This window comes from Micromonospora sp. TSRI0369 (genome assembly GCF_001905625.1).
GTDB classification, from domain to species: Bacteria; Actinomycetota; Actinomycetes; order Mycobacteriales; family Micromonosporaceae; genus Micromonospora; species Micromonospora echinospora_A.
In genome coordinates this window covers 565235-619245 of the sequence record NZ_LIVU01000005.1, presented here as the reverse complement: position 1 = coordinate 619245, position 54011 = coordinate 565235, and the positions used below count along the sequence as shown (strand labels likewise).

The following is a 54011-nucleotide window of genomic DNA, read 5'->3' as shown; positions in this document are numbered from 1 at the left end:
CGCCGTAGGAGACGCACCCGGAGTCCTGGTCCCCGAAGACCACGAACGCGGCGGCCGGGTCCAGATCCCACACGCGTCGAGGCTACGACGAAGCAGGCCGGCACCGGGGACCGGAGTCAGTCCACCACCTCGATGACGTCCGCCGGCGCGCGGCGGGGCGCGGGCGGCAGCTCGGCGTCCGGACCCCAGCCGACGCGCACGATCAGGTACGGGTCCCCGATGCCGGCGAGCAGCTCACGCATCATCCGGCGCGGCCAGGTCAGCTCGACGGCGTCGCTGAGCGGCGCGCTGGCCAGCCCGTCGGCGGTGGCGCTGAGCAGCAGCGCCGACAGCGCCTCACCGCCGCGCAACCAGGCGGCCGGCTCGTCGCCCTCACCGAACAGGATCAGGTACGCCGCGCCGCGGTCGAAGTCCGTGCCCGCGGTGAGCCCCGCCGCCCCGCCGGCGCGTAGTCACGCAGCGGCACCCGTCGTGGGGAGGGCCGCACGGCGGTGGCGGCGGGCACACCGTCGCCGCTGCCCGGCGGCCGGTTGGTCCACCGGTTCAGCTCCTCCCGGTACGCGGGATCGGCCAGCTCCGCCTCGGCGGCACGACCGGTGGACACGGCGAGCATCGGCATCTGGTCCGGCCGGACCACGTGCAGGTGGGCGCCCTCGGCTTCGACGGCGTCGCCGAGGCGGGCCAGCACCGCCTCCGGCACCGGCCGGTCGCCGTACGCCCGCCGGTCGGTGCGGCGGCGCGGGATCGCGTCGACCAGCCTGCCCGCCGGCACGTCCAGGTCGGCCGGGCCGGTCGTGCGGATCCGGGCCAGCAACGACGGGTCGGCCGGGTCGGGCAGCCGCTGCACCACCGCCGCCCAGCCGAACGCCGCCAGCGACACGCGCGCGTGGTGCAGGGCGGCGCCGCAGCTCAGCATCAGCAGCCGGCCGTCCGGGTCGGTGTGGGTGAGCTGCCGGTCCGGCTCGGCGCGCAGCTCCAGCGTGTCGCCGGTGATCCGCCAGCGCCAGGGCTGGGTGTTGAACACCGACGGGGCGTGCAGGGACTGCCGGGCGGCCGCCTCCAGCACCCGTACCCTCGGGTCCTGCTCGACGCGGGTCGATGCGCTGTTCATGACGGCCCTCCCTGCTTGCTCGTCCCCTTCCGAGCCTGCCCGCCGCCCTCGCGGGCGGACAGGGCCGGAGGTCCCGGGTGCTCCGGGCCGTGCGCCCCGGCGCGGCGTCAGGTGTCGTCCGGCTTTGGGGGTACGGCCAGCGCGATGGTGAGGTCGAGGACCGTGGCGGGGTCGTGCAGCCGGTCGCCGAACAGCTCGCGGAGCTTGCCCATCCGGTAGCGGACGGTCTGCGGGTGCACGAACAGGTCGGCGGCCACCTCGTCGCGGCGTCCCTGGTGCAGCAGCCACGACCGCAGCGTCTCGGCCAGCCGGTGCGCGGTGGCCGGAGGCAGCGCGGCCAGCGGCGCGAGGGCCTGCGCACGCAGGTCGGCCAGCGCCTCCGGGTCCATGCTGAGCAGCAGCGTGGCCAGGTGACGCTCCGTGTCCACCGGCCCGGCGTCCGGCTCGCCGAGCCCGAGCGCGAGCGCGCGGGTGGCCCGCTGGTACGACGCGGCGACACGGTGCCAGGGGCGGGCCGGGCCGAGCACCGCCCGGTGCCCGTGCAGCAGCCGGGTGAGCTGGCGACGGCGGCCGCCGTGCATGTCCGGCACCAGCAGTACGGCCAGCTCCTCGACCGGGTTCATGCCGGGCAGGTCCTCGCCGCTCTCCAGCGTGTGCGGGCTGAGCAGCGCCAGCACCGCGCGCAGGTGCCGGCGGGGCAGCAGCACCACTGTGAGCGTCTGCGGCGGCGGCCAGTCGGCGCGTTCGGCGCTGCGCCGCAGCGACTCCTCCGGCTCGCCGGCCAGCAACTGCTGGGTGAGCCGTTCCATACTGCGGCGGCGCATCCGGCCGGCGCTGGCCAGCTCGTCGGCGTGCCCGGCCACGCTCGCGGCCGACAGCTCGTCGATGTACGCGAACATCAGCTCGGCGAACTCGGCCACCGTCGCGGCGGCCAGCCCGCTGCGTACCGTCGTGGTGGACACCTCGCGCCAGGCCACCCGGGCGCCCACCCGGTACGCGGCCAGCAGCGCGTCCATGCTCCGCCCCGAGCGGGCCTCGCCGCTGCCCAGCGCGTACGCGGCTTCCAGTGCCGGGGCCAGGGGAGTGCTCGGGTCGAACGCCTGGGTACCCTCTATGAGCTGGAGGAACGTGCCGAGCGCGATGCGTACCGCGTTTTCGATCTTCGCCCGCATGGCGCCGGTGAGCGCGCCGGAGTAGTCCGGCACCTCGGCGGTGATCGCGGAGACGGTCCGCTCGGCGACCATCGGCAGCCGTTCGCGCAGGGTCTCGGCCATCCCGGCCTCGAGGTTGAGGTGCGCGGCGCGCTGCCCGGTGCCGGCCTCCAACGTCATGTTGTTCCCTCCGAACAAAAACCCGCGACCGTTTCACCTTTGTCGGTCAAGATGTTATGCGATCGGGCGGTCACGCTGGTCATATGACCACAACTGCCTCCCGCCGCCCTCAGAAGGTCACCTTCCGGGACAGGCTGCTGCGGCTGGCCGGAGCGGTCACCACGCCGGTGCTGCCCGACGACTATCTCGACCTGATCGCGCCGCTGCGCGCGGGCGCCCCGCTGCGCGGCCGGATCGTCGCGGTCCGCCCGGAGACCCGGGACGCGGCCACACTGGTGATCCAGCCCGGCCGCGCCTGGCAGGGGCACCTGCCCGGGCAGTACATCCGCCTCGGCGTCGACGTCGACGGCGTGCGCCAGTGGCGCGCGTACTCGGTCACCTCGCCGCCGGACGCCGCGGACGGCCGGATCAGCGTCACGGTGAAGGCCATCCCCGACGGCAAGGTCAGCAACCACCTGGTCCGCCGGATCCGGCCCGGCACGCTGATCCACCTCGACCAGGCCCAGGGCGACTTCGTGCTGCCGAGCGCGACGCCCGAGCGGGTCCTGTTCGTCACCGCCGGCAGCGGCATCACCCCGGTCATGGGGATGCTGCGCTCCGGGCTGGCCGACCGGGCCGACGTGGTGCTCGTGCACTCGGCGCCCACCCGCGACGACGTCATCTTCGGCGCGGAGCTGCGCGCGCTCGCCGAACGCGGCACGTTGCGGCTGGTCGAGCGGCACACCGACACCGACGGCCTGCTCGACGTCGCCGAACTGGCCGGCCTGGTGCCCGACCACCTCGACCGGGAGGCGTGGGCGTGCGGGCCGATCGGCATGCTCGACGCGGTTGAGGGGTACTGGTCCTCGAACGGCCTCGTCGAGCGGTTGCACACCGAGCGGTTCCGCCCGACGGTGATCACGCCGGGCGAGGGAGGCACTGTGACGTTCACCGGAGCAGGGGTGACCGTCGAGTCCGACGGCGCCACCACCCTGCTCGACGCGGGGGAGAACGCCGGAGTGCTGATGCCTTCCGGGTGCCGGATGGGCATCTGCTTCGGCTGCGTCGTACCGCTGCGCCAGGGCGCCGTCCGCGACCTGCGCAACGGCGACGTCACCACGGCCGTACCGGGGGACGGCGTGCTCGTCCAGACGTGCGTGTCGGCCGCCGCCGGTACCTGCGACATCGATCTCTGAACAGGAGCCACCCACGTGACCGTCATCCAGAAGAAGGCCGTCAACCCGATCGCCCACCTGAGCGCCGAGGACATCGAGATCATCGGCAAGGAACTGGACGCGATCCGGGACCGGGTCCTCGCCGACCGGGGGGAGCGGGACGCCCGCTACATCCGCAAGGTGGTCAAGACCCAGCGGACACTGGAGATGAGCAGTCGCGCGGTGCTGCTGTTCTCGCTGTTCCCGCCGGCCTGGATCGTCGGCACGGCCGGCCTCACGGTCGCCAAGATCCTGGAGAACATGGAGATCGGGCACAACGTCCTGCACGGCCAGTGGGACTGGATGCGCGACCCGAAGATCCACTCCACCACCTGGGAGTGGGACCACGTCTCCCCGGCCGACCAGTGGAAGCAGTCGCACAACGAGCTGCACCACCGCTACACCAACGTCGTCGGCAAGGACAACGACCTCGGGTACGGCATCATGCGCGTCGACGAGGACCAGCCGTGGCACCCCATGCACCTCGGGCAGCCGCTCTGGAACCTGATCAACGCCATGTTTTTCGAGTACGGCATCGCCGCGTACGACATGGAGCTGGGCGACCACCTCAAGCAGCGCAACCTCAAGGACCCGAAGTTCCGGGCCAAGGCCAGGGCGGTCGGCCGCAAGATCCGCCGCCAGGTGCTCAAGGACTACGTGGTGCACCCGCTGCTGTCCGGCCCGTCGTTCCTGACCACGCTCGCCGCCACGTTCACCGCGAACCTGCTGCGCAACGTGTGGAGCCACTCGGTGATCATGTGCGGGCACTTCCCCAACGGCGTGGAGACGTTCGAGAAGACCTCCATCGAGGGCGAGACGCGCGGCGAGTGGTACCTGCGCCAGATGCTCGGCTCGGCCAACATCAGCGGCAGCCGGCTGCTGCACATCATGACCGGCAACCTGTCGTACCAGATCGAGCACCACCTCTTCCCCGACCTGCCCAGCAACCGCTACCAGGAGATCGCGCCGCAGGTGCGGGCCCTGTTCGACAGGTACGGCCTGCACTACACCACCGGCCCGCTGCCCAAGCAGGTCGCCTCCGCGTGGTGGAAGGTCATCCGCCTGTCGCTGCCCAACCGCACCGACAGCCCGCAGCCGGTCGCCCCGGCCGCGCTGGCCTCCTCCGGCACGGCCTGACCTGACCGTTCGGTGCACGGCCGGTGAACTTACACCGGCCGGCACCTGACCGTTCGCTGCACGTTTAGCGTCTTCGCAGCTCAGACCGCATTTCGTGGCCGCCGCGCCGGTCCCGTGCCCCCGTACACTCGCGCCCGTCGGGGCGTTCGGGTGAAGGGGTGTTCGACGATGCGGCTCGGCCGGCGGGTGGTCATGCTTGTCGACAACGCGGTCGACGGTGACTCGCGGGTGCAGAAGACGGCGCGCTCGGCCGCCGACGCCGGCTGGGACGTCACACTGATCGGCTGCGCCCACGTCGACGCCGAACGCCGCTGGCGGCTCGGCGACGCCGAGGTACGCGTCCTGCCGCTCGCCGCCGCTCGCGCCACTCCACCCGCCACCGCATCGGCCGTCGTCTCCGGCCCGGGCGGCGGTGTCCCCGGCGTTGGCGTCTCCGCCGACCTCGGTCCCGGCGACGTCTCCGCTTCGGGCCGTGATGTTGGTTCGCGTGACGGCTCCGGCCTGCGTGACGGCTCCGGCCTGCGCGGCGGCTCCGGCCTGCGCGGCGGCTCCGGCCTGCGCGGCGGCTCCGGCCTGCGCGGCGGCTCCGGCCTGCGCGGCGGCTCCGGCCTGCGCGGCGTGTCCGGACTGCGGGCTCGGCTGGTGGCCCGGGGCGGGCTGCCGTTGCGCGCGGTCCGGCTGGCCCGGCGGCCGGTCGAGCACGCCGAGGTCCGCTACTGGCGGGCCCGGCTGCGCGACGGGGCCTGGCGGCGGCTGGAGCCAGGGCTCTGGGACTACGAACGGGTCGCCGGACCGGTCGTCGACGACCTGCGCCCCGACCTGATCCACGCGCACGACTTCCGGATGCTCGGCGTGGCCGCCCGCGCCGTGGACCGCGCCTGCGCTGCCGGACGCGACGTCAAGCTGGTCTGGGACGCGCACGAGTGGCTGCCCGGCGCGCGGCCGCGCCGCGACAATGCCCGCTGGCTGCCCGCCCACCTCGGCTACGTCCGCGAGTACGTCGGCCACGCCGACGCGGTGGTCACCGTCTCCGACACCCTCGCCGACCTGCTGGTACGCGACCACGACCTGCCCGACCGCCCGACAGTGGTGCTGAACGCCCCGATCGCCGCCGCCCCCGAGCCGCCCGCCCCCGAGCCGCCCGCTCCCGAGCTGGCGGCTCCCGGGCTGTCCGCTCCCGGGCTGTCCGCTCCCGGGCCGCGCGCTCCCGAGCCGCCCGCCTCCGACCCGTCCGTCCCCGAGCCGGCCGCTCCCGAGCCCGCCGACCTGCCCCCTCCTGACCTGCGGGAGCGGTGCGGTCTGCGTCCGGGCACGCCGCTGCTGGTCTACAGCGGGGCGATGGCCGTCCAGCGCGGCGTGGACACGGTGGTCGAGGCGTTGCCGCTGCTGTCCGGCGTGCACCTGGCGCTTGTCGTCGCCGACCCGGCCGCCACCTACGTCCGCCAGGTCGTCGCCCGCGCAACCCGGCACGGGGTGGGCGACCGGGTGCACGTGCTGCCGTACGTGCCGCACCGCCAGCTCGTCGCGTTCCTCGCCACCGCCGACATCGGGCTGATCCCGCTGCACCACTGGCCGAATCACGAGATCGCGCTGATCACCAAGTTCTTCGAGTACGCGCACGCGCGGCTGCCGATCGTGGTCAGCGACGTCCGCACCATGGCCGAGACGGTCCGCGCCACCGGCCAGGGCGAGGTGTTCCGCGCCCGCGACGCCGCCGACCTGGCCCGCGCGGTCCGCACGGTGCTCGCCAATCCGGCCCGGTACCGCGCCGCCTACGAGGGCCCGGACTCGCCACTGCCCGGGTGGACATGGGAGGCGCAGGCCGAACGCTTGGATGCCCTCTACCGCCGCCTGCTCACCCCCACCCGCTGACGCCCGCCGCCCACCACCCACCACCCGCCACCCGCACGGGTGGAACACCATGGGTGTCTCCGGCCCGTTTTGACACCCATGGCGTTCCACCCGCGCCCTTGGGGGCGGCATGGTCAACTCCAGCTCGGCGAAGTGGCGGCATCCGAGTGCCGGTGACCCCACCACTTCGGGGGAGTGGTGTCGATCTTGCGGGCGCGGGCGCGGGCGCGGGCGCGAGGGCGGGGGCGCGCAGGGGCGCGGGGGTGCGGGGGTGCGGGGGTGCGGGGGTGCGGGAGTGCGGGAGTGCGGGAGTGCGGGGGTGCGGGGGTGCGGGGGTGCGCGGGAAAAGGGCTGGGCGGGACGGCGTGGACCGGGCTACCGTCGATGTATGCAGAGCAGGCGCACCCTCACCGCCGCGACCGCGCGAGCTTCCCGCTCGCCGGTTGCCGCCGCCTGACCTGCCCCACACCCACGCCGGCGACCGGAAACGGTCCGCCGGCGTCGTCGTGTCCACGCCGTGAAACGCGCGCGGCGGGCCGTTCGGTCACCCGTACCCGGAAGGCACCCGCCATGACGCCCGACGACATCACCCAGACGTTTCTCGACCACTACCACCGGCACGACCATCAGCGTGCGCCGGAGAGTTCACTCGTTCCGCCACCCGGCGACCCGGTGCTGTTCACCACGTCCGGCATGCACCCGCTCACGCCGTACCTGCTGGGGCGCCCGCACCCGGGCGGACGGCGACTGGCGAACGTGCAGCGGTGCCTGCGCACCACGGACCTGGACGAGGTCGGCGACGACACGCACCTCACCGTGTTCCAGATGCTCGGCTCGTGGTCGCTCGGCGACTACGACATCGCGACCAGCCTGCGCTGGGGCTTCGACCTGCTCACCGGCGGGTTCGGCATCCCGGTGGAGCGGCTGCACGCCACGGTCTTCGGCGGCGGCAGCGGTGAAGGGCCGGACGACACCGCGCGGGACACCTGGACCGGGCTCGGCGTGCCGGTGGAGGCGCTGGGCGAGGACAACTGGTGGTCCAACGGCCCGACCGGCCCCTGCGGACCGGACTCGGAGATCTTCGTGTGGACCGGCGACGGCCCACCCACCGGTACGCCCAGAACCGACGCGCGCTGGGTGGAGGTGTGGAACCACGTGCAGATGCGCTACCACCGGCACCCCGACGGCCGGCTCACGCCGCTGCCGCACTCCAGCATCGACACCGGCATGGGCCTGGAACGGCTGGAGATGGTGCTGCGCGGCGACCGGTCCGTGTTCACCGGCGACGGCCTGCGCCAGTGGGTGGACGCGGTGGGGGACCGGTGGGACCTGCGCGATGAGGACCTGCGCGTGGTCTCCGACCACCTGCGGTCCGCGGTGGTCGTGCTCGGTGACGGGGTACGCCCCGGCAACACCGGCCGCGGGTACGTGCTGCGGCGGCTGCTGCGCCGCGCGCTCACGGTGCTGTGGCGCGACGACCCGGCGCGCAGCCTCGACGGGCTGCCGCCCGAGCTGTACGCGGACACGCTGCGCCGCTTCCGTCAGCCGGTCGACGTCGGCTCGCTGCACGCGACGCTGGTGGACGAGGAACGACGCTTCCGAGGGCTGCTGCGACGCGGGCGGCCGCTCGTGGACCGGGTACGGGAGCGCGGCCCGCTGACCGAGCGCGACTACCACTGGCTGCACGACACCCACGGGCTGCCCCGCGACCTGGTCGACGGCCTGCTCGCCGAGACCAGCTGAGCAGCGGCCGGAATGAACGAGGGCCGGGCGAGCACCAGCCGGGCGACCACCAGCCGGGCGACCAACAGCCGGGGAGCAGCAGCCGGCTCAGCGGTGGCCGCCCGGCCGGGCCGGTGCCAGACTCGGAGGCGGACGCCACGCGAGGGAAGCGGACGCCGCCGCGAGGAAAGGGCTGCCGATGAACGAGGTACGGCCGGACGAGGAGACGGTGCCGCTGCTGGGCGCCGAGGTGCGGATCGCCGACGCGGCGGGGCTGCTCGCCGCAGCCGTCGACGGGCCGGTGGAGCTGCTCATCGACGGCGACTTTCCGGCCCCGGTGCGGGAGGTGCTCTGCACCGTGCGCGCCGACACCGCAGACGGGCAGCCGACGCACCGCTTCGAGGCGTACCTGCGGGTGGAGAGCAGCCCGGCGGGCCTGCTCGCTCTCGGTCTGGCCGGGCCTGTCGGCGTGCTGCTCGCCGAGCGGCTGGCCGCCCGCGGCGGTGACGGCCCGGCCGCCGCGGTGGGCCGGATGGCCGCGGAGGCAGGACGGCGGATCTGGCCGCGACCGGTCGCCACGCTCGCCGCGCCGCCGGGCGACGAGGCCGGCCGGGAGGTGCTGCGCGCGGCCCGGGAAGCCGGGCTGCGGCCCCGCGTCGACCAGGACAACGGCACGGTACGCATCCACGCCGACGTGCCCAGCGCCGACGTGGGTCCGGCGCACCTGACGGCGATGCTGGGCCTGCTGCTCCAGGCCGTACGTGAGTTGTCCGGCGACAGCGACGAGCCGACGGTGCTGCGCGGACGGACGTACGTCGTGGGGCGGCGACCGGTGACGACGGCGGCCGGGCCGCGCAGCGCGGCGGTGACCCTCGACCAGGTCGGCGGACTGTCCGACGTGGTCGCGCAGTTCCGCGAGGTGGCGGTGTCGTTCCGGCACCCGGCCGCGATGGCCCGCTGGGGCGCGCGCCGGCCGCAGGGCATCCTGATGTACGGGCCGCCGGGCACCGGCAAGACCATGCTGGCCCGGGCCCTCGCCAACGAGATCGGCGCGGACTTCGTGGAGATCCGCACCCCGGAGATCCTGGACAAGTACCTCGGCGGCTCGGAACGCAACATCAAGCGGATCTTCCGGGAGGCACGCCGCTACCGTCGGCCCACTGTCATGTTGTTCGACGAGTTCGACTCGATCATCAGCTACGCCGGGGCCGGTGGGGACGCGGCCAGCCAGGCCGTCAACGCCGTCGCGGGCATCTTCAAGCAGGAGATGAACACGCTGTTCGAGGAGAACCCCGACGTCATCGTGGTGGCCACCACCAACTTCCCGCAGCGCGTCGACGCCTCGCTGATCCGCTCCGGCCGCTTCGACCTGAAGATCGCCATTCCGGCGCCGGACGAGACCGGACGCGCGGAGATCCTCACCAAGATGGTCCGCGAGCTGATCGACCGGCACGAGCGGCCCGGCTTCAAGATGTTCGCCGACGACCTCGATCCGGCCGCGCTGGCCGCCGACACGGCCGGGCTGACCGGCGCGGACCTCCGCGAGGCGCTGCGGCGGGTGCAACTCGCCAAGGCGCTCCGGGAGGCGGCGGAGGGTGCGCCGCCGGCTCCGATCGGTCAGGATGACCTGCGGGAGGCCGTCGCCGGGTTGCGCCGCGGCTGACCGGAAGGAGTCCACGTTGTCCTCGTCCGATCTGCTGCTGTCCCGCCGTGACCTCGCGTTCCTGCTGCACGACTGGCTGGACGTGACCCGGCTCACCGAGCGGCCCCGCTACGCCGAGCACACCCGGGAGACCGTCGACGCGGTGCTGGACCTCGCCGCCCAGGTCGCCGCCGAACGGTTCGCCCCGCACAACCGGGCCGCCGACACCGGCGAGCCCACGTTCGACGGGCAGCGCGTACGGACCATCCCGCAGGTGAAGGCCGCGCTGGAGGCGTTCGCCGAGACCGGGCTGCTCGCCGCCACCATGGACGAGTCGGTCGGCGGGCTGCAACTGCCGCACGTGGTGGCCGCCGCCGCGTTCGCCTGGTTCCAGGCCGCCAACGTGGGCACGTCGGCGTACCCGATGCTCACCCTCGGCAACGCCAACCTGCTGCTCGCCCACGGCAGCGCCGAGCAGATCGACACCTGGGTACGCCCCATGGTCGAGGGCCGGTTCTTCGGCACCATGTGCCTGTCCGAGCCGCAGGCCGGCAGCTCCCTCACCGACCTCACCACGCGGGCCGAGCCGCAGGACGACGGCACGTACCGGATCGTCGGCACCAAGATGTGGATCTCCGGCGGCGACCACGAGCTGGCGGAGAACATCGTCCACCTGGTGCTGGCCCGCATCCCCGGCGCGCCGGCCGGCGTGAAGGGGCTGTCGCTGTTCATCGTGCCGAAGGTGCTGCTCGACGACGACGGCAACCTCGGGCCGCGCAACGACGTGGTGCTGGTCGGCCTCAACCACAAGCTCGGCTACCGGGGCACCACCAACACGCTGCTGAACTTCGGCGAGGGCGTGCACCGGCCGTACGGGCGGGCCGGGGCGGTCGGCTACCTGGTGGGGCAGCCGCACCAGGGGCTCGCGGTCATGTTCCACATGATGAACGAGGCGCGCATCGGCATCGGGGCCGGCGCCACGGCGCTCGGCTACACCGCGTACCTGAAGTCCGTCGCGTACGCCCGGCAGCGCCCGCAGGGCCGCCCGGTCGCCGACAAGGACCCCACCACGCCGCAGGTGCCGATCGTGGCCCACCCCGACGTACGCCGGATGCTGCTGGCCCAGAAGAGCTACGTGGAGGGCGCGCTCGCGCTGGTGCTCTACTGCGGACGGCTGCTCGACGAGCAGAAGACCGCGCCCGCCGAGGCCGACCGCGAACGGGCGCAGCTGCTGCTGGACCTGCTCACCCCGATCACCAAGAGCTGGCCGGCGCAGTGGTGCCTGGCCGCCAACGACCTGGCCATCCAGGTGCACGGCGGGTACGGCTACACCCGCGACTACGACGTCGAGCAGCACTGGCGCGACAACCGCCTCAACGCCATCCACGAGGGCACCCACGGCATCCAGGCGCTCGACCTGCTCGGCCGCAAGGTCACCATGCGCGACGGCGCCGCGCTGGAACTGCTGCTGGAGACGATCCGCGGCACCGTCAGCCGGGCGTGGAAGGCCGACGGGTTCGCCTCCGAGCTGGCCGGACAGCTCGCCGCCGCGGTGGACCGGATCGCCGTGGTGACGCGGCGGTTGTGGGCTCCGGGCGATCCGGAGCTGGCGCTGGCGAACGCCTCGGTCTATCTGGAGGCGGTCGGGCACGTGGTGATCGCGTGGATGTGGCTGGAGCAGGTGCTGGCGGTGGAGGCGCTGGGATCGCCGGACGGGGCCGAGGGGGAGTTCCTGGCGGGGAAGAGGCAGGCGGCGCGGTACTTCTACCGGTGGGAGTTGCCGAAGGTGGCGGCGCAGTTCGATCTGCTGGAAGGGCTGGACCGGACGACGTTGGACATGCGCGAGAGCTGGTTCTGAGCGGGAAACTCGTCCTTCCGTGGTCACCCACATCACGGGCTCACGTCATTCCGCGGGCACGATACGCAGATTCAGCAGCATGTCCTCGAAGGCTTCGGGCCCGAATCGTGCCGCCACGACGTGCACCGGTGAACACGCCATGTCGAGCGTCACGTCGCCCATGGGACGCCTCTCGACGCCGGTCACCACCAGAGTCGTCTCCCGCACCGTAACGTCCTCGATCGTGACGTCGTAGCCCAGCACAGGACGGAATCCCACCGAGAGAATGACGACTGTCTCACGTGCGAGGTCTACCGGCGGCGGTGGCGGGACAGGCTGCCTTCCGGCATTGATCGATGCCCACTGCTGCGCCCACAACCCCGATCGACGAATCAGGAACAGGCCGTAACGCGACGAGGTGTCGACTGCTGCCTGCCCGTGGTACAGGGTGCGAAAGTTCCCGGCGCGTCCGGACGATCTGCTCACCCGCCGACCCTACCGGCACTGATCCGCGAGGCAGCGTTCCATCTTCCTGCAGCCGAGCGAATGTCTTGTGCACGCCGACGGTCGGTAGCATGGGTGCTCTCCCTCACGATGCGCGCCAATGCCTCCACTTACGGCCGAACAGACCGCGCGGGCATCTGTTTCCGAACTTACGTCACCCACGCTTATGGCGAGCAACTGCTACGGAATAGCCGAGGGCTGAGGCGGAGGGTCGATGGCAGAGCCGCATACCTAGCGGGCGGTGGGTGTCGGCTAACGACCCATCCAAGCTGCGTACTGGGTTACGCGGGGATGCCGAGTTACGCGACCATCACCGCGGTCGACGCACAGTTCGTTGGTCTCGTGATCGATCCAGTAGTTCTGCCCGGTGCCGACGAACGTGGGTTGTTGCAGGTAGAACCAGTGATTCACTACGTCGACGAGGGTCAGCCGGCCCGCAGTAACACACTCGGCCATCGCTCATCTCCTTCAGCGCCGTATAGACCGCGCCTGCTTCGCGAAGCGTACGCCGACCTACACCTTGGAGGTGACCGCCTCTCGACACGTCCTGGTCTCGGCAGAGCCGGATGTGTGAGACAGGCGACGCGGAAAGCTGGATGTGAAGGTCGTCGTCCGACCGCTGCGTTACGCGGGCGGTGGGCTCAGCCACGCCATCGGTGCGCCGGTCAGGGCGGCGTCGGCGAGGCGATGAGCGGACGCTGTCTTGAGCGCCGCCCGCGAGCTGTCGATCCAGCGCTGGACATCCGCGACTCCCTGGTGCCGGTACTCGACCGCTTGGACGAGGCACTCCAACTTGTCCGCGTCGCGGGCGACCACCGCCTCCAGGGTTTCGCCGGCCTCGTACTCGGCGACGGCAGCATTGATCACGTCGGCAACGGCGGGCGGGCAGCCGCCAACCTGATCGGCGGTGACTGCGGTGTTGGGCGCGGCGGCGAGGTAGCGCTTGGCGATGTGAGGAATGTCGGTGATCCGGGTTTCCTGGGTGTCGTGCAGGACGCACAACATCGAGACGCGAGCTGAGTCGGCACCCTCCATGGTCGCGAGCATCATGCCGATGAGCGCCGTGCGGAACGAGTGCTCGGCAATCGACTCGGGCTGCTTCACGCCAGCGAACCACCAGCCGGTACGGGCGGCGCGCTTGAGCACGCCGGCCTCGAAGATGAAGCTCATGGCTCCTGCGGCATCCTGATCCTGGCTCATCTGTCCGTCCCTGTACTGGTGACTCCGTCAGCACGGAGGCTGTAGAGGATAGCCGCTAGTTCTTGTCGTGTGTCTCGTAAGAGCTGAGGCCAGACGTTGTGCACGTCGAGGTCGACAAGCGGATGGCTGATGGTGAGGCGCTCAACCAGGCGCCGGAACGTGAACCGGATTCCCCGGACTGACTGCTCCGTCCAGGGCTCCGAGCGGCGGCGCGACGCCAGACAGCAGCCTGTCGCGTCGTAATCGAAGGCATTGCGCTTTCGTTCGTCTCGGGTGTCCACAGGCAGGATCCGCTCGGCGCATCTATCGACAAGGTGTAAAGTCTGAATCCCACGGTTCGCCGTTGACGCGCTCATCGAAGGCGGGGTAACGGTTGAGAGGAATCGCGCGGTGGCTAGTAGCTACCGGTGCCAGCGCAATGCTGGTGGCAGCGACCTGGCTCGTGTGCCAGGTGTGGGCTGATTTGGACGTACAGACATCAGCAACGGTAGCCGCACTCGTATGTCCGGTCATCGGCGCGGCGCTCGCTGCCTGGGCCAGCAATTCGGAGGGCCAGAAGCCCGCCACCAGATCCGTCCCTTCGAGTGGACGTCGCGAAGTCGTCGACAACCTCCCGCCGCGTAACCGCTCTTTCGTTGGGCGAGACGTCCAACTCGCCACTTTTGAGAACGGCCTGGAGAGGCGGACGTCGGCGGTCGTGCAGGTGCTGCACGGAATCGGCGGCGTCGGGAAAACCACGTTGAGCATCGAATACGCCTACCGGCGCATGGGGAGCTACGACTTCGTCTGGTGGATCGATGCGGAGACGCCCTCGATGATCGGCGGCCAGATGGCATCGCTGGGCGTTGCGGCCGGGTGGGTGCAGACGGCGGCGGACATCCCGTCTGCACTCCGTGAGGTGAGCCTCCAGTTGGCACGCACCGATCGGTGGCTGCTCATCTTCGACAACGCCGAGGATCCAGCCTCGCTGGCGCAGTGGGTGCCTCAGGGCCCGGGCCACGTCATCGTCACCTCCCGAAATCCTGCCTGGGAGATGGTGGGCGGCCCGGTTGCCGTGAACCCGTTCTCACGAGCTGAATCGGTGGCCCTCATGAGACGTCTCTCGCCCACATTGAGCAGCGGTGAGGCGAACGACATCGCCGGCTGCCTGGAAGACCTGCCCTTGGCGGTCGCCCAGGCGTGCTCTCTCATGAACGAAACAGGCATGTCCGCAGCGGAGTACCTCAAGGAACTGGATCGTAACGGTAGAGAACTGCTGGAGAACGGGCGCCTGCCGACGTATCCCACGCCGTTGACCCAGGTGGTGGTGACCGCTCTGCGGCGAATGGAAGGAGAATGCCCGGCAGCCGTTCAGCTTCTTGAGATCTGCTCGATGATGGCAGCCGAGCCGATCCCGGTGGAGTTGTTTTCTCCAGCGATCAGCGCTGTCTTGGCCGAGCCGCTGGCAGGGCAGTTGCAGACGACGTTGGGAATGCGCCGAACGCTCGGGTGGATCTCGCGCTACGGCGTGGCTCGGGTAGATGAGAAGTCGATTTTGCTTCACCGACTCGTGCAACTGGTGATCAGCGGAAGTATCGATGCGGGACGTCGGCCGGAAGTTCGCCTGAGGGCCGACGAGGTTCTGGCGAACCTGTGCCCGGCCGACAGCAAGAGCACTTCTTCGTGGGAACTCTGGGACCGGCTGATGCCGCACCTGCTGGCGAGCGACCTCGCCGCGACCCGATCAAGTGGTCTGCGATCCGCCGCTTATGCTGCGGCCTGGTATCTGATCGAGCGTGGCGAGCTGGAACGCGGCCGGGAGCTTGCCGCCACCCTCTACGAGCACTGGCGGGTCTCCCTCGGCCCTGATGATCGGCAGACTCTTTCCGCAGGCCATACCCTGGTTAGTGCGCTCTGGCGGCAGGCGCGGTACGCGGAGAGTCGGGACCTGGTCGTCGAGGTGTACAAGCGGAGCAGTCAAGCCTTCGGACATGATCATCTGTCCACGCTCAACGCAGCTGATCACGTAGCTTCCAACCTCCGAGAACTCGGAGAGCCGCGAGAAGCTCGTGCCCTGCACGAGGACACGTTGAAGCGGAAGACGCGGATTCTCGGTGAGGAGCACCTGGAGACGCTGGGAACCGCACACAATCTTGCTCTGGATCTTCGGGCCCTCGGCCTGCACGAGGAAAGTCTGACGCTCAACCAGGAGACCTACGTGCGCCGGCGGAGGGTGCTCGGCGACAATCACCCCCATACGCTGCTCTCGGCCCATGACGTGGCGGCCGGGCTGCTTGCTGTCGGTCGCGCCGATGAGGCACTGGCTCTTTGCCGGGAGACGTTGACCAGGCGCATCGAGGTGCTCGGGGAGGAGCATCCGGAGACCGTGAAGACGGTGCGTCTTACGGAACAGATCGTGTCGGCCGCAGCCGAGGACACCCGATCTCGGATGCCTGGCGTCATGCCGTAACCGTCACTGGAGGAGGTACCTGCCAGCATCCCTGTCTGCGCTGTGACGCAAGCCATGGGCTGACGGTGGTGTCTTGGTGGCCCTCACTGCGAGCTGCCACGACCACTCCACGGCCCTGCGCTTCGGTGGCGAGTCTTCGCCGGACGGTTGCCGCCCTACGTCAGTCGATCGGTAGACGGTAGACGAGGTCGTTTCGGCCGCCGGGCAGCACGATGTCGGCCGTCTCCGCCGGCGTGCCGCTCGCCGTGTAGGTCCGCTCGATGGTGTGCACGAACGTGCGGGCCGGCAGGTTGAGCGCCTCGACCTCATCTGCGGTCGCCGAGCGAAGGCTGACGCGCTCCACGACCTCGTCGACCCGTACGCCGATGGTGTGCATACGAGCGACGACGCCCTTGATCTCGCCATCTTCTGGCCACTCGACCGGCGTGCCCTGCGTGACGGCAAGCGGCTCGTACGACACGGAAAGCTGTATCGGTTCGCCGTCCGCGAGGAAGCGGTATGACGTCCGCATCACCGGTGCGCCCGGCTCGATGCCGAGCCGGGCGGCAATCCGCTCATCGGCCCGCTCGTGTCGGCTGTCGTGCTCCCAGGTGCCCTGCTGCCCGACGCCGGCCGCGTCACGGGCGAACGGGGACGTCGGGCCGTCGCCGGAGCGAACGTCGCGGCCCCGGGCGTGACGAACCAGCCGGGTGGTGCCTCGGACGTATACGCCGGATCCGGCGCGACCCTCCACGATGCCCTCGCCCTTCAGCACGGCGATGGCCCACTTGGCGACGGTCCGGCTCACGTCGTACTGGCGCATCAGGCCGGATTCGGACGGCAACTTGGCTCCAGCGGGAAGTTCTCCGGACAGGATCGCGGCACGTAGGTCGGCGGCGATAGCCAAGTAGGCAGGCGGCATTGGCATGTCGGCGGCACCTCCGGTCAGCCCAACCAGTCGACCACAGAGCGCGGGGGAGCGGCAGGTAGGAACCCCTCGACGTCAATGCGAGAGCACCGATCCACGTACACTGGCGGACGGGTATGCGGCTCACCGGCCGGTGCCGAAGTCCCAGCCCTCGTCCTGGGAGGCAGGCGAGACATGGCGAGCAAGGCCGACACGATCGGCGCCCGGATTCGCTACTGGCGGATGCGCCGTGGCGGGATGAGCCAGGCCGTCCTCGCCGGGCTCGCCGGAGTCAGCCAGTCCTACATCTCTCAGGTCGAGTCCGGCCGCAAGACGATCGACAGGCGCTCCACCCTTGTAGCTGTCGCCGCCGCGTTGCAGGTCACGGTTGCGGACCTGCTCGGTCAGGGCACCGAGACCGGTGACCCCGCACGTGAGCGCGCGGCGGAGTGCGTGCCGGCGATCTGGTCGGCGCTGATCGAGATCGAGGACGGCGAGCGGCGGCCGTCGACGCTCAGCCGGGAAGAACTGGCGGCGGGCATCGCGCGCAGTGAGCAGCTTCGCCACCGCTCGAACTTCCCGGCCATGGCCCAGATGCTGCCCGGCCTACTGTTGGAGGCGGCTGCGGCGGGCGGACCGGCGCTCGCACAGGTGGCGTACCAGGCGTCGGCCTGCCTGCGGCACCTCGGCTATCGCCACCTGGCGTTGAACGCCGCTCGGGTCGCGGTGGCGGCGGCCGAGGACGTGGAGGAGGCGGCGTGGCTGGGTGCGACCCGTTTCGCGTACGCGCAGAGTCTGCCGATCGAGTCGGCCCCGCTTGCCGCGCGGGCGGCTGACCGGTCGCTCGCGGAGCTTCAGTCCGCCGCCTCCGACGAGCGGGTCCGGCAGATGCTCGGCCAGTTGCACCTGTCTGCGGCTCTGGCCTCGACAGTCAGCGGGCGCCTCGACGCCGCGCGTGACCATCTGACCGAGGCTGCCCGGGAAGCGGCGACCCTCGGCGATCCGGCGGACGGCATGGGGTTCAACGGCTGCGGGTTCGGGCCGACGAACGTGACTCTGTGGGAGATGTCCATCGCGGCCGAGTCCGGCGAGCCCGGCCGGGTGATCGAGCTGTCCCGCACGGTACGGCCGCAGGTGCTGGCGGCGTCGATCCGGCAGATGTCGTACTGGCTCGACCTCGGGCGTGCTCTGGCCGATTCCGGTCGCCGGGACAACGAGGCGATCGCGGCGTTCGTGCGCGCGGAACAGGCAGCGCCGGTGCCGTTCTCGCTCAACCCGCTCGCCCAGGACGCCGTCGTCGCGATGGCGCAGCGGGCCAAGCGGCGGGCCGTGCCGAACGAGCTGCGTCTGCTGGCTGGGCGGCTGGGCATCAGTCTGGCGGCATAACCAGCGGTAATTTCTCCATCACCATGCGGCCCTAGTGTCCGTTTTCGGATGAGGAAACGCCTCATCCTGCCGGGCGCGACGCCGCACTCCCTTGTGAAGTGATCCGTCGCGCCGGAGCAGACGGAGGTGGTGATGGGCGGTCGGAACCGTTGGCGCCCCACGGGCCAGGAAGCGCAGAAAGCCGAATGGGAGGCGGCGAAGCGGAGAATCCTCGGGCTGGCTGAATCCGATCACGCGCAGGCAGCGCCCGGCGAGGCGGCAGCGGCGCAAGCGCCGCATCGGGATGCCGACGTCGCACCCGCCAAGCCGCGCCTGCCGTACGAGGGCTACCTCCTCGCGGTCGCGTCGACGCTCGTACGCCGTCATCGCCCGGCCTGGTCGTGGCGGAGGTGGCGGTGGGTGTGCCGCTGTGGAGCCGAGCTGCCGTGCCGGAACCGCCACCGCGTACCGATCAATCGCGGTCACTGGCCGCCGCAGGAGGATCAGTGAGCACTGCGGAACAGGCGATCCTGGCTGTGCACGTACGGGGTTTGGACGGCATGTGCGTGGGTTGCCGGCTGTGGTGGGCGCGGCTGACTCCGTACCCCTGCTGGCAGGTCGCGTGGGCGACCAGCCGGCAGGCGCGCGCGAGCGTCGCCCGCTTCCTGGGGGTGCGCGGGTGAGCACCCACGGGCCGGTGCTGCCGGTCTGGACGTGCGGCGGGTGCGGTGCGCCGTGGCCGTGCGCGACGCGGCGGCGGGAGCTGCTTGCGGAGTACGAGGGCGCGCCGGTGTCGCTGGCGGTGTACCTGGGGGCGCAGTTGGTGCGGGCGACAGCGGATCTGAGCTGGGCGCCGGCGGGGTCGTTGCACCGGCGGTTCCTGGGGTGGTTGCGGTGAGCGTGCTGCGGGCGGGGGATGAGAAGTTCCACTACAGCGACGGGTCGCACCGGTGGACGGCGCCGATCCGGAGTACGACCAGGAGGTGTGGGAGGAGCAGGTGCGCCAGCACAAGCTGGGTCATCTGCGGAACGAGCGTCCGAGGGTACGCCTTCGGCGGATCGTGTGATCCCGGCCGATCGTGCGGCGGATGCGAGACTGTGCCGGTGACTCACCCGCTCGCGCGCCGCGTCTATGACACCTGCCATCTCACCGGCCGGTTCCATCTTCGATCCGGGCAGGTCAGCGACGAGTACTTCGACAAGTACCTGTTCGAGGGGAAGCCGGAGCTGCTGCGCGAGGTCGCCGAGGCGATGGTTGCTCTGCTGCCGGAGTGCGACGTGTTGGCGGGGATGGAGATGGGCGGCATTCCGATCGCCACGGTGATGTCGCAGCTGACCGGGCTGCCCACGGTCTTCGTGCGGAAGCAGGCGAAGGAGTACGGCACCGCGAAGGTGGCCGAGGGCGGGCCGGTGAGCGGTCTGCGGGTCGTCGTGATCGAGGACGTCGTGACCACCGGAGGCGCGCTTCTGGCCTCGTGCGGACACCTGCGGTCGGTCGGCGCGCAGGTCGAGACGGTGGTCTGCGCCATCGACCGCGAGCAGGGCGGCCGGGAGAACCTGGCGGCCGAGGGACTGCACCTCCGCGCTGCCCTCACCCGCCGGGATCTCGAAGCCGCACTGACGGCGTGAGGCTCGCACCCCACCTGTGGCTAGGGCTGCGCCGGGCCGCTGCTGACGTTGTACGAGTTCTTGGCGGCGACCACTGCTGCCTGGATGTGCTCGGGGTCGACGCCGTGGACGTTGAGCGGCGGGTGCAGACGCCGGACGAGTTCGGCCTCGATGACCGCCGGCTCGGCATCCTCCGCCCAGGTCAGGCGCAGGTGCTCGTGCATCCACGCGGTCAGCCGCGTCTCGTCCTCGGGGACCAGGACGACGCGGTCGGTCCAGGTCGTCCGGTAGCCCTCGGACACGAGGAGCCCGGCCAGCGTGCGGCGCAGCGTCGAGCTGCCCGACCGTCGCAGATGGTTGCGCAGGATCCGGCCCCGCAGGCTGGTCGCCCGGCCGAGATAGAGCAACCGCCGCGACGGGTCGCTGTCGTTCGGCGGCCCGGGGAGGTCGGGAAGGACCGAGGGCAGTGCCCACCAGGCGTAGACGCCGCTGCCACGGGCGAGCCGCTTGACGGCGACGTCGAGCGCGACCGGCGGGCCGGAGAGCAACCGCAGGGCCTCGTCGACCCGTTCTTCGTCGGTCGGGACGTCGGCGGATCGCCGTTCGGGGAAGGTCACCGGGACCATCCTAGGCGGTTGGCGGGTTCCCTTGACTCTCGACCCGGTCGAGGGCCGACCCTTCCCGGGTGACGTCTGAGAAGCACGACCGACGATCAGTCCCGCTCGCGATCGACCTGGAGACGCTGCGGCCGGTGCTGCGCGCCGGCTGGGGAGCGGACACCTGTGACCCGCACGACGTGCAGGACTGGCACGCCGGCAACCCAGCCCGTGGTCAATGCGGGGTGACCGCATTGATCATTCAGGACCTGCTCGGCGGAGAGCTTATCCTCGGCGAGGTCCACGCCGGAGACGCCAGGGTCGGCTACCACTACTGGAATCGACTGGCCGACGGCCGCGAGGTGGACCTGACTGCTGACCAGTTCCAGCCGTCGGAAGTCGTTGTCGGCGGTCAGGTTCAGCAACGCCCGCCGGGACCACCCGTCCGGTGCCGCCGACAGTACGAGATCCTGCGGGACCGCGTCCTCGTCGCCCTCTACGGCGGCAATCCGGGTTGACGGTCGCGACGGCGGGTTGCCTGAACTCGTCCGGCTGGCGCGGTCTTCATAGACTCCCGCCTGTGCGAGTTCGTCTGGTGATCGCCGGGGTGATTGTCGTGCTGGCCGTGGTCGCGGCGACGGTGGCCGGGGTGCGCTGGTCGACGGCCGGTGAACCGGTCTCCGTCGCGGCGCCGTCCGGGGCGTCCACCGTGCTGCCGGAAGGCGCGTACGAGGACGTCGTCGACAACCGGGCGCTCGAGGTCTCCGTCGACCTGAGCAACGACCGCGGCCGGCCGATGGTCGACACGTACGCCATGCCGTCCACGACCGCCTGGGAGCAGGTCCGGTCCGCCGTCGCCGGGCAGCTCGACGGATGGGAACAGGTCGGGGACTGCGCCGACACGGGGGAGCGGCGGGTGCAGTGCTCCTGGTCGGAGCCGACCCGCTGGTGGCCCCGCACGGTGCGGATCGTCTTCCTCCGGCCCGCCCCGCCCGGTGGCGACCAGTCCTACGAGTGGCCCGACAACACCTTCCTGGTGGTCGGCTCCGCACCCGGCGCCTCTCCTACGCCACGGACGTCCGCCCTTCGGTGACGCCCGGATGAGCTTGGTGGCGGCGTTCGTACCGATCTGGATCCTCACCGCGGTCGGCTACGCGGCCTGTCGCTGGGGCCTGCTGGGCGAGGCGGCGGCGTCGGTGCTCGGCCGGTTCGTGTTCCACCTCGCGATGCCGTCCGCCCTGTTCCTGGCCCTGTCCCGGATGCCACTGTCCGGGTTCGCCGGCCGCTCGCTGCTCGCCTTCGGGGTGAGCACCGCCGCGGTGGTCGGGCTCGGGTGGGTCGGCGCGAGCCGGCTGTTCGGTCGCGGGCACGGCGAACGGCCGATCTGGGGCATGGCCGCCGGGTACGTGAACTCGGCGAACCTCGGCATCCCGATCGCGACGCAGGTTCTCGGCAGCGTGTCGTTCCTGGCCGAGGTGGTGCTGCTGCAGGTGCTGGTGGTGACGCCGGTGATCCTGATCGCGCTGGACCGGCACCGCGACCCCGCCGGGCGGGTGCGGGTGCGCCGGATCGCCTCCCTGCCCGTACGCAATCCGGTGATCCTGGCGTCGCTGCTCGGTGTCGCCTGCTCGGCTGCCGGGCTGCGTCTGCCGTCGGTGGCGGCCGCGCCGCTGACCCTGCTGGCGGGCGCCGCGGTCCCGGCCGCGCTGGTCGCGCTCGGCGCGTCGCTGCACCGGACGGCGCCGTCGCGGGCCGAGCCGGTAGAGCCCGCCGCGCTCGCCGTGATCACCGCGCTGAAGCTGGTCGCGCAGCCGGTCATCGCGTACGCGGCCGGGCTGGCCCTGCACCTGTCCGCGCCGCAGTTGCTCGCCGTGGTGGTGTGCGCGGGCCTGCCGACAGCGCAGAACACGTTCATCTTCGCGCAGGAGTACGGCGTCGGCGAGACGGTGGCCAACCGGGCGGTGGTGGTGACCACGACGCTGTCGCTGGTCACAGTGGCCGCGGCAGCGGCGCTGCTCGGGTAGCTCCGCTCGATCGCCGCTACGCGGGGAACCGCCTCCAGTGCCCCTCGGAGACGACCTCGACGGTGCCGTCGACCACCGTGATGGCCGTCTGGTCGTCGATCGCGTACGCCGGACCCGCGATCTCGGCCGCCCACTTCTCGGCGTTCGCCATGGTGTTGTCCGGTTCGAGGCCCAGGTGCGGGAAGATCGAGAAGTCGACGAGCCCCAGCGTGCGGTCGTCGGGCGCGGACTGCCACTCGACGAAGTCCCTCCCGACGCGGGGAGTCAGCACCATGCTCCCCGCGCTCAGCCCCACCCAGACGGTGTCCCGCAGCGACGGCAGCAGGTCCGCCAGCCCGGACTGCCGCATCCAGTGGCACAGGTACGTCGCGTCGCCGCCGTGCACCAGGATGACGTCCGCCTCCCGTACCCAGGGGACCCACCGTTCCTCGCCGATGCTGGGCAGCGCTGTCAGCTCCAGGACGCCCAGCGACTTCCAGCCCAGGCCGGTCATGGGCAGCGGTGTCTGACCGGTGATGAAACGCCAGGCCGAGGCCGGCCCGCCCATCGGGTAGGCCGCCGTGGGAATGCAGAGGGCGGTGGACTCGGCGATCGGCTTGCCCAGCAGGCCGACCAGCGCATCCTGGATGCTCGGGTTCTGGACGCCCGCGGATGTGAGAAGAAGCTTCACGCCTACCTCCGGTGCGTAGCGGTTGGGTGCACGGGAATGCAGACCGGGCACCGTATCGAAACTCATCGCCACGCCTCGCGTCACTCGCGGATCTCCATCTCTGCCACCAGGCCGTCGGCGAGGCGGTAGACGTGCGTGACGGTGTGGTCGGCGAGCTTCGCTCCGGCCTTGTCGTGGACGACCTGATGAACGGTGACGGCGATGCGACCGTCGGCCTCCGTGCTGAACGCGGTCGGCGTGACAACAGGTTCGAGATGGTCCCACTGCCGGCGCCAGTAGGCACTCACCTGGTCCCGGCCGCGAAGGACGCCTCCCTCCCAGCCGTTGGGCCACGAGACATCGGGCGTCATGGCGGCCAGCAGCGTGGGGATGTCACGCCTGTTGAAGGCCGCGTAGAGGTTCGTGAGCAGGGCCTGGGAGGTAGGGCGTCTCGGCGGGTCCACGGAGCCAGCATGGCCGGTGGGTGAGACCTCGTGCAGACGTCTTCGCGGTCAGCAGAACGCGAGCAGATTCGGACGGTAGGGACGCAGCCCCCGCGGCGGGCCACGACCGTCCCGTTGTGATCTCCGCCCACCTGCCGGCGCGTGCCCACATCTGCTCCTCGAAGGCGCTGCGGCCGGCCGTCTCGCGCCATGCGCTCACCGTCTTGTGCGGATGCGTCGTACCTCGACGTAGCGGCGGATCTTCTCTGCGGTCCCGCAGTCGTCCATGCTGCACCAGCGACGGCTGCGGTTCTTGCTCTCGTCGATGAACAGGAAGCGGCAGCCCGCGCATCGCTTGATCCGGTCGAGCGCACCCGTGGTGAGAAGCTGGACCGCCGCATGGACCACCGGCCGTAAGGGCCGGGCAAGCGTGTGGTCGTCCCGCCAGGACCATGCGAATGTCTTCCCGCGCATGAGCTGTGCGTGGGCGAGCGCGTCGGCTTCGTCGTCGCGCAGCCGGGTCAGCGCCGCTACGCCCGGGTCCTCGCCGGCGGCCAGTGGCCGGAACACCTCGTCCAGGTAGTCACGGGTGCGCAGTGCCTGCGCGAAGGCGGTGTGGGTGCTGTCCGGACTGCCGCGGGACAGCCGGCGCAACGCCGCCGCGTCCGTTTCGGTGAGGGTGCCCGCGTGCACGCTCCAGGCGATCAGCTCGGCGTAGCCGGTGAGCACGTCATCGTCCGGAGGCCCGACGGGTGGGCCGGCACGGGTGTTGAGGAAGTCCAGCGCGAGGTCGCCGCCGACCAGGCGCATCCGCGTAACCCCTGCTGTTTCCATCAAAACCGACTTTACCAGTTGCCCCGCGACGGGAACGTTCCTAGAGTGTTTCCGTCATAGCCGGTTTAGGGGGTAACGATGGGCCAGGCGCACGCACACCGGCGGGCAGTGGGCGCGCTGATCGGCCTCGCCGGCGGAACGTTCCTCTACACCGCAGCCGAGGCGCTGCCGATCGGGCTGCTGTTGCCGATGGCCGTGGACCTGGCCGTTCCGCCGTCCCAAGTGGGCATGCTCGTCACCGTGTACGGCGCAGTGGTGATGGTCGCCTCGGTCCCGTTGACGGCGCTGGTGCGCAGAGTTCCTCGCCGACGGTTGCTGTCAGCGCTCCTGGTCGGCTTCGTCGTCAGCAACGCGATCACGGTGTTCGCGAGTACGTTCACCATGCTGATGGCAGCCAGGATCGCCACCGCGGCCACTCATGCGTTGTTCTGGGCGGTCGTCGTGCCGACCGCGGCTGAGCTGTTCCGACCCGGACTGCACGGACGGGTGGTCGCGATCGTGTTCGCCGGCGGCAACGTCGCCCTCGTCCTGGGCGTGCCCGCGGGCACCTGGCTGGGTGAACGTGCCGGCTGGCGGGCATCGTTCCTGGCGGTGGCCGGGCTCGGTGTGCTCGTCTTCGCCGTGGTGGCCTGGTTGCTGCCGTCGACAGGGCCGGCACAGGGGCACGCCGGCCGGGGCAGAACCCCCGACTCCCGCCGATTCTGGCTCCTGGTCGTCGTGGCCGTCCTGTCGACCGCCGGCGCCATCGCCGCCTACACCTACATCGCCCTGTTCGTCACCGAGGTCACCGGATTGCCCGCCGCGTCGATCGCTACCATCCTGCTGGCGCGCGGCGTCGCCAGCGTCCTCGGCATCCTCGCCGCCGGAGCGATAGTCGACCGCAGCCCGTGGTCCGCCCTGGTCGCGACAGTCGCACTGCAGTGCGTGGCGCTGCTCGGCCTGTACGCCTTCGGCCACCACCCGGCGGTTGCCGTCGTCCTGATCGCAATCGCCGGACTGGGGTTCGCCGCGTTCACCGCGGCGCTCGGCGGCCTCGTCCTTCAGGTGGCGCCCGGCCGCTCCGATCTCGCCGCCGCGACGCTGTCCGCCGCCGTCAACGTCGGCATCACCGGTGGCGCCTTTTTCGGGGCCCTCGTACTGGAAAGCCACGGTGCCGCCGGCACGATGTTGATCGGCGCCCTGCTCGGCGCTGTCGCCCTCGCGCTCGCCCTCGGCGAACGACTCATTCCGCCGCCGCACAGCAAGGGCGGCGCGGCCGTTCGTGAGTCGATCCCGGCGGGGCGTCGGCGGTGACGGCGGGGCGTCCGCGATGCTGTGGGCGTGGAGTACGTGTCCAGAGTGCCTCGACCGCCGCTGGACGGGCTGATCGACGACCTCTACTACCTGGCCGGCACGCCCCCGTACCCCCGGCTGACGCTGCCGCCGATGCCGGCGGCGCTGCTCATCGTCAACCTCGGCGCGCCGTTCCGCGTCCGCGGCGGCACCGACATCGAAACCACCGGGTACGCCGACGGCTGCGTGATCTCCACTCCCACCCGCGCGTTCGAGTTCGGCTACCCGCGCCCGACCCGGTCCGTCGGCGTACACGTCAAGCCGTGGGGCCTGGCGCCGTTCCTGCCGATGCCCGCGGCCGAGCTGTGCGACCGGCCCGTGACGCTGGAGCAGGTCTGGGGCCGGCCCGCCGTGGCCGAGCTGCGCGACCGGCTGGCCGCGGCCGACGGGCCGCACGAGATGCTGACGCTGCTCGAACAGGAGCTGAGGCGACGGCTGTCCGAGACCACCGGGCTGGGGCTGGTCCGGCACACGAGCGGCGTCATCGCGGCGACCAGCGGCGCGGTGCCGATCGGTGACCTGAGGACGGCGGCCGGTGTCAGCAGCACCCATCTGACGCAGCGGTTCAAGGAACTCGTCGGCGTCACGCCGAAGCGGCTGGCCCGCACCTACCGCTTCGCCGCCGCCGTGTTCGCGATCGACCCCACCCGCCCGGTCGACTGGGGCGAGCTGGCAAGCGACGCGGGCTATTTCGACCAGGCCCACTTCGGTCACGAGTTCCGGGCGTTCACCGGGCTCACGCCGACCCGGTACGTCGAGGTGCGGCGGCGGTTCCTGCGCGAACACCCCGGCCACGTGATCGACGGCTGGTCGCTGCCGGCCGATTGATTTCCTACAAGAACAGCGGTCCACGGGACGCTAGCTTGGGGGCACCTGAGGCAGAGGAGAACCGGCGTGGGCACTGTGGTCCTGTACAGCTCGGTGTCGGTGGACGGCTTCGTCGCGGACGACAACGACCAGCCCGGGCCGCTGTTCGACTGGTTGACCAGCGGGGACGTCCCGCTGGACGACAGCGGCGCGTTGCGGGTGTCGCAGACGTCCCACGACTACGTCCGGCCGTACTGGGACCAGATCGCTGTGACTGTCGTCGGGCGGCACGTCTTCGACCTGACCGACGGCTGGGACGGGACGCCGCCGAGCGGGATCGACCACGTGGTCGTCGTGACCCACCGGCCGGCGCCCGAGGGCTGGGACCACGGGGCGCCGTTCCACTTCGTCGACGGCGTCGAGGCGGCCGTGGCCAGGGCGCAGGAACTCGCGGGGGAGCGCATCGTCGAGGTCGCGGCCGGCGACGTCGGAGGCCAGGCGCTCGCCGCGGGCCTGGTCGACGAGGTACGGATGGACGTCGTACCCGTGGTGTTCGGGTCCGGGAAGCGCTTCTTCGGGTCGGTCGACGCGCAGCACCTGCTGGAGGACCCCGACGTGGTGCTTCCGGGCGAGCGGGTGCTTCACCTGCGCTACCGGGTGCGCCGCTGACGCTCCGGCCGGCCGTCCGGATACGAAAAGGGCTGTGGGGACCGCGCGTCGAGTCAGGATGATGTCGCCGTGGACCATCCGCCCCCGATACCGGATCCATCCGACGGCACCATCCGCCACTATGTCATCGCCGCATCGGAGCGGGGAAGCCCTCGGTACCTGGACCTCCTTCACGGTGGCTTCGGCCTGCCAGGCGGGCAGGAGGACGCCTCAGTCGTGCGGGCGCTACGCCATGACTCCCGACGCGTCAGCGACGAGGAACTCGTCTTCCTGCTCCAACCTGGCCGACTACCGAACTGGCGCTCACGGTTGGTCGCCGCCTACCTGATCGGGTTCGACAGCGAGGCCAGGTCCAGACCCGCCAGGATGGCCCGGATGCTGACGCGCTGATATTCGAGGAACTCACACAGCGCGGCCTTCTCCATATCGACTTCCATCACGCGCGCAGGCTAGCGGCCGACACCGACAGTTTCGCCGCGATCATTCAGTCGATCGACGAGCCGGCCAGCAGTCGCTCGGTCCGGTCGCGAAGGGCGTCGAGTTCGGCGGAACGGCCGCGCACCTCGGTGAGGAGGTCGATGGCCGCCCGTAGGTACTCCAAGGCCACGATGTCCTCGTCGACGGGAACGTCGACCTCGAATCGATCGAGGAGAACCGCGAAGTCGGCCACCACCGCGTCGGCGCGGTCGGCGGCCCGGTCGGGGTCGCCGTTACGCAGGGAGCAGCGCGCCGACTCGATCATCGCTCGGCCGACGAAGGCGTGACATTGGCCCAGCAGGCCGGTGACGATGCGCCCCACCAGGTCGAGGCCACGCTCCTCGAGCTCCGGGTCGGGCTGGGCAGCGAACTGCCCGGTGACCGCACGGGCGGCCGCGGCGAGCGCGACACCGTCGACCCACTGCTGGGAACCCTGCGCGGCACAGGGCTGCTGCCCGAGTCGAGCGATGCATGCTTCCGCGGCGACCGACAGTGCCGTCGCTGCCTCGAGGAGGAGATGGAAGCGAATCCGGTCCCTCTCCCGCGATGCGACGGCCAGCCGCGCGACCTCGAGCGCCACGGCGACGTCCTCGGTGCCACGCGTGGGCTCACCACGCCTGGCCCTTTCCAGGAGAGCCTGCGCCGCCGCCCGTTCCTCGGGCGACGGACCGGGGTCCCCGTCGTCGACTGCCAGTCCGAGCTCGAGCCGGTACGAGGTCCACGCCAGCGGGTCCTTGACCGGGTCCGGCTCGTTCGCGGGGTTGCCGGACGCGGCACGAACCACTCCACCCCCGACGCGGTCCATCGCGAGCCGCGCATCGTCGAACGGCAGCGCGAACCGTTCGGTCAGGACGGCAAGGACATCGCGACGGCGCGTCCCCTCCTTCTCGGCCGCACGGAGATAGCGGACAAGGGCGTGTACCGATGTTCCCCGAGCGAGGCGCACCGTCAGGTCGTCCGTCCATTGCACCGGATGAGGATGACCGCCACGATCGCGAACCACAAGCGGGTTGTGCGCGACGTCCGGCCGTACGCGATTGACACGTCCGGGTCGGGAAGGGCAAGGTTGCGATCGGCCACGCGCACCGCGTGGGCACTCTGCATGAGGGAATGACGCCTGTGATCCGGGTAGGCCGAGCGGCCGCCTGAGTGTCGACCACGCGACGGATGACCGTCGCGTGCCTGCGACACGGCGGGGCGGCCCGACGTTTCTTCCGCCCGTCGCAGCTTCTCTCATGCATCGAGGTTCCCGTTGAGCATGGATGCCCGCATCCAACAGTCAGTCGTCGTCAACCTCTCGCGCCGGCCCGCGCCGGTCGAGGTGGGCTCGTTCGTGATCGGGCTGGACCCGACGACGGCCAGCCCGTACGTCAACTACGCGACACCGCGTCCCGGCGCCGCCGTCACGGCGGCCGACGTCGCCGCCCTGGTCGCGGCGTTCCACGCCGCCGACCGCAAACCCCGCCTGGAGTACGTCACCAGCTGCGTCCCCGATCTGGAGGCGCTGCTGACCGCCGCCGGCTTCACAGTGGAAGCCCGGCACACCTACCTGGTCTGCGCGCCGGACACGTTGGCGTCCCCACCCGTGCCGGACCACCTGAGGCTGTGCGAACCGGTTACCGACTCCCAGCGCGCCGCGCTGATCAGCGTGCAGAACGAGGCGTTCGGCGGCGATCCGGTCGCCTCCGAGGCCGACGTGGCTCGCCTGCGGCGCCAGCAGGACGCCGGTGGCGTCGTCGTCACGGCCGTCACCGAGGACGGTGACTGCGCGGGCGGCGGCGGTGCGGCAGCGCCCGTCGGCGCGGTCAGCGAGGTGGCCGGCATCGCCGTTCGCGCGTCCTACCGCCGCCGGGGACTGGCGTCCGCGATCACCGCCGACGTCACCCGGCGGCTGTTCCACGCCGGTGCGGAGGTCGCCTGGCTGGAGGCTGGCGGCGAGGATTCGTGGCGGGTCTACGAGCGCGTCGGCTATCGGCCCGGCGGACAGCGGCTCTACACATCGGTGAACTGAGCCCCGGCGAGGCGGCCCGGGCTGAGGTTCGACGACCGAGGCCCGGGCCACGGCGGCAAGCCGGCCTTCGGCACGCTGCGCCGTCCACCGCTGGTCCGGGGACGGCGCAGATGGGCAACGGCGATCGCCGCACCGTAGCGAGCGGTGTCCCGCTGCGGCCCGCTCGGGAGCCCTTATCGGCTGGCGACCGCCGCGCGCTCCGGGTACACCTGGGCGGTGATCCTCATTCAGCGGGTCCGCGTCCGGTGGACCGCCGCCGCCCGCGGCGCGCGGGAGGCGAACGCCCGCTGCGGCCTCGTCCGGGCGATGCCGCCGCCCCGGCCGCTGCCGGACGCCGAGCTGGTCGTCCACGACGTGCTCGCCGACCAGGAGGTCGGCTACGAACACCGGGAAGGGGTACGCGCCGGAGGCGTCGCGCTGGCCCGCGAGGTCGGACTGTGGCTCGGGCACGATCGGGCGTCGATCGTCGTGGACCGGTTACCCGGATCGGCGGCGTACCCGCGCCCGTCGGCGTCGGCGCGACTGTTCACGCTCGCACCTGGGCAGGTCGGCCGTTACCGGGCCAACTTCCGGTTCACCGGGTGCGCGTGCAGCCCGAGCTGGTACTACGAGGAATGGCTGGTGCACGTCGGTCACGGCACGGCGGCGCCTTTCGGGTACGGCGAGCCGGACCACGACGCCGACCACCGTGTCCGGTTGTACGGCGGTGCGGTCGCGCGGCGTGCCAGGTGATCAAACGGTCAGCTGGTTCGCGTCCAGCCAGCGGCGCCAGGAAACCCGGGTGACGTTCCGATCCGGGTGCTCGGCCACGTGGAGTACGAACTGCGCCCGGAGCCGAACCAGGGGATCGTCGGCGGACGTCAGTGTCTCCACCTCGTGGAAGAACAGCGGGTCGTGGAAATGACGGACCAGGCTCGCGTACATCCAGTCCTTGCACCGGTACGGGCGCTGCAGTGCCGCGAGGGTCAGCTCGGCGAGCTGCGGCTCGACGCCTTCCGGGACACCGGCCCGACGGAATCGGTGCAGGAGCGTCTCCTTCGTCGACCAGCGGGACCACATCGACGACTCCCGCGCGCCCCACTCGTCAGGATGGTCCGTCTCCCATCGGAGGTACAGGGCGGCGTACGGTGCCCACCGGGCGCGTCTGTCGAGGTCGTCGTCCGGGGAGTCCCGGAAGGCGTCGAGAGGACCGTAGATCGTCTGGCCCCGAAGCCGGTAGAGGCGGGTGTGCGCCCTGTCCATCGCCGCTTGGAGCCGAGCCTGACTGGACCTCGACCGGTAGTGCGCCGACCACAGGCCGTTCCACTCGTCCAGCGCGTCGCTCGCCGCGACGAGGGTTGCCTGATGACGGGCAAGGGCCTGGTGGCGCGCGCCCGGGTCGACCGCCACCAGATCGAAAAGCCAGGAGTGGTCACCGCTCGGCTCTGCAGGCACCAGGGCAGCTTGCCATTCCCGCCCTGTCGGGAGGCAGCGGGACGGTGTCACGAACGCGGCGTCCGATCCCCGCCGGACAGCCGGTTCATTTACGACAAGGCTTTCCACCATGAACAACGCACTTGACGGCAAGGTAGCTCTGGTCACCGGTGGTGGCCGTGGCATCGGCGCGGCGGTGGCCCTGCGCCTGGCCGAGGACGGCGCCGACGTGGCGCTGACGTTCCAGCAGAATCAGCGTCGCGCCGACGACGTGGTGGCGCAGATCAAGGCTGTGGGACGGCGCGCGATCGCCGTGCGGGCCGACAGCGCCGATCCGGCAGCGGTGATCGCGGCGGTGGACCGGGCCGCCGGGGAGCTGGGCCGGTTGGACATCCTGGTCAACAACGCGGGCGCGTTCCTGCTGGGGCCGCTGGAGCAGCTGAGTCTCGACGAGTTCGAGCAGACAGTCGCGGTGAACGTCCGGGCGCCGTTCGTCGCCTCGCAGGCCGCGGTGCGCCACATGCCGGCGGGCGGACGGATCGTCAACATCGGCAGCAACACGGCCGAGCGGGCAGTCTTCCCGGGCTTCTCGCTCTACGCGATGAGCAAGACCGCCTTGATCGGTCTGACCAAGGCGCTCGGGCGCGAACTCGGCGGTCGAGCGATCACGGTGAACCTGGTGAATCCCGGTGCCACGGACACCGAGCTGAACCCGGCCGACGGTCCGAACGCGGACGCGATCAACGGGTTCACCGCCCTCGGCCACTACGCGCAGCCGGCCGACGTGGCCGCCGCCGTGGCGTTCCTGGCCGGCCCGGACGGGCGTTACGTCACCGGCGCGACGGTGAACGTCGACGGCGGATTCACCATCTGACCATCGGGAACGGCCAGGGTCGTGACCGGAAGGACGGTTGATGGCCCGCCACCGCACGGCAGCGCGGCGGCTACGCTGTGCCGGTGCGGAAGGCGGTGTACGGGGGTGACCGTCGTGGCTGACGCGGACGACGTCCGCCGGGTGGCGTTGTCGCTGCCCCACGTGGTCGAGATCGACAGTGACGGCTTCGACTTCCGGGTCGCCGGCAAGGGGTTCGTCTGGTCCTATCCCGAACGTACGCCCGGGAAGCCTCGGCGCATCCGCACCGACATCGCCGTGCTGTACGTGGGCGACGAGGCGGAGAAGCAGGCGTTGCTCCTCGGCGAGCCCGACCTCTTCTTCACCACGCCCGCGTACGACGGGTTGCCCCTGGTCATGCTGCGGCTGGCGCACGTCGGCGTCGAGCGCCTGACGGAACTGGTCACCGACGCGTGGCGGATGCGTGCCCCCGACCTGTCGACCGGTGACTTCGACGAGGGCGCCGGCGCGTGACGCCGGCCGTTACGACGACGAGCCGTCGTCGGCCACCCGCTGTCCGTCGAGGATCTGCTCCCGGAGGATGTCCGCGTGCCCGCAGTGCTGGGCGAGCTCGCGCAGGACGTGCAGATAGACCCAGCGCAGCGGAAGCGGCCCCCGCCGGTGCCCGGTGAGGATGTCGTCCAGACCCCGCGTGGAGGTTGCCCGGCGTGACGCGTCGCGGGCGTCGCGGTATGCCCGCCGGACGCCGGCGATCGTGTCGCCAGCGTCGAGGAGGAACGAGTCCTCCGACCGTTCGGGGATGCCGATCTCGGCACGCGACCGGCCCGTGACGGCCTCGTCGAACCAGACCTTCTCGACGAAGGTCGCGTGCTTCACCAGACCCAGCAGCGTGGTCCGGGAGGCCACCAACGATCGGCGCGCCTGTTCCTCGGTCAGTCCGTCCAGGCAACGGTCGAGCGCGTCGCGGTGCTCGTCGAGAAACGCCTCGAGCTGGGCCTGGATCGGCTGCGCGACGACCTCGGCGGAGAAGGTGGGCGGGAAGGACGGCATGGACGAAGCATTCCAGATCGGCGCCCGCCGCCCGGCGGACAAACGCCGGACCGGTGCCCTCACCGTTCGGGCACGCTCACCGGGTCCACGGGCTGACGCGCCGCGACGATCTCGGCATGGTGAGCGACCGCCCAGTCGGCCAGCGCGGAAAGCGGCTCCAGCAAGCTGACACCGAGCGGCGTCAGCCGGTACTCGACGCTCGGCGGCAGCGTCGGAAACACCTCGCGTTCGACCAGGCCGTCGCTTTCCAGCGCGCGCAACGTCGGGGTGAGCATGCGCGGGCTGATGCCCTCCACGGCGCGGTGCAACTCGTTGAACCGGTACGGATGCCGGCCGAGCAGGGTGATCAGCAACAGCGTCCACTTGTCGCTCACCCGCCGCAGCAGGTCGGTCACCGGACAGCGATCGTACTCGCCGGCCGGAACCGGCACCGGCAGCCGATGATCGTGCAGCGAGGCACTCACATCGGTGTTAGCTGTGGACATGAAAGTGCCTTCTTTCGCCTCCGCGACCTGCTGCCCAGGATGAGGCAGGTCGATGAGCAGACGATAAGGGGGCGACGTGGGCGTCGTGGTGGTCAGTGGCGGCACGAACGGGATGGGGCGCGCGTTCGCCCTGGGGCGGGCCGAACGTGGCGACCGTGTCCTGGTGCTCGGCCGCAACCGTGAACGCGGCGAGGCGATGGCCGGCGGCCTGATCGCCTTCCTTCCCGCCGATCTGTCCAGCATGGCCGAGACGCGGCAGGTCATCGCGCACATCCTCGGCGAGCACCAGGTCGTGGACGCGTTGGCGCTGTTCGCCAATGCGGTGGCGCCGCGTCGCGTCGAGACGGTGGAGGGACTGGAGCGCACGTTCGCGCTCTACTACGTCAGTCGCTACCTGCTCAGTTTCGGTCTGCGTCCGGCCCTGGTCCGGGCGACCCGGCCGGTGATCGTGAACGTCGCCGGTGTCGGGGTCACGAAAGGCGAGGTGCGCTGGGCCGATCCGCAGATGACGGCGGGCTACTCGGCCGTCGCCGCGCAGTTGCAGGCCGGGCGGGCCAACGACCTGCTCGGCGTGGGCTTCGCTCAGCGGTCCGGTAGCCGCGCCCGATACGTGCTCTACCATCCCGGGTTCACCAGGAGCGGTGACCGTAGCGAGCTCCCGCTCGTGGTACGAGGGCTGCTCGCGGTGGCGGCGGCGGTCGCCGCCCGGTCCGTCGTGGACGCGGTGGCGCCGATTCATCAGTTCCTGGACGCGCCGCCGACCGCGCCGGTGACCGCCGTCGACCGGGGGAAGCGGCTTCCGCCCGGTTTCCCGACCCTCGACCCCCAGGCCGCCGAGCGGTTGATGGACCTCACGGAGAGGCTGCTGAGCTGAGGCGCCGCGCCGACGCTACGGCCGGAAGTAGTCGGACATCATGCCGCTGACCCACTCCGGCTGCCGGACGTCGGCGGGAACGAACTCCTTCAGCACCGGCTTCAGGTCGATCACGGGTGTGCCGGACACCGCGTCGAGGCCCACCACCGTCAGCTCGCGGCCGTCGACCGACTCGATGCGGCAGCACGTTACGCCGATACGGTTCGGCCGGCGAGGACCGCGGCCCGCGAAGACGCCCATCGGCGGCAGGTCGGCCCGGCCCCGGTAGGGACGGGGCTCGCGGTGGTCGCCGCCGTCCGGGAACCGGTCGAAGACGAACACGACCTCCACGTGGGAGAACTCCTCCAGGCCCTGCAGGCACGCCTCGCCGTAGCGTTCGTCGACGACGATCGTGCTGCGGACGGCGCCCCAGTTGTCGCTGTGCTGGATGTCCGTCCGATCGTTGCGGACCGTGCCGATGGGGGTGATCTCGAAGCTGGGCATGCCCGGAGAGTAGTTCCGCGTGGCTCGTCTCGGGGCAGACGAGCCGGACCGCCGCCGCTAGGCTCATGATCATGGACATTCTCCGATACGCCGCGTTCACCGCCGACCCCGCCGGCGGCAACCCGGCCGGTGTCGTCCTGGACGCCACCGGGGCGGGCGACGCGGAGATGCAGCAGGTGGCGGCGCAGGTCGGCTACTCCGAGACGGCCTTCCTCGTGCCCGGCGAGGGCGGGCGGTTCACGGTGCGCTACTTCAGCCCGAAGGCGGAGGTGCCGTTCTGCGGCCACGCGACCATCGCCTCGGCGGTCGCGTACGCCGAGCGGCACGGCCCCGGCGTGCTGCACCTGGACACCCGCGCCGGACTGGTCGAGGTCGTCACGAGCGCGCAGGCCGACGGCACCACCACCGCCACGCTGACCAGCGTCGCGCCGCGCAGCGTACCCCTTGCCGTGGGCGACCTCGCGGCGCTGCTCGCCGCGTTGCGCTGGTCGCCGGACGATCTCGACGCGACGCTGCCGCCCCGTGTCGCGTACGCCGGGGCCTGGCATCCGATCGTGGCCGCCGCGAGCCGGCAGCGCCTGGCGGAGCTGGACTACGACATGGCGGCGCTGAGCGCGCTCATGGCCGAGCGGGACTGGACCACGATCGACCTGGTGCACCGCGAGTCCCCGTTGGTGTTCCACGCGCGTAACCCGTTCCCGCCCGGCGGCGTGGTCGAGGACGCCGCGACCGGCGCGGCGGCCGCCGCGTTCGGCGGTTACCTGCGCGAGCTGGGCCTGGTGCGACCGCCCGCGACGGTCACCGTGCGGCAAGGGGAGGACATGGGCCGCCCGAGCCTGCTCATCGTCGGCATCCCCGCCGATCCCGGGGCCGGGATCGCGGTGACCGGCACCGCCGTGCCCATCCCGCCTGCGGACGCGGCCCGGTGACGCGGGACCACTACGACCGCTTCGGCGAGTCTTCGTCCTGGTAGCGCACTGAATCCGAGAGGCGCATAACGTCGGATCCGGGGCGGCTCGTTCGTAGTACGGGTGAGAGGCGGCCGGACCGGGCCGCCCGGACAAGGGAGTCATGGCATGCCGCGGTACCTGATCTCGTTCAACGACGGCGCGATGGACCACATCCCCGCGGAGGAGATCCCCCAGGTGGGCAGGGACGCGCACGCGGTCATCCAGGAGGCCGTGAACGCGGGCGTGTTCGTGTACGGCACCGGGCTCGAACGCCAGCAGGCGAGCATCGTGGGCACGGACGGGGTGGTCACCGACGGGCCGTTCCCGGAGACCAAGGAGGTCATCGGCGGGTTCGTGGTCCTCGACGTGGCCTCACGCGACGAGGCGCTGAAGTGGGCCGCCAAGATCGCCGTCTCGTGCCGCTGCGCCCAGGAGGTCCGGGAGATCATGCCCGACCCCGAGACGGAGGCGATGCTCCGCGCGGCGGGCCGCTGACAGGTCCGAAGTCGACGCGATGACGGGAGGTCACGCCCACCGTGATCGCCAGCCTCGTGCGGAGACGCCCCTGCGGCCGCATGCTCATGCCTGTCCGGCGGCCTGAGCGATGGCGAGTGTGTGCTGATATTCGCGCCAGTGGGCCAGCTTGCCGTCCCGGGTCCGCAACACCCCGATGAACGGCGCGGAGGCGGTCACCCCGGTCACCGTGTGCGTGCCGACGAGTTCGTACTCGACCACGATCACCTCGGGATCGGCGGTCTCGTGCACGACCACGCCGCGGCATTCGTCGAACCGCACCGGGAACGACGCCCGGCCCGCTCGCGTGTACGCAAGAACGGGTTGCTTCCCCTCGGTGCGCGTCGGGTGGCCGGGCGCGGCGAAAGGCGTTTCGATCACCACGTCGTCGGTCAGCGAGTCCGCGTCGAAGGTGGGCAGGTTCGCCAGCCACCTGGCGCGCATGCCCTCGAAGATCTGCTGTGGTGTCACGCCGGCCTCCGCGATAATGAGTCGTAACTCGACTTGTGCCACAGAGAATAATGAGTGGAGACTCACTTTGGTAGAGGGTCCGCCCCTGCGCGCCGACGCGCAACGCAACCGGGCACGCATCCTGGACGCCGCCGAGGCGGTCTTCGCCGAGTTCGGCGCCCGCGCCTCCACCGAGGAGGTGGCCCGCCGCGCCGGCGTTGCCATCGGCACGGTCTTCCGTCATTTCCCCACCAAGGAGGACCTGCTCGCCGCGCTCATGAAGCGACTGCTCGCGCAGCTCGTCGAGGAGGCGGGACGGCGCGACCTCTTCGGGTTCTTCCGACACACGGTGGCGCAGGCCGCCGCGAAGAAGACGGCAGTCGAACTGCTCGCCGGATCCGGGGTGGAGATCCGGCTTCCGGACGCGGTCGGTCACTTGGAGGAGGCCGTGGGCAGCCTGCTGGCACAGGCCCAGGCCGCCGGAACCGTCGCCGACTCGGTACGGCTGCCCGAGGTGATGGCGCTGCTCGCCTCGATGTGCCAGGGCGCACTGCACGGTGGATGGGACGAGCATCTGCAAACCCGGACGCTGGCGGTCGTCTTCGCCGGATTCGAGCGCGGCTGACGGGCCGGCGCGGATCACGCCGCGATAAACCGGTTGGCCCGCCCCGGCGAGCGCTGCTAGCTTGCCGGTGGCCGTGCCGGAGGACGAGGGAGGTGGTACCCGTGACCGCAGTATCGACATGGGTGCTCCCCTCGTGGGTCACGGCCGGGCGATAGGTCGTCCGGGAGCGCCGTCGCACTCCCGAAAGGCACGACCATGCGCTTCACCTCCGAACAGCGCCTCGCCGACGGCGTCCGCGAGCGCGAATTCACCCTCGGCGGCATCCCGGGCATCCTGTGGACGCCCGCGTCCGCGTCCGAGCCGGTCCCGCTGATCCTGCTCGGCCACCCCGGCGGGCTGCGCCGGATGTATCCCCGCCTGGTGGCCCGGGCGCAGGGCTGCGTCGAGCAGGGCTTCGCCGCCGCGACCATCGAACTGCCCGGCAGCGGCGACCGGCCCGCGTCCGCCGCCGCCGAGCAGGCCCGCGCCGACCTGCGCCGGGCACTGGCGGCCGGTGAGCCGGTCGCCGACGACGTGGTCGACCAGCTCGTCCTGCCGCTGGTGGAGAAGGCGGTCCCGGAGTGCCGGGCCGCGCTGGACGCGCTCCTCGCGCTGCCCGAGGTCGGCGGCCCGGCCGGGTACGCCGGCGGGGTGATCTCCATCGGCGTACGGCTGGCGGTGGTCGAGCCGCGCATCGTGGCCGCGCTCCTGTTCGCCGGGAGCTTCGTGCCGCGCACCATCATCGAGGAAGCGCGGCGGGTCACCATTCCGCTGCACGTCCTGTTGCAGTGGGACGACGAGGGCAACGACCGGCAGGTGGCACTGGACCTGTTCGACGCCTTCGGCTCGGTGGAGAAGACGCTGCACGCCAACATGGGCGGGCACACCGGCGTCCCGTGGTTCGAGGGGGAGGCCGCGAACCGGTTCTTCGCCCGGCACCTGAAGGCGGGCCCACCGGCGGCGGCCTCGGCGGATCCGGGGGAGCGGACGCCGTCCGGCCCATAGAGTGATCGCATGGCGCCCGTGACCGGACTGGACCACGTCGTCATCGCCGTGTCCGACTGGCGGACCGCCACCGACTTCTATCGCGACGTCGTCGGCGCCGAGGTGATCGGCGTCGGCGGCGACCGCGTCGCGTTCCGGGTCGGCCCCAATCAGCTGAGCGTGCACGGGCCGGGTCTCGACCTCGGCGGCAACGTCGCCCGCGTCCCGGTCCGCCCGGGCAACAGCGACATCTGCTTCGTCTGGGCGGGTCCGATCGAGGAGGCGGTGGCGCACCTGCGGCGGCACGGCGTCGAGGTGGAAACCGGGCCGGTCCGGCGGGTCGGCGCCGGTGGCGCCGGGACCAGCGTCTACTTCCGCGACCCGGACGGAAGCCTGCTGGAGTTCATCTCCTACCAGGAGACGCCGTGACGGTGGCCGGTCAGAGCGGTGACACCACCAGCTCGACGTGGCGGGCCTCCGTCGCGTCGTCCACGGCGAACTGCAGCAGCCAGCGGCCCGGCGCCAACTCGATCTCGTCGTTGTCGTCGGCGTCGCCGACGTAAAGCCGTCCGGAGGGGACGTCCAGGGTCACCTCGTACGGGTGCCCCGTGACGCGCTGCGACGTCACCCGGATGTCGAGGGTGACATCTGCCTCTCCCTCGTCCGCCACGGCGGCGGAGGCGACCAGGACCGCGACGTGGTGCGTCGTGGCGAGCACCGGCGCGGCAGCGGCGTGGAAGTCGATGTCGAAATCGGCCTCGCAGTGAGCGTCGCTGAGGTAGACGGCACCCCAGTGGTAGGTGCGGACCCGGCGTACAGGTGGATTCACGCGGACCCACCCACCGGCGACGCCCAGGTGGGACGCCGGATCAGGCAGAACGGGTGACCGGCAGGGTCGGCGTACATGTGGTCGCCCGGCAGCCGCCGCGCGCCCAGCGCGAGTACCGCCGCGCCCGCCGCGTCCTGGTCGTCGACCATCACGTCCAGGTGCATCTGCTGCGGCACTTCCGGATCCGGCCACGTCGGCGGCGTCAGCTCGGGGGCGCGTTGGAACGCCAGCCCGGACGCCGCCGTACTGGCCGACACCACGGCGAAGTCGTCGTCCGCGTACGTGACCGGGTCGCCGAGGACCGCGCTCCAGAAGCGTGCCTCGGTCATCGGATCCGGGCAGTCGACGATCAGGTGGTGAAGCCTGCCGAGCGGCATCGCGATCACCTCGTCAGCTCAGCCGCAGGTCGTGCTCGTCGAGGGCGGCCTCGATGACGTCCAGCGCCTTCGGCCCCATGCCGTGCAAGCGGGCCAGCTCCGCTCGCGGCACCCCGGCGAGCCGGCGCAGCGTGGTGTAGCCAGCGGCGTTCAGCGCCCTCGTGGCCGGTGCGCTGATCTTCGGCAGGCGGTCCAGGGACGACGTCATCGCCCGATGCTAGACCGCTGGCACCCGGCCCGATGCCCCGGCGAGCGCCCGGCCGCCCCGGACGCGAACTCGTCCCCCTTCATGTGGCCCTCAGGGCGGACTCGGGGAGAAGGCCCGATGGGCATATCGGGGCGTTTCCGTATGGGACTCGGGTGGGCCGCCGCTGAAGAATCGACGGGCATCCACAACGGGGGAGGTGCCGTGTACCGACGTACCGTGGCCGTCACTCTGGCCGTGCTCACCGTCCTGGCGGGACTACCCGGCGCGGTGCGCGCCGATGGTCCGCCGCAGCGGCTCGTCTGGGGCGAGTGCGCCGACGATCTGCCGAACGTCCCGCCGGACGAGCGCGTGCGATGCGCCCGGCTCCGCGTGCCGGTGGACTGGAACCGGCCGAACGGCCCGACGTTCGAACTCGCTGTGGCACGCCGGCTCGCGCGAGCGCCGGAGCGGCGGGTGGGCACGCTGGTCTTCGGGCCGGGAGGCCCCGGCGACTCGGGGGTGGAACGCATCCGTAAGGGCGACCGGTTCAGCGGCGAGTTGCTGGACCGGTTCGACCTGGTCAGCTTCGACCCGCGCTCCGTGGCCCGCACCGCCGCGCCCGTCTGCACGCCGGATCCGGCGCTACGCAAGCCGCCCGTCCCGCTGACCGGTCAGGCCGACTTCGACGCCGCGGTGGCGTACAACCAGGCCCTGTGGGGCAGGTGCCGCCCGACCAGCCCGGTGTTCGACCACGCCGACACGCTCAGCACCGTCCGTGACCTCGACGCGTTGCGGCGGGCGCTGGGGGAGCGGCGGCTGTCCTTCCACGGCAGCTCGTACGGCACATTGCTGGGCCAGCAGTACGCCGAGCGGTATCCCGGCCGTGTGCGGGCGGTCGTGCTGGAGGGCGTGTTCGACCACAGCCTCGACGTGCGGTCCTTCGTGCGGACGCAGGCCGCCACGTTGCAGGACTCGTTCGACGAGTTCGTCTCCTGGTGCGACAGGTCGGCGGACTGTGCGCTCCACGAACGGGACGTGCGGTCGGTGTGGGCGCGGGTGCTGGCCCGCGCGGACCGTGGCGAGTACACCCCTCGTACCGCCTTCGACGTCACCGCCGTGGCACTCGGCCTGCTCGCCGGCCCTCGCTGGCCGCAACTCGCGGTGATCGTGCGGGACATGGACGCCGGCGCGCCGCCACCGGAGGTGAACTTCCCGCTCTCGGTCGCGGCGTTCTGCGCGGACTGGCCGGCCCGGGTGCGCGACTACACCGACTACGCCGGCCTGGTCCGGGACGCCGTGGCCGTCGCCCCGGACGTCCGGTACGGCGCCGGTCTGCTGGCCGTGCAGGCCTGCCTGGGCTGGCCGTCCCCGGTCCGCAACCCGCCGCACGCGCTGAATGTGCACACCCGCACGCCGCTGCTGCTGCTCAACGCCCGGCACGATCCCCGCACCGGCTACGCCTGGGCGGTGAACGTCGCCCGGCAACTCGGCCGGCATGGACGTCTGGTCACCTACGAGGGCTGGGGCCACGGCACCTACCAGCGCAACGACTGCACGGAAGCGGTGGTGGACAGGTACCTCGTCGACCTGACGTTGCCCGCCCCCGGCGCGCGATGCCCGGCAGGCTGACCCGGCGCGCTGCTAGCCGGCCGGGCCCGGCGCCCCGGCGAGCGTAGCGTCGGCCGGGCGCCGGTGCGGCAGCGCCGCCAGGCCCAGCGCGAGCAGCAGCAGGACCGCGCCGAGCAGGAACGGCAGCGACATGGTGGGCTGGCCGAGCCACTCCCACGGCACGTGCCAGCGTGGGTGCGGCTCGCTCAGGTGGTGCGTGAGCATCAGTGGCGCGCTCAGCAGGATCGGCGCGGCCCAGAACACCATCGCGACGCCGTACAGGACCTTCGTCGGCCCCTGCACCAGCGGGCGTCGTCCCTCGGTGCGCCGGCTGGCCCAGCCGAACAGCACCCAGCCGCCGACAGTGCCCAGTGCGAAGGCGAGCAGTCCGGCGGGGTAGGCGGCGCCGGGGGTGGCGCGGCTGAGGGTGAGGCTCATCGAGCCCTCGGCGTTGAGTTCCACAGCGAGGATGTGGTCGCCGCGTTCGGCGTAAACGGTGGTGTCGGAGTGGACGGGCTCGCTCTGCTCCCACCCGGCGGCGTCCAGGCGCTGCCGCAGCTCGACGAGGCCGGCGGCCGGCAGCTGGTCGAACGACGCGGTCAGCTCGGCCAGCGCGTACTCGCCGCCGTCGCCGAGCAGCAGCTCGGACAGGAGATCCTGGTTCAGCGGGTGGCCGTAGATGAGGAACACGGCGGACGGGTCGTCCTGGTCGATGTGGCTGACCTGCCGGTCCGGGTAGAGCTGGCCGACCACGGCGGCGAGGTCCCGGTGGTCGAGCGGACGGGAGCCGAGCCAGGCGAGCCAGGTGCCGAACGACGCGGCGAACAAGCCGCAGGCCACCGCGAAGACCGACGCCCAGGCCACCACGGAACGGCTCGCCGGCCGTCCCAGCCGGGCACGCAGGCCATGGCGTACGAGATTCGCCGCCACCCGGGTACGGCGGTGTGCCGGGCCGACGTCCCGTACCGTCTCCAGGATCTCGGCCCCGCGCGCGCGGCGGTAGTCACGGGGGTAGGCAAGCAGCAGCCAGCGGTGCATGGGTTCTCCCTACGGGGCCGCGACGGTGGGGGTCAGGCGGGGCGGGGCCGCAGGGCGCGCAGCCGGGTCTCGGCGGCGGACGCGAGCTGCCGCAGCCGCTCGGTCTGGCGTGCCAGCTCGGCCTGGCCGTCGGCGCGCAGCCGGTAGTAGCGGCGCAGCCTGCCGTCGACCACCTCTTCGTGACTGAGTTCGACGAGGCCCTGCGCGACGAGCCGGTCCAGGGCGGCGTAGAGGGTGCCCGGCAGCAGGTTGACGCGACCGCCGGACAGGCCGGCGACCTCCTGGATGATCCCGTAGCCGTGGCGCGGCTCGTCGGCCAGCGCGGTCAGGATCAGGAAGGTCGCCTCGCGCATCTCACTCACCGAGGCAACATATATAGCCGATCAATACATCGTCAATGGTCGCCGAGCAGTCCGCGTTCGGTCATGAAGGCGCGCAGCGTCCCGGCGTCCTCGGCGGACATCAGCCACCGGGGAATCACCGTGGCCGGCATGCGTCCCACGTACACGATCCAGAAGTCCGGGGTCTCGGTGACCCGTTCGACGCCGTCCCAGGCGATGCCGCCGGACTCCGAACCGCTGCGCATCATGATGTTGAGGTCGTCGATGTCGTAGGCGCCCTCGACGGCGTAGCCGCCGGAGCGGCGCCGGGCCCGCCACCGCACCCACGGCGCGTAGAGCATCGACAGCACGCCGGCCACGATGAACGCGGTCCACAGCGAAGCGAACCGGCCACCTCGGTCCGACGCCTGCGAGGCGACCCAGCCGATCACCCCGATCGCGGCGAGGACCGCGCCGATGTAGCCGAACCGGCGCAGCCGGGCGGCGGCGAGCGCGGCGGCCACGCGGGCCGGATAGGTAGGGTCGGCCGGTACGGCGAAACGGATCTGCACGCCCGAACGATAGTGCCCCGGCCGCCTGTCCCGAGCCGGACCCGCGCCGGCGGCCGGTCAGATCCGGCGCAGCACGAACGTCACGAAGCCCAGCATGTTCCGGTACCCGCGCAGCCACTGGTCACGATGCTCGCGGGCGGCCGTCAGCGCCCCGGCGGCGTCCGGGTGACCGGGGTTGTCCAGCGCCCACTCGGTGAGCGAGCCGGTCCACGACCACTCGTAGTCGTCCCACTCGGCGGTGTCGCTGACGTGCGCGTACACCGGGGTCCAGCCTGCCTGCTCGGCGGCGTCGACCAGGCCGGCGAGGTCGGCGTGGTCGTCCGGTTTCGCGCCCAGCGCCGCCAGCGCCCCCGGCGTCGGCGGCACCTGCCAGAACCCCTCGCCGACCATCAGGATGCCGTCTGCCTTCACGTGCCGGCCGGCCAGCCTCAGCGTCTCGCCGAAGCCGCCGAGCGCGTGCGTCGACCCGACGCACAGCACCAGGTCGTAGTCGCCGTCCGGCACGTACGCGCGGGCGTCGCGCTCGTGCAGGGTGAGCCGTTCGGCGAGGCCGCGTTCGGCGGCGGCGTCCGCTGCGCGTTCGAGCGCGTACGGGCTGAGGTCCACGCCGTCGGCGTGCCCGTCCGGGTAGTGCGCGAGGGCCTGCAACGCCCAGGCGGCCTCGCCGCACCCGAGATCGAGGATCCGGGCCTCCGGCCGCCGCCCCGCCCGGCGCAGCAGCCGGTTGAGGCTGAGGCCGGAGATCGGGGCCGCGATCGGGTGGTGCGAGTGCGCGATGCTGCTCAGGCGTTGACGGTCCATCGCCGCAGTCAACACGAGGACGGCGGGCCCGCGCACACGGGTGGCCGCGGCGGTCAGTGCCGCCAGACGATCGTGGCGTCGTCGGCGCCGACGCCCTCGCGTGCCTCGGCCTCGCGGACCCGGCGGATGACCTCGGCGGGGCCGTCGGTCTCCAGCAGGCGCAGCAGCCCTGCCCAGTCGGAGAGCCCGAACGTGTCCACGAGACGGCTCGCGCCGTTGCTGAGCAGCGCCGCCACTGTCACGTCGTCCGCCGGGCTGCTGCCGGTGACCGCCTCGTCCACCACCCGCGGGTCGTCCTTGGCGACCCAGAACCCACTCGGGCTGTTCCGCCTTGCCCGCAGCTCCATGAACAGCCGCCGGTACTCGTCGCCGTCCTCGGGCACGTCCTTCAGCCGCTCCTCGAAGGACCGGGCGATCACCACCTCGCGCGGATCGTGGGCGACGACGGGCTCACCCGCCGCCCGGCCGACGACCGCCACCGCGTCGCCGAGGACCAGGTGCTCGACGGTCCCGCCGGAGAACCGGAGCATCGCCACGGCCGCGAACGGACTGATCGGATGGGTGACGTCGCACGTGTCGCGGTGCGCGTCGGTGACCCACTCGATGCCCTCGGCCAGCACGTCGCGCAGGCTGCGCTCCTGGTCCAGCGCGCCGAGGAGGGCACCACCGAGCCGGGTCGCGTACCAGGCGACGCCGTGGCGGCAGACCTTCTCCACGCCGGAGATGCCGCCGGCGCCGTCGACCAGGACCATGCCGCACGGTACGGCGCCGGCGAAGTCCTCGTTGCTGCGCCCGGGATGTCCCGCGTCGGTGGCCATCGTTACCCGCATCGGCCCATCATGCCGTCGTCGGCAGGTACGCGATGCCCCGCACGGCTTGATCTGAAGCGTGGTTGAGGTCCTAGCGTCGTGCTCGCCCGATCACTGCCGGAGGTAGGTCACCATGACGACGCCGCACCTGTCCGACGCCGAACTCGCGGGCCAGCCGGCCGCCTACTGGACGGGCGTCGCGTACGAGTCGCTGATCGCCTTCACCCGGGCCCAGCAGGCCGTGCACGGCTTCACCCAGCCACAGTTCTGGCTCCTGCGCCACCTGTCCACGAACGACCTTCTGCCCGGCGGTGGCGGGCTGACCGTTCCCGAGCTGCGACACGCGATGCGCTCGTACCTGCGCGCCGAGGACGATCTGGAGGCCGAGGCGGAGGTGTTGCTGGAGCGCGGCTGGCTGACCCGCGACGCGGACGGCAGGCTGCGGATCACCGAGGCGGGGGAGGACGCCCGGCTCCGCCTCAAGCAGCACGCGCCGGGGATCCGAGCCCGCATCCACGACGGCGTCGACGACGCCGACTACGTCACCACCCTCAAAGTGCTCCGGCGGATGATCCGGAACACCGGCGGCGCCGTGTAGCGCACGGGCCCGCCTCAGGACGCCCGAAGCCGCCGGATCGCCAGGCGGGTTCCCTGATGGAGCAGCACGCCGGCGCCGGTGTTGGCGACGGCGAGCACGGCCGCGCCGAGCAGCCCGACGCCGACGTCCATCACGTCGGTCGCGACCAGCAGGACCGGCCAGCCCAGCGCGGCGGCGACGAGCGACGACCGCCACCAGCGCCCCAGGAGAAGCCCGAACAGGATCAGCACCGGGATCATCGCGGGTGACCTCCTGCTGTCGGCTCGTTCGAGCGTACGCCCAGCTCACCCCCGCCGGTCGTCGCGGCTGCCGGAACCGACCGTACGGGCGCGGCCGACCCGCCAGGATGAGGTGATGCGCGTCAGCCAGAAGATCCGCCACCGGCATGTCGACGTCGACGGGCTGGAGGTGTTCCTCCGCGAGACGCACACATCCTCGACGGCGGCCATCTGCTGCTGGAGACGCACGCGGCCGAGTGCGCCGCGCTCATGCGCGCGTTCGTCCGGGACCACTCATGAGCCGGGTCACGGCGTGGCCGGCGGCTTCGCCTTCTGCGGGTAGAACGTCTCGTGGCGGGCCAGCATGGCGACGAACTCGCCGATCTTGCGCGTGCGGGTCTCCGCGCGTTTGACCGCGTTGAGCCGGTGGATGAGCGCGAACCTGTTGGCGCTGGTGAGGACGTCGAACATGGCCTGGGCGGCGGGCTCGGCCGCGACGGCGGCGAGCAGGTCGGCCGGCACCTGGGCCTCCGACGGTGGCGCGTAGGCCGCCGCCCACCGGCCGTCCGCCTTCGCGGCCTCCACCGCGGCCCGGCCCGCCGGTGCCATCCGCCCCTGCTCCTCCAGCCGGGCCACGTTGGCGACGTTGCGTTGAGACCAGGCACTGCGTGCCCGTCGCGGGGTGAGCCGGATCCAGGAGCTCTCGTGGTCGCGCTTGCGGGCCTGCCCGTCGATCCAGCCGAAGCACAACGCCTCGTCGACCGCCTGCTGCCAGGTCAGGGTGGTGAGCGTGCCGCCCTTCTTCGTGAGGGCGAGCCAGACGCCGGGCGACGTGTCGTGGTGGGCGGACAGCCACGTGCGCAGCGCGTCCGCGTCGGCCACGATCAGCTCGTCCAGCTCGGCGGTTCCCATGACCGGCAGACTATGCCGGGGGTACGACATCGGCGCCGGCCCGCCGCTCGTGCGACTTCCGGGCCGCCAGCAACTCGTCCAGGTGCTCCTCGCTCCACGACCGGGCGGCCGCGACCAGCGTCAGCAGGCTGCGGCCCAGCGGCGTCAGCGTGTACTCCACGCGCGGCGGGTTCTCGTCGTAGGCGGTCCGCGTGACCAGCCCGTCGCGTTCCATCGCCCGCAACGTCTCGGCCAGCACCTTCGGCGTGATCGTGCGCAGCGGCGCGCGCAGCTCGGTGAACCGGCGCGGCCCGTGCTCCAGGCACAGCACCACCATCGCGGTCCACTTGTCGCCGATCCGCAGCGGCATCATCCGCGACGGACACGCGGGATGGAACATGTCCGGATCGAGCGGCGTCACCGCCCGAGCGTAACGCCGGTACCGTTGCGGTAACCGGCACCCGGCGCTCTAGCGTCGCGCCATGACCAGCATCGCCGTCTTCGGCGCGGGCGGCCGGGCCGGCCGCGCGATCACCGCCGAGGCCCACCGTCGCGGCCACCGCGTCACCGCCGTCGTCCGCGATCCGGCCCGCCATCGCGACCTCATCTCCGCGGTACGTGGCGACGTCACCGACCCGGAGACGGTCACCTCGATCGGGCACGGGCACGACGCCGTCGTGCACGCGGTCAGCCCGGCCTCCGGGCCGGAGGCGCTCGCCGCCGCCGGCCTCGATCCGGAGTTCTTCGTCCGGGCAGCCGACGCGCTGCTGCACGGACTGACCCGCGCAGGCGTGCCCCGACTCGTGGCGATCGGCCTGTTCGCCACGCTCACCGACGCGCACGGCCGGCCCCTCCACGACGACCCGGCCGTCCTGCCCGCCGAGCTGCGGCCGTTCGCGCTCAGCCATGCCGCCGGCCTGGACCGGCTCCGCGCGGCGGACACCACAGTCGACTGGCTCGTGCTCACCCCGCCCGCAGCGCTGAACGTGGACGGTCCCCGCACCGGCCGGTACCGCCTCGGCGGCGAGCGCGCCCCGGCGTCGGCCCACCTGTCGTACGCCGATCTGGCGGTCGCGGTGGTCGACGAGATCGAGTCGCCGCGCCACCACCGCACCCGGGTCTCGGTCTTCGCCGACGCCCCGGGCTAGCCGCCCGCCGCGTTGTGCCGCTGCACCAGGCCCGGCAGCTCATCCAGGGAGCCGATGCGGAACAGGCACCGGTCGGCCACGTCCGGCATGTCGAGGATGTGCCCCCACGGGCCGCGCCGGATCAGGCACGCCGACATGCCGGCGGCCATCGCCGGTGCAGCGTCGTTGTCCGGCCGGTCACCGACGTACAGGATGGTGGACGCGTCGCCGCCGCTCTCCTGGACGACCCGGGCGAAGAACTCCGGCGCCGGTTTCGCCACGCCCCAGGCCGCAGACGTGCCGATCACGTCCACCGACAGGTCCAGCGCCCGCAGCGTCGCCCCGGCGTGCTCCGGCTGGTTGCCGGCCAGACCGACGCGCAGACCCTGGTCCTTCAGGGCGGTCAGGCAGGCCCGCGCGTCCGGGTAGAGGTCCTGCTCGCCGAACGACTCCGGGTCACCGGACGCGACCCGGCGGGCGAGTTCGGCGGTGAGGTCGAAGTCCGGCCGGAACGCCCGGAACACCTCCTGGTAGTCCAGGCCCCGGGCGATCACCGCGCCGAAGACCGCGGAGAACGTGTGCCGGGGTACGCCCAGCCAGTCCGCCCAGGTCGCGAACTCGCGGGTCTCGTCGAGGATCGTTCCGCCCACGTCGAAGAAGACCGCCTGGATCATCAGCGGATCGTACTGTCGTTGATCCGTCTGTGGGGGGCGACCGGGTGGCGCAGACTGCCCGCATGAATTCCGCCTTCCTTCCCGAACCACCGCAGAGCCCGGCGGCGAAAGCCGCGTACGAGGACGACCTCTCCTCCGACGGCTACGTCAACAACCTCACCCGCGTCTGGTGCTGGCGACCCGACGTGCTGATGTCGTTCCAGAACACGCGCACCGAGTTGCTGTCGGAGTCCACGTTGTCCGCGCGGGAGGTGGCGGTGCTGGTCGCCGCCACGGCCGCGGCGCGGGGCGACTCGTACTGCGCGCTGGCCTGGGGCGCGCGGCTGGCCGGGATGAGCGACGAGACAACCGCCGCCGGGGTGCTGCGCGGCGCCGAGGCGGACCTGTCCGAGCGGGAGACGGCGCTGGCCGACTGGTCCCGCCGGGTCGTGACGGACCCGAACGCCACCACCGAGGCCGACACGCAACGCCTGCGCGACGTCGGCCTGAACGACCGCGAGATCTTCGAGGCCACCACGCTGATCGCGTTCCGGCTGGCCTTCTCCACAGTGAACGACGCGCTCGGCGCCCGGCCGGACGCGCAACTGGCGGAGAAGGCCCCGAAGCTGGTCCGGGAGGCGGTCACGTTCGGCCGCCCGGTCTGAGCGAGCGGGTCCCGACCCCGGGCCGCGCCTCGACCGGGCGGCCACGGGGCAGCGGCCCGCCACGCGAGCGGAGATCATCATCTGGTGTCCGACACCGCCGCGCACACATTGGCTGTTCCGCCGTTGTTCGCCGCCCTCGCTCCGGCACGCGACGTCCTGATCGCCGGCGCCGGTGGCGGCTTCGACGTCTACGCCGGCCTGCCGCTGGCGCTCGCGCTGTGGCAGGCCGGCAAGCGGGTGCACCTGGCCAGCCTCTCCTTCTCGGAGCTGGAACTGCTCGACCGGCAGGTGTGGGTGGACGAGCACGTCGCGGCGATCCGGCCGGAGACCCTCAGCCCCGACTGGTACTTCCCGGAGGGGATCCTGGCCCGCTGGCTGGCGGGCCGGGACCTTCCGTCGACCGTGTACGGCGTCAACCACGTCGAGGTGCTGAAGAACCTGGCCGCGCTCGACCGGGAGGGCGGCTACCTCGGCGCGCTGTCCATTCCGGGCTCCAGCCGTGAGGCGATGCTCTACCGCGAGGCGGTGGCGCAGGCCCAGGCCGCCACCCCGCACCGGCCGAGCATCGTCCAGGGGCAGATCGCCGCTGCCACCGGTGGCGCGTGCGGAGACGTACGGTTCAGCCGGCGCACCGGCCACGGCGACCTGTTCGTCAACCCCCTCATGGCGATCTACTTCTCCGTGGACCTGCCCCGGCTCGCCGCCCGCTGCCTCTACCTCGACCGGGTCGAGAACACGATCGGGCGGCGTCAGGTCATCACCCGCATCGAGGCGTTCCGCGACGAGCTGCGGGCCACCCGGGTCCCCCGGGCGTATCCGCACTGACGGCCACGGCATGTCGTACCGATGTGGGAGGGTCCGGGCATGACGACGTTCGTGCTCATCCACGGTGGCGGGGGCAGCGCGTGGGACTGGCATCTGCTGGTTCCCGAGCTGGCCGCGCGGGGTCACGACGCGGTGGCGCCGGAGCTGCCGATCGGGGACCGGTCGGCGGGGTTCGCCGACTTCCGCCAGGCGGTGATCGACGCTGCCGGCGACCGCGACGACCTCGTGGTGGTCGGGCACTCGTACGGCGCGTTCACCGCGCCGCTGGTCGCCGACCGGCTGCCGGTGCGCCTGCTGGTCCTGCTCACCCCGATGATCCCGCGGCCCGGTGAGAAGCCGGGGGACTGGTGGGGCAACACCGGCTACCGCGAGCCGGACGGGCTCAGCGAGGAGCAGCAGTTCTACAACGGCGTGCCGGCCGAGATCGTCGCCGAGGCGCCGGCGCACGGCCGGGAACAGGTCAGCGCGGAGTGGGACGAGCCGTGGCCGCTCGCCGCCTGGCCGGACGTGCCGACGAGGGTGCTGATCGGTCGCGACGACCGGTTCTTCCCCGCCGACTTCCAACGCCGGGTGGCCGCCGACCGGCTCGGCATGGTGCCGGACGAGATCGACGGTGGCCACGCGGTGGCGCTCAGTCGTCCGGGTCCGCTCGCCGACCGGCTGACCGCCTACCTGGCGCCCTGACCCCGCGCTCGTCGCGTCCCTCCGCTCGGCCACCGACGTTCCGCCGCCCGATCCCGGGACCGCCGGGCCGGGCCCGACCTCGCCGGCCGGGCGGGCCCGGCGGCCCTCCTGGGCCGGTGATCAGGGTTGTGACGTCCGCCGGGCCAGGTGGACGGTGACGTCGGCGGTGACCTCGACCGCGTCGGGCAGGACGTCCCGTACGCGACGGAACACCTGCTCGCGTACGGGCGGCGGCAGTTCGAGATAGGCCGAGACGGTCGACAGGAGACCGACGTAGTCGCCCGCGCTCATCGTGATCCGCCGCTCGATCTCCGACTGGCGCACGTCGGTGAACCACTCGGACGCGCGCAGCTCGGTGCCGGGCCACTGCATGCCAGCCGACGGCGGCGTCCCGTCCGGCGACGGGATCTCGTCGTCGGCGAGGTACTCGGCGCGGGCGGCGGCGACCGCGTCGCGCAGGGCCGGGTCGGCCAGCCGCAGCGGCCCGCCGAACGAGGCGAACACGCCACCGGGCGTCAGCAGCGCGGCCACCCGCTCCCATCGTCGGTGCGGGGCCGTCCAGTGCAGCGCTGCCGCCGCGTACACCAGGTCGTGGCGCTCGTCGGCGGGCAACTCCTCGAACGCGGCCTGCCGGACCCGCACGTCGGCGGGCACGTGCCGGCGCAGTTCGGCGAGCATCGCCGGGTCCGGGTCGGTTGCGGTGACCGCGACGCCGCGACGCGCGAACAGCCGGGTGGCCTTGCCTGTCCCGGCGCCGATCTCCAGCGCGGTCCGGACGGGCCTGCCCGCGTACGCCAGCACCAGGTCGGCCAGTTCCTCCGGGTAGCCGGGTCGGAACCGCTCGTACGCCTGCGCGGCCGCTCCGAAGCTCAACGCACGACCCGGCATGCCGGCCATCCTCCCACGGTCGTCCGTTCCTTCGCGGCTATCGTGCGCGCTGTGGGCGAACCCGGCTGGCTGGACGACACCCGTACCTCCTACGACACAGTGGCATCCAGTTACGCCGACCTGCTGCGCGACGCCCTGGCTAACGAGCCGTTCCAGCGCGGCATCCTCGCGCTCTTCGCCGAGCTGGTCCGGGCGCGGGGGAGCGGGCCGGTCGCGGACGTCGGCTGCGGACCGGGCCGGATCACCCGGCATCTCCACGATCTGGGCTTGAGCGCGTTCGGCATCGACCTGTCGCCGGCGATGATCGACCTGGCGCGGCGCGACCACCCGGGCCTCCGCTTCGAGGTGGGCTCGATGACCCGTCTCGACCTCAACGACGAGTGCCTGACCGGGTTGCTCGCCTGGTTCTCCCTCATCCACGTCCCGGACGACGAGGTGCCCGCCGTCCTCGCCGGATTCCACCGGGTGCTGCGGCCCGGCGGCGTCGTGCTGCTCGGATTCCACGCCGGTGACGGCAGCCGGCTCAAGACACAGGGGTACGGCGGGCACCCGATGCGCGTCCACGTGCACCGCCGTCCACCGGGGCGGGTCGCGGCCTGGCTGACCGACGCCGGTTTCACCGTCGAGGGCGAGATGACGCATCATCCCGCGCCGGACGTCGAGGGCGGATTCGTCTTCGCCCACCGGTGACGTCGGCTATGCGTCCGGGTCCCACGCCGCGATCCGGTCCAGTACGCGCCGGTCGCCCTCGATGCTGAGCGCGTCCAGCGGGATCCGGCCGTAGAAGGCCAGGACCAGGTCACCGGCGGTGGAACGGGCGGCGGTGTCGGCCGGGCCGGCATCGGCTCCGGCGGGCAGGCGGGTGACCTGTACGCCGTCGGGGGAGAGCCGCACGCGCCACCATCCGCCCTCGGTGAGGTGGTAGTCGAGGACGGCGGGCTCGTACGGCCACGGCACAGTGGTCGCGCAGCAGGTGAACAGGAAGTCCTCCACGCCGTCGAGGGCCACCTCGACCGGCAGCGGCTGCGGCGCGCCCACTGTGAGCTGGGCGTCGTAGGTGTGCACCGCGATCTCCTGGAGCTGGTGCCGGGCGACGGCGCCGCAGTTCTGCGGCGACTGCGACGTGTCCCACCACGTCCAGCAGCCACGATCGGGTCCGGCGTCGCGCAGCACGGCCAGCAGTTGCTCGGTGGACTCGGCCAGCCAGTCCCGCAGCGCCGTACGCTCCCGTGGCGCGCCCGGACCGCCGGGTGCGGCCCGCCCGGACGCCTCGGGACCGGCGGCGACGGTGGCCGCCCAGGAGCGGCGTCCCTCGCCGATGTGCCGGGCCAGGTCGAACAGCGTCCACCCGGGACAGGTCGGCACCGGCGCGTCGAGGTCCGGCGCGGCGGCGACCGCGTCCCGGAACGCGGCCGACCGGTCGTCGATCAGCCGCAGCCGATCGGAAAACGTCAGGGGTTCGGTCACCCCGGCTGTCTACCACCGTGCCCGGAGGCCGGACAGCGAGTTTCGGCGCGCACGTGCGCGGCGACGGCGTCGGCGACCTGCTCGGGCGGGGCGGAGGCGTCGATCAGACGGGCGTCGGTCACCGACGCGAACGTGGCGAGCGCCCGCTCGACGTGGTCGTGCCGCCAGCCGCGTGCGCCGGCCTCGACCTGGTCGGCGTCGATGCGCTCGCGCAACCGGTCCTCGGGGAGCGTGAGAACCACCTCGCGGACGTCGACGTCCGCGGCACGGATGCCGCCGAGGATCTCCGCGCGGTACGCCGGATCGAGCAGGCTCATCGGCACGATCCAGACGCCCCCGTGGTGCCGGTCCAGGCCGGTGACGGTCTGCACGACGAGGTGACGCCACAGCGGCAGGTCCTGGAAGTCGCCGGTCGGCGGGGTGACGAACGCGGTGAGCATCGAGCCGAGGAACTCGGGGTCGAACAGCCTCGCATCCGGTAGCGCGCCCGTGAGCAGGCGCGCCGTGGTCGTCTTGCCGACACCGAACGCGCCGTTGAGCCAGACAATCACGCGATCATGATGCCATCACGTGGCGAAGTCGACCCCGGCCAGCGACACACCCCGGTACGCGGCGAGGCGCTCGGCCTCCGCGACCACCGCGTCGCGGGTGCTGCCGGTGAGCTTGCGCCACGGCTGGACAGCGACGGTGAACGTCCGGCCGGACTTGCGGGGACGCCAGGCGCCGGCCAGTTCACCGTCGGCGAGCACCGCTCCGGGGCGGCCCAGCACCGGCCACAGTTCCTTGGCGCGGGCCGCGTCCGGCACCAGCGTCGCCCGGTCCTTCGCCTGGAGGAACAGGTCGAACGGGCCGAGCAGGCGGGTCGTCGTGGCGTCCGCCGACGCCAGCGCCGCCTCGTCGGCGGCGAGCAGCCAGCGCGTCTCACCGTCGACGCTCACCTCGACCGCGTCGCGCGGCCAGCGGGCCTTGACCTCCTTGACCGGGGCGTCGAGGTAGTCGGCGACGTGCTTCGGGGTGGCCGGGCCGAGCAGCCGCAGGTAGGCGCGGATGAGATCGAACCGGTCGCCGGGCGTGGCTGCCGGACGGAAGGCGCGGATGCGTTCCAGCACCGGCGGTG

General features: G+C 71.9%; 67 protein-coding genes and 1 pseudogene (2 of these 68 running past the window's edge). 35 read left to right on the top strand and 33 right to left on the bottom strand.

Translation table 11 applies throughout. The features are described 5' to 3' along the window. From AMK25_RS20175 to AMK25_RS20165, 4 genes are all read right to left on the bottom strand, one after another. Positions 1–73 carry the 5' end (the start) of a serine/threonine protein kinase gene (locus AMK25_RS20175; protein WP_073829873.1) on the bottom strand. 560 nt of this gene lie to the left of the window's left edge, so the window shows 73 of its 633 coding nt (coding positions 1–73); the start codon lies at positions 71–73; its stop codon lies off the left edge, out of view. 43 nt (positions 74–116) lie between these two features. Next, a complete protein-coding gene (locus AMK25_RS33100) occupies positions 117–350 on the bottom strand; it encodes a hypothetical protein (RefSeq protein ID WP_083664771.1) in 234 nt (77 codons plus the stop codon). 35 nt (positions 351–385) lie between these two features. Continuing rightward, positions 386–1111 (bottom strand): Acg family FMN-binding oxidoreductase, encoded by a 726-nt coding sequence (locus tag AMK25_RS20170; RefSeq protein WP_083664770.1) that lies wholly within the window; start codon positions 1109–1111, stop codon positions 386–388. Positions 1112–1218: 107 nt separating this feature from the next. Then, positions 1219–2442 (bottom strand): PucR family transcriptional regulator, encoded by a 1224-nt coding sequence (locus tag AMK25_RS20165; RefSeq protein ID WP_073829872.1) that lies wholly within the window; start codon positions 2440–2442, stop codon positions 1219–1221. Between the two features lie 83 nt (positions 2443–2525). Here AMK25_RS20165 and AMK25_RS20160 point away from each other — a divergent pair, with 83 nt between their 5' ends. From AMK25_RS20160 to AMK25_RS20130, 6 genes are all read left to right on the top strand, one after another. Further along, positions 2526–3617, top strand: a complete 1092-nt coding sequence (locus AMK25_RS20160) for a ferredoxin reductase (RefSeq protein ID WP_073829871.1) — start codon at positions 2526–2528, stop codon at positions 3615–3617. Between the two features lie 15 nt (positions 3618–3632). Beyond that, positions 3633–4772 (top strand): fatty acid desaturase family protein, encoded by a 1140-nt coding sequence (locus tag AMK25_RS20155; RefSeq protein ID WP_073829870.1) that lies wholly within the window; start codon positions 3633–3635, stop codon positions 4770–4772. 168 nt (positions 4773–4940) lie between these two features. Then, positions 4941–6644: a glycosyltransferase family 4 protein gene (locus AMK25_RS32020; RefSeq protein WP_143194760.1), complete on the top strand. Its 1704-nt coding sequence runs from the start codon at positions 4941–4943 to the stop codon at positions 6642–6644. Positions 6645–7193: 549 nt separating this feature from the next. After that, positions 7194–8366, top strand: coding sequence for an alanine--tRNA ligase-related protein (locus AMK25_RS20140; protein ID WP_073829869.1), 1173 nt, complete (start codon positions 7194–7196; stop codon positions 8364–8366). 178 nt (positions 8367–8544) lie between these two features. After that, positions 8545–10008 (top strand): ATP-binding protein, encoded by a 1464-nt coding sequence (locus AMK25_RS20135; protein WP_073829868.1) that lies wholly within the window; start codon positions 8545–8547, stop codon positions 10006–10008. 16 nt (positions 10009–10024) lie between these two features. Then, on the top strand, positions 10025–11845 hold the full coding sequence (locus AMK25_RS20130) for an acyl-CoA dehydrogenase (RefSeq protein ID WP_073829867.1): 1821 nt from the start codon (positions 10025–10027) through the stop codon (positions 11843–11845). Positions 11846–11890: 45 nt separating this feature from the next. Here the strand turns inward: AMK25_RS20130 and AMK25_RS32010 are convergent, their stop codons facing one another. Together AMK25_RS32010 and AMK25_RS20120 are read right to left on the bottom strand one after the other, a co-directional pair. Next, entirely contained in the window at positions 11891–12310 is a 420-nt protein-coding gene (locus AMK25_RS32010; RefSeq protein WP_143194758.1) for a hypothetical protein, read from the bottom strand. 642 nt (positions 12311–12952) lie between these two features. Continuing rightward, positions 12953–13528 (bottom strand): HD domain-containing protein, encoded by a 576-nt coding sequence (locus AMK25_RS20120; protein ID WP_073829865.1) that lies wholly within the window; start codon positions 13526–13528, stop codon positions 12953–12955. A 418-nt stretch (positions 13529–13946) separates the two neighbouring features. Here AMK25_RS20120 and fxsT point away from each other — a divergent pair, with 418 nt between their 5' ends. Next, positions 13947–15977 (top strand): FxSxx-COOH system tetratricopeptide repeat protein, encoded by a 2031-nt coding sequence (gene fxsT / locus AMK25_RS20115; protein ID WP_083664769.1) that lies wholly within the window; start codon positions 13947–13949, stop codon positions 15975–15977. 160 nt (positions 15978–16137) lie between these two features. Here the strand turns inward: fxsT and AMK25_RS20110 are convergent, their stop codons facing one another. Then, complete coding sequence (locus tag AMK25_RS20110) at positions 16138–16884, bottom strand: GntR family transcriptional regulator (RefSeq protein ID WP_073829863.1); 747 nt, start codon at positions 16882–16884, stop codon at positions 16138–16140. A gap of 174 nt (positions 16885–17058) precedes the next feature. On the opposite strand from AMK25_RS20110, the gene AMK25_RS20105 reads away from it, so the two are divergent. From AMK25_RS20105 to pyrE, 4 genes are all read left to right on the top strand, one after another. Beyond that, positions 17059–18249, top strand: coding sequence for a helix-turn-helix domain-containing protein (locus tag AMK25_RS20105; RefSeq protein WP_073829862.1), 1191 nt, complete (start codon positions 17059–17061; stop codon positions 18247–18249). A 224-nt stretch (positions 18250–18473) separates the two neighbouring features. After that, entirely contained in the window at positions 18474–18911 is a 438-nt protein-coding gene (locus AMK25_RS33095; RefSeq protein ID WP_443189919.1) for a hypothetical protein, read from the top strand. Then, positions 18908–19126 carry a hypothetical protein gene (locus tag AMK25_RS20095; protein ID WP_073829861.1) on the top strand — a complete coding sequence of 73 codons (219 nt, stop codon included), beginning with the start codon at positions 18908–18910 and terminating at the stop codon, positions 19124–19126. Before AMK25_RS33095 ends, AMK25_RS20095 begins: the two co-directional genes overlap by 4 nt. 206 nt (positions 19127–19332) lie before the next feature. Beyond that, entirely contained in the window at positions 19333–19857 is a 525-nt protein-coding gene (gene pyrE, locus AMK25_RS20090) for an orotate phosphoribosyltransferase (protein ID WP_043324701.1), read from the top strand. A 20-nt stretch (positions 19858–19877) separates the two neighbouring features. Here pyrE and AMK25_RS20085 read toward each other — a convergent pair whose 3' ends face one another. Further along, complete coding sequence (locus AMK25_RS20085; RefSeq protein WP_073829860.1) at positions 19878–20462, bottom strand: GIY-YIG nuclease family protein; 585 nt, start codon at positions 20460–20462, stop codon at positions 19878–19880. Between the two features lie 59 nt (positions 20463–20521). On the opposite strand from AMK25_RS20085, the gene AMK25_RS20080 reads away from it, so the two are divergent. The 3 genes from AMK25_RS20080 to AMK25_RS20070 all read left to right on the top strand — a co-directional run bounded on the left by AMK25_RS20080 (position 20522) and on the right by AMK25_RS20070 (position 22456). Continuing rightward, complete coding sequence (locus AMK25_RS20080) at positions 20522–20950, top strand: YunG family protein (RefSeq protein ID WP_241826422.1); 429 nt, start codon at positions 20522–20524, stop codon at positions 20948–20950. A gap of 62 nt (positions 20951–21012) precedes the next feature. After that, positions 21013–21525, top strand: coding sequence for a hypothetical protein (locus AMK25_RS20075; protein ID WP_140946045.1), 513 nt, complete (start codon positions 21013–21015; stop codon positions 21523–21525). A gap of 7 nt (positions 21526–21532) precedes the next feature. Continuing rightward, positions 21533–22456 carry an AEC family transporter gene (locus AMK25_RS20070; RefSeq protein WP_073829859.1) on the top strand — a complete coding sequence of 308 codons (924 nt, stop codon included), beginning with the start codon at positions 21533–21535 and terminating at the stop codon, positions 22454–22456. A gap of 16 nt (positions 22457–22472) precedes the next feature. On the opposite strand, the gene AMK25_RS20065 is transcribed toward AMK25_RS20070, so the two are convergent. The 3 genes from AMK25_RS20065 to AMK25_RS20055 form a co-directional block, all read right to left on the bottom strand. Continuing rightward, positions 22473–23126 carry a Type 1 glutamine amidotransferase-like domain-containing protein gene (locus AMK25_RS20065; RefSeq protein WP_073829858.1) on the bottom strand — a complete coding sequence of 218 codons (654 nt, stop codon included), beginning with the start codon at positions 23124–23126 and terminating at the stop codon, positions 22473–22475. 80 nt (positions 23127–23206) lie between these two features. After that, positions 23207–23569 carry a nuclear transport factor 2 family protein gene (locus AMK25_RS20060; protein ID WP_073829857.1) on the bottom strand — a complete coding sequence of 121 codons (363 nt, stop codon included), beginning with the start codon at positions 23567–23569 and terminating at the stop codon, positions 23207–23209. Between the two features lie 195 nt (positions 23570–23764). Next, positions 23765–24382, bottom strand: a complete 618-nt coding sequence (locus tag AMK25_RS20055; RefSeq protein WP_073829856.1) for a CGNR zinc finger domain-containing protein — start codon at positions 24380–24382, stop codon at positions 23765–23767. Between the two features lie 108 nt (positions 24383–24490). Here AMK25_RS20055 and AMK25_RS20050 point away from each other — a divergent pair, with 108 nt between their 5' ends. From AMK25_RS20050 to AMK25_RS33255, 4 genes and pseudogenes are all read left to right on the top strand, one after another. After that, positions 24491–25675, top strand: a complete 1185-nt coding sequence (locus AMK25_RS20050) for an MFS transporter (RefSeq protein ID WP_158070670.1) — start codon at positions 24491–24493, stop codon at positions 25673–25675. 45 nt (positions 25676–25720) lie between these two features. Continuing rightward, entirely contained in the window at positions 25721–26542 is an 822-nt protein-coding gene (locus AMK25_RS20045) for a helix-turn-helix domain-containing protein (RefSeq protein ID WP_073829854.1), read from the top strand. A 66-nt stretch (positions 26543–26608) separates the two neighbouring features. Further along, positions 26609–27190 carry a dihydrofolate reductase family protein gene (locus AMK25_RS20040; RefSeq protein ID WP_073829853.1) on the top strand — a complete coding sequence of 194 codons (582 nt, stop codon included), beginning with the start codon at positions 26609–26611 and terminating at the stop codon, positions 27188–27190. 69 nt (positions 27191–27259) lie between these two features. Then, positions 27260–27487: pseudogene (locus AMK25_RS33255) on the top strand (hypothetical protein); the annotation flags it as partial. A 187-nt stretch (positions 27488–27674) separates the two neighbouring features. Here AMK25_RS33255 and AMK25_RS32005 read toward each other — a convergent pair. Further along, positions 27675–28637: a hypothetical protein gene (locus AMK25_RS32005; protein WP_143194757.1), complete on the bottom strand. Its 963-nt coding sequence runs from the start codon at positions 28635–28637 to the stop codon at positions 27675–27677. Positions 28638–28925: 288 nt separating this feature from the next. Here AMK25_RS32005 and AMK25_RS20030 point away from each other — a divergent pair, with 288 nt between their 5' ends. Together AMK25_RS20030 and AMK25_RS20025 are read left to right on the top strand one after the other, a co-directional pair. Continuing rightward, a complete protein-coding gene (locus tag AMK25_RS20030) occupies positions 28926–29678 on the top strand; it encodes a GNAT family N-acetyltransferase (RefSeq protein WP_073829851.1) in 753 nt (250 codons plus the stop codon). Between the two features lie 216 nt (positions 29679–29894). Further along, positions 29895–30410 (top strand): hypothetical protein, encoded by a 516-nt coding sequence (locus AMK25_RS20025; RefSeq protein ID WP_241826421.1) that lies wholly within the window; start codon positions 29895–29897, stop codon positions 30408–30410. On the opposite strand, the gene AMK25_RS20020 is transcribed toward AMK25_RS20025, so the two are convergent. Then, entirely contained in the window at positions 30411–31112 is a 702-nt protein-coding gene (locus AMK25_RS20020) for a hypothetical protein (protein ID WP_241826420.1), read from the bottom strand. It lies immediately after the preceding gene. A gap of 109 nt (positions 31113–31221) precedes the next feature. Here AMK25_RS20020 and AMK25_RS20015 point away from each other — a divergent pair, with 109 nt between their 5' ends. Next, the gene (locus tag AMK25_RS20015) at positions 31222–31965 is read left to right on the top strand and encodes an SDR family NAD(P)-dependent oxidoreductase (protein WP_073829850.1); all 744 of its coding nucleotides are present in this window, start codon (positions 31222–31224) and stop codon (positions 31963–31965) included. A gap of 114 nt (positions 31966–32079) precedes the next feature. Continuing rightward, entirely contained in the window at positions 32080–32457 is a 378-nt protein-coding gene (locus AMK25_RS20010; protein WP_198937593.1) for an MmcQ/YjbR family DNA-binding protein, read from the top strand. Positions 32458–32466: 9 nt separating this feature from the next. Here AMK25_RS20010 and AMK25_RS20005 read toward each other — a convergent pair whose 3' ends face one another. Together AMK25_RS20005 and AMK25_RS20000 are read right to left on the bottom strand one after the other, a co-directional pair. Next, positions 32467–32994, bottom strand: a complete 528-nt coding sequence (locus tag AMK25_RS20005; RefSeq protein WP_073829848.1) for a DinB family protein — start codon at positions 32992–32994, stop codon at positions 32467–32469. Between the two features lie 59 nt (positions 32995–33053). Continuing rightward, positions 33054–33584: a winged helix-turn-helix transcriptional regulator gene (locus AMK25_RS20000; RefSeq protein WP_241826419.1), complete on the bottom strand. Its 531-nt coding sequence runs from the start codon at positions 33582–33584 to the stop codon at positions 33054–33056. Here AMK25_RS20000 and AMK25_RS19995 point away from each other — a divergent pair. Next, entirely contained in the window at positions 33556–34353 is a 798-nt protein-coding gene (locus AMK25_RS19995; RefSeq protein ID WP_241826418.1) for an SDR family NAD(P)-dependent oxidoreductase, read from the top strand. The two genes, AMK25_RS20000 and AMK25_RS19995, sit on opposite strands and share 29 nt — an antisense overlap. Before the next feature lie 15 nt (positions 34354–34368). Here AMK25_RS19995 and AMK25_RS19990 read toward each other — a convergent pair whose 3' ends face one another. Continuing rightward, a complete protein-coding gene (locus AMK25_RS19990) occupies positions 34369–34836 on the bottom strand; it encodes an SAM-dependent methyltransferase (protein WP_073829846.1) in 468 nt (155 codons plus the stop codon). 71 nt (positions 34837–34907) lie between these two features. Here AMK25_RS19990 and AMK25_RS19985 point away from each other — a divergent pair, with 71 nt between their 5' ends. Together AMK25_RS19985 and AMK25_RS19980 are read left to right on the top strand one after the other, a co-directional pair. Continuing rightward, a complete protein-coding gene (locus AMK25_RS19985) occupies positions 34908–35765 on the top strand; it encodes a PhzF family phenazine biosynthesis protein (protein WP_073830054.1) in 858 nt (285 codons plus the stop codon). A 147-nt stretch (positions 35766–35912) separates the two neighbouring features. Then, positions 35913–36281, top strand: coding sequence for a YciI family protein (locus tag AMK25_RS19980; RefSeq protein ID WP_073829845.1), 369 nt, complete (start codon positions 35913–35915; stop codon positions 36279–36281). Positions 36282–36365: 84 nt separating this feature from the next. On the opposite strand, the gene AMK25_RS19975 is transcribed toward AMK25_RS19980, so the two are convergent. Next, the gene (locus AMK25_RS19975; protein ID WP_241826417.1) at positions 36366–36812 is read right to left on the bottom strand and encodes a nuclear transport factor 2 family protein; all 447 of its coding nucleotides are present in this window, start codon (positions 36810–36812) and stop codon (positions 36366–36368) included. Between the two features lie 25 nt (positions 36813–36837). Between AMK25_RS19975 and AMK25_RS19970 the strand changes: the two genes are divergently transcribed. From AMK25_RS19970 to AMK25_RS19960, 3 genes are all read left to right on the top strand, one after another. Beyond that, on the top strand, positions 36838–37374 hold the full coding sequence (locus AMK25_RS19970) for a TetR/AcrR family transcriptional regulator (RefSeq protein WP_073829843.1): 537 nt from the start codon (positions 36838–36840) through the stop codon (positions 37372–37374). A 195-nt stretch (positions 37375–37569) separates the two neighbouring features. Then, positions 37570–38358: an alpha/beta hydrolase gene (locus AMK25_RS19965; protein WP_073829842.1), complete on the top strand. Its 789-nt coding sequence runs from the start codon at positions 37570–37572 to the stop codon at positions 38356–38358. 9 nt (positions 38359–38367) lie between these two features. Then, the gene (locus AMK25_RS19960) at positions 38368–38766 is read left to right on the top strand and encodes a VOC family protein (RefSeq protein ID WP_073829841.1); all 399 of its coding nucleotides are present in this window, start codon (positions 38368–38370) and stop codon (positions 38764–38766) included. Between the two features lie 10 nt (positions 38767–38776). Here AMK25_RS19960 and AMK25_RS19955 read toward each other — a convergent pair whose 3' ends face one another. From AMK25_RS19955 to AMK25_RS19945, 3 genes are read right to left on the bottom strand one after another with little or no spacing between them, the layout of a single operon-like run. Next, positions 38777–39166, bottom strand: coding sequence for a hypothetical protein (locus AMK25_RS19955; protein ID WP_073829840.1), 390 nt, complete (start codon positions 39164–39166; stop codon positions 38777–38779). After that, positions 39163–39543, bottom strand: coding sequence for a VOC family protein (locus AMK25_RS19950; RefSeq protein WP_198937591.1), 381 nt, complete (start codon positions 39541–39543; stop codon positions 39163–39165). The genes AMK25_RS19955 and AMK25_RS19950 overlap by 4 nt, the downstream gene beginning before the upstream one ends. A gap of 13 nt (positions 39544–39556) precedes the next feature. Next, positions 39557–39751: a DNA-binding protein gene (locus tag AMK25_RS19945; RefSeq protein ID WP_073829838.1), complete on the bottom strand. Its 195-nt coding sequence runs from the start codon at positions 39749–39751 to the stop codon at positions 39557–39559. 201 nt (positions 39752–39952) lie between these two features. On the opposite strand from AMK25_RS19945, the gene AMK25_RS19940 reads away from it, so the two are divergent. After that, positions 39953–41359 (top strand): alpha/beta hydrolase, encoded by a 1407-nt coding sequence (locus tag AMK25_RS19940; RefSeq protein WP_073829837.1) that lies wholly within the window; start codon positions 39953–39955, stop codon positions 41357–41359. A gap of 12 nt (positions 41360–41371) precedes the next feature. On the opposite strand, the gene AMK25_RS19935 is transcribed toward AMK25_RS19940, so the two are convergent. The 5 genes from AMK25_RS19935 to AMK25_RS19915 are packed head-to-tail and all read right to left on the bottom strand — an operon-like array spanning position 41372 to position 44899. After that, the gene (locus AMK25_RS19935; protein ID WP_073829836.1) at positions 41372–42376 is read right to left on the bottom strand and encodes a hypothetical protein; all 1005 of its coding nucleotides are present in this window, start codon (positions 42374–42376) and stop codon (positions 41372–41374) included. A 32-nt stretch (positions 42377–42408) separates the two neighbouring features. Then, positions 42409–42729 carry a PadR family transcriptional regulator gene (locus tag AMK25_RS19930; protein WP_073829835.1) on the bottom strand — a complete coding sequence of 107 codons (321 nt, stop codon included), beginning with the start codon at positions 42727–42729 and terminating at the stop codon, positions 42409–42411. 41 nt (positions 42730–42770) lie between these two features. Then, on the bottom strand, positions 42771–43268 hold the full coding sequence (locus tag AMK25_RS19925; protein WP_073829834.1) for a YcxB family protein: 498 nt from the start codon (positions 43266–43268) through the stop codon (positions 42771–42773). A 57-nt stretch (positions 43269–43325) separates the two neighbouring features. Further along, on the bottom strand, positions 43326–44069 hold the full coding sequence (locus AMK25_RS19920) for an SAM-dependent methyltransferase (protein ID WP_073829833.1): 744 nt from the start codon (positions 44067–44069) through the stop codon (positions 43326–43328). Positions 44070–44122: 53 nt separating this feature from the next. Then, on the bottom strand, positions 44123–44899 hold the full coding sequence (locus AMK25_RS19915; protein WP_241826416.1) for a hypothetical protein: 777 nt from the start codon (positions 44897–44899) through the stop codon (positions 44123–44125). Between the two features lie 112 nt (positions 44900–45011). Here AMK25_RS19915 and AMK25_RS19910 point away from each other — a divergent pair, with 112 nt between their 5' ends. Next, positions 45012–45476 carry a MarR family winged helix-turn-helix transcriptional regulator gene (locus AMK25_RS19910; protein WP_073829832.1) on the top strand — a complete coding sequence of 155 codons (465 nt, stop codon included), beginning with the start codon at positions 45012–45014 and terminating at the stop codon, positions 45474–45476. 14 nt (positions 45477–45490) lie between these two features. Here the strand turns inward: AMK25_RS19910 and AMK25_RS19905 are convergent, their stop codons facing one another. From AMK25_RS19905 to AMK25_RS19890, 3 genes are all read right to left on the bottom strand, one after another. Next, positions 45491–45715 (bottom strand): hypothetical protein, encoded by a 225-nt coding sequence (locus AMK25_RS19905; RefSeq protein WP_073829831.1) that lies wholly within the window; start codon positions 45713–45715, stop codon positions 45491–45493. Positions 45716–46000: 285 nt separating this feature from the next. Continuing rightward, positions 46001–46606, bottom strand: coding sequence for a YdeI/OmpD-associated family protein (locus tag AMK25_RS19895; RefSeq protein WP_073829829.1), 606 nt, complete (start codon positions 46604–46606; stop codon positions 46001–46003). A 10-nt stretch (positions 46607–46616) separates the two neighbouring features. Next, positions 46617–47006: a winged helix-turn-helix transcriptional regulator gene (locus AMK25_RS19890; RefSeq protein WP_241826415.1), complete on the bottom strand. Its 390-nt coding sequence runs from the start codon at positions 47004–47006 to the stop codon at positions 46617–46619. 61 nt (positions 47007–47067) lie between these two features. Here AMK25_RS19890 and AMK25_RS19885 point away from each other — a divergent pair, with 61 nt between their 5' ends. After that, positions 47068–47733: an NAD(P)-dependent oxidoreductase gene (locus AMK25_RS19885; protein WP_073829828.1), complete on the top strand. Its 666-nt coding sequence runs from the start codon at positions 47068–47070 to the stop codon at positions 47731–47733. Here the strand turns inward: AMK25_RS19885 and AMK25_RS19880 are convergent. Beyond that, entirely contained in the window at positions 47730–48386 is a 657-nt protein-coding gene (locus AMK25_RS19880; protein ID WP_073829827.1) for an HAD family hydrolase, read from the bottom strand. The genes AMK25_RS19885 and AMK25_RS19880 overlap by 4 nt on opposite strands. A gap of 62 nt (positions 48387–48448) precedes the next feature. On the opposite strand from AMK25_RS19880, the gene AMK25_RS19875 reads away from it, so the two are divergent. The 3 genes from AMK25_RS19875 (at position 48449) to AMK25_RS19865 (ending at position 50539) form a co-directional block, all read left to right on the top strand. Then, entirely contained in the window at positions 48449–49030 is a 582-nt protein-coding gene (locus tag AMK25_RS19875; RefSeq protein WP_241826414.1) for a carboxymuconolactone decarboxylase family protein, read from the top strand. A gap of 84 nt (positions 49031–49114) precedes the next feature. Further along, a complete protein-coding gene (locus tag AMK25_RS19870) occupies positions 49115–49855 on the top strand; it encodes a hypothetical protein (RefSeq protein ID WP_073829826.1) in 741 nt (246 codons plus the stop codon). Between the two features lie 39 nt (positions 49856–49894). Then, complete coding sequence (locus AMK25_RS19865; protein ID WP_073830048.1) at positions 49895–50539, top strand: alpha/beta fold hydrolase; 645 nt, start codon at positions 49895–49897, stop codon at positions 50537–50539. 120 nt (positions 50540–50659) lie between these two features. Here AMK25_RS19865 and AMK25_RS19860 read toward each other — a convergent pair whose 3' ends face one another. Continuing rightward, on the bottom strand, positions 50660–51427 hold the full coding sequence (locus AMK25_RS19860; protein ID WP_073830047.1) for a class I SAM-dependent methyltransferase: 768 nt from the start codon (positions 51425–51427) through the stop codon (positions 50660–50662). Between the two features lie 51 nt (positions 51428–51478). On the opposite strand from AMK25_RS19860, the gene AMK25_RS19855 reads away from it, so the two are divergent. Next, on the top strand, positions 51479–52117 hold the full coding sequence (locus AMK25_RS19855) for a class I SAM-dependent DNA methyltransferase (RefSeq protein WP_073829825.1): 639 nt from the start codon (positions 51479–51481) through the stop codon (positions 52115–52117). Positions 52118–52123: 6 nt separating this feature from the next. Here AMK25_RS19855 and AMK25_RS19850 read toward each other — a convergent pair whose 3' ends face one another. The 3 genes in view from AMK25_RS19850 to AMK25_RS19840 are tightly spaced (at most 15 nt apart) and all read right to left on the bottom strand, a layout consistent with a single transcriptional unit that may run on beyond the window. Continuing rightward, the gene (locus AMK25_RS19850) at positions 52124–52894 is read right to left on the bottom strand and encodes a maleylpyruvate isomerase N-terminal domain-containing protein (protein WP_073829824.1); all 771 of its coding nucleotides are present in this window, start codon (positions 52892–52894) and stop codon (positions 52124–52126) included. Next, positions 52891–53445: an AAA family ATPase gene (locus AMK25_RS19845; protein ID WP_073829823.1), complete on the bottom strand. Its 555-nt coding sequence runs from the start codon at positions 53443–53445 to the stop codon at positions 52891–52893. The genes AMK25_RS19850 and AMK25_RS19845 overlap by 4 nt, the downstream gene beginning before the upstream one ends. Positions 53446–53460: 15 nt before the next feature. Beyond that, positions 53461–54011, bottom strand: partial view of a winged helix DNA-binding domain-containing protein gene (locus AMK25_RS19840; protein ID WP_073830045.1) — the 3' portion only. Its footprint extends 541 nt past the window's final position; only the last 551 of its 1092 coding nucleotides appear in the window; the start codon falls outside the window, past its right edge; it ends in the stop codon at positions 53461–53463.

Coding starts and splice junctions, on each gene's coding strand:
- AMK25_RS19945 (WP_073829838.1), bottom strand. CDS start 39,751: ATGACGTCGTCCCTGGACCGCCTGCCGAAGATCAGCGCACCGGCCACG.
- AMK25_RS20015 (WP_073829850.1), top strand. CDS start 31,222: ATGAACAACGCACTTGACGGCAAGGTAGCTCTGGTCACCGGTGGTGGC.
- AMK25_RS19935 (WP_073829836.1), bottom strand. CDS start 42,376: ATGCACCGCTGGCTGCTGCTTGCCTACCCCCGTGACTACCGCCGCGCG.
- AMK25_RS19985 (WP_073830054.1), top strand. CDS start 34,908: ATGGACATTCTCCGATACGCCGCGTTCACCGCCGACCCCGCCGGCGGC.
- AMK25_RS19915 (WP_241826416.1), bottom strand. CDS start 44,899: ATGCGGGTAACGATGGCCACCGACGCGGGACATCCCGGGCGCAGCAAC.
- AMK25_RS19920 (WP_073829833.1), bottom strand. CDS start 44,069: ATGGACCGTCAACGCCTGAGCAGCATCGCGCACTCGCACCACCCGATC.
- AMK25_RS19905 (WP_073829831.1), bottom strand. CDS start 45,715: ATGATCCCGGTGCTGATCCTGTTCGGGCTTCTCCTGGGGCGCTGGTGG.
- AMK25_RS19865 (WP_073830048.1), top strand. CDS start 49,895: ATGACGACGTTCGTGCTCATCCACGGTGGCGGGGGCAGCGCGTGGGAC.
- AMK25_RS19885 (WP_073829828.1), top strand. CDS start 47,068: ATGACCAGCATCGCCGTCTTCGGCGCGGGCGGCCGGGCCGGCCGCGCG.
- AMK25_RS19950 (WP_198937591.1), bottom strand. CDS start 39,543: ATGCCGCTCGGCAGGCTTCACCACCTGATCGTCGACTGCCCGGATCCG.
- AMK25_RS20135 (WP_073829868.1), top strand. CDS start 8,545: ATGAACGAGGTACGGCCGGACGAGGAGACGGTGCCGCTGCTGGGCGCC.
- AMK25_RS20055 (WP_073829856.1), bottom strand. CDS start 24,382: ATGGAAACAGCAGGGGTTACGCGGATGCGCCTGGTCGGCGGCGACCTC.
- AMK25_RS19860 (WP_073830047.1), bottom strand. CDS start 51,427: ATGCCGGGTCGTGCGTTGAGCTTCGGAGCGGCCGCGCAGGCGTACGAG.
- AMK25_RS20165 (WP_073829872.1), bottom strand. CDS start 2,442: ATGACGTTGGAGGCCGGCACCGGGCAGCGCGCCGCGCACCTCAACCTC.
- AMK25_RS20170 (WP_083664770.1), bottom strand. CDS start 1,111: ATGAACAGCGCATCGACCCGCGTCGAGCAGGACCCGAGGGTACGGGTG.
- AMK25_RS19910 (WP_073829832.1), top strand. CDS start 45,012: ATGACGACGCCGCACCTGTCCGACGCCGAACTCGCGGGCCAGCCGGCC.
- AMK25_RS20140 (WP_073829869.1), top strand. CDS start 7,194: ATGACGCCCGACGACATCACCCAGACGTTTCTCGACCACTACCACCGG.
- AMK25_RS20005 (WP_073829848.1), bottom strand. CDS start 32,994: ATGCCGTCCTTCCCGCCCACCTTCTCCGCCGAGGTCGTCGCGCAGCCG.
- AMK25_RS20105 (WP_073829862.1), top strand. CDS start 17,059: ATGGCGAGCAAGGCCGACACGATCGGCGCCCGGATTCGCTACTGGCGG.
- AMK25_RS19880 (WP_073829827.1), bottom strand. CDS start 48,386: ATGATCCAGGCGGTCTTCTTCGACGTGGGCGGAACGATCCTCGACGAG.
- AMK25_RS20030 (WP_073829851.1), top strand. CDS start 28,926: ATGGATGCCCGCATCCAACAGTCAGTCGTCGTCAACCTCTCGCGCCGG.
- AMK25_RS19980 (WP_073829845.1), top strand. CDS start 35,913: ATGCCGCGGTACCTGATCTCGTTCAACGACGGCGCGATGGACCACATC.
- AMK25_RS20160 (WP_073829871.1), top strand. CDS start 2,526: ATGACCACAACTGCCTCCCGCCGCCCTCAGAAGGTCACCTTCCGGGAC.
- AMK25_RS19895 (WP_073829829.1), bottom strand. CDS start 46,606: ATGGGAACCGCCGAGCTGGACGAGCTGATCGTGGCCGACGCGGACGCG.
- AMK25_RS20120 (WP_073829865.1), bottom strand. CDS start 13,528: ATGAGCCAGGATCAGGATGCCGCAGGAGCCATGAGCTTCATCTTCGAG.
- fxsT (WP_083664769.1), top strand. CDS start 13,947: ATGCTGGTGGCAGCGACCTGGCTCGTGTGCCAGGTGTGGGCTGATTTG.
- AMK25_RS19960 (WP_073829841.1), top strand. CDS start 38,368: ATGGCGCCCGTGACCGGACTGGACCACGTCGTCATCGCCGTGTCCGAC.
- AMK25_RS19965 (WP_073829842.1), top strand. CDS start 37,570: ATGCGCTTCACCTCCGAACAGCGCCTCGCCGACGGCGTCCGCGAGCGC.
- AMK25_RS19930 (WP_073829835.1), bottom strand. CDS start 42,729: ATGCGCGAGGCGACCTTCCTGATCCTGACCGCGCTGGCCGACGAGCCG.
- AMK25_RS32020 (WP_143194760.1), top strand. CDS start 4,941: ATGCGGCTCGGCCGGCGGGTGGTCATGCTTGTCGACAACGCGGTCGAC.
- AMK25_RS20070 (WP_073829859.1), top strand. CDS start 21,533: ATGAGCTTGGTGGCGGCGTTCGTACCGATCTGGATCCTCACCGCGGTC.
- AMK25_RS19990 (WP_073829846.1), bottom strand. CDS start 34,836: ATGCCCAGCTTCGAGATCACCCCCATCGGCACGGTCCGCAACGATCGG.
- AMK25_RS19875 (WP_241826414.1), top strand. CDS start 48,449: ATGAATTCCGCCTTCCTTCCCGAACCACCGCAGAGCCCGGCGGCGAAA.
- AMK25_RS20085 (WP_073829860.1), bottom strand. CDS start 20,462: ATGGTCCCGGTGACCTTCCCCGAACGGCGATCCGCCGACGTCCCGACC.
- AMK25_RS20110 (WP_073829863.1), bottom strand. CDS start 16,884: ATGCCAATGCCGCCTGCCTACTTGGCTATCGCCGCCGACCTACGTGCC.